Source organism: Nostoc sp. (assembly GCF_036917535.1).
Classification (GTDB): domain Bacteria; phylum Cyanobacteriota; class Cyanobacteriia; order Cyanobacteriales; family Nostocaceae; genus Nostoc.
Map to the genome: position 1 here is coordinate 1 of NZ_JBALDA010000113.1, position 57,671 is coordinate 57,671.

The 57,671-nt window shown below is 40.5% G+C and carries 43 protein-coding genes, 1 tRNA gene and 1 pseudogene (1 of these 45 running past the window's edge); 33 read left to right on the forward strand and 12 right to left on the reverse strand.

Features of this window, described 5'->3' with window-relative positions:
• The first annotated feature begins 1,103 nt into the window (after positions 1-1,103).
• Both V7K56_RS36560 and V7K56_RS36565 read left to right on the forward strand, forming a co-directional pair.
• On the forward strand, positions 1,104-2,126 hold the full coding sequence (locus V7K56_RS36560) for a tetratricopeptide repeat protein (protein ID WP_334919033.1): 1,023 nt from the start codon (positions 1,104-1,106) through the stop codon (positions 2,124-2,126).
• A 263-nt stretch (positions 2,127-2,389) separates the two neighbouring features.
• Complete coding sequence (locus V7K56_RS36565; RefSeq protein ID WP_334919035.1) at positions 2,390-3,403, forward strand: zinc-dependent alcohol dehydrogenase family protein; 1,014 nt, start codon at positions 2,390-2,392, stop codon at positions 3,401-3,403.
• Positions 3,404-3,473: 70 nt separating this feature from the next.
• On the opposite strand, the gene V7K56_RS36570 is transcribed toward V7K56_RS36565, so the two are convergent.
• Positions 3,474-4,145 (reverse strand): glutathione S-transferase family protein, encoded by a 672-nt coding sequence (locus V7K56_RS36570; RefSeq protein ID WP_334919037.1) that lies wholly within the window; start codon positions 4,143-4,145, stop codon positions 3,474-3,476.
• 267 nt (positions 4,146-4,412) lie between these two features.
• On the opposite strand from V7K56_RS36570, the gene V7K56_RS36575 reads away from it, so the two are divergent.
• Positions 4,413-4,877, forward strand: coding sequence for a four helix bundle protein (locus V7K56_RS36575; protein WP_334919039.1), 465 nt, complete (start codon positions 4,413-4,415; stop codon positions 4,875-4,877).
• Positions 4,878-4,919: 42 nt separating this feature from the next.
• Here V7K56_RS36575 and V7K56_RS36580 read toward each other — a convergent pair whose 3' ends face one another.
• Together V7K56_RS36580 and V7K56_RS36585 are read right to left on the reverse strand one after the other, a co-directional pair.
• Entirely contained in the window at positions 4,920-6,047 is a 1,128-nt protein-coding gene (locus V7K56_RS36580) for an aryl-sulfate sulfotransferase (protein WP_334919041.1), read from the reverse strand.
• A gap of 178 nt (positions 6,048-6,225) precedes the next feature.
• A complete protein-coding gene (locus tag V7K56_RS36585; protein WP_334919043.1) occupies positions 6,226-7,263 on the reverse strand; it encodes an NADP(H)-dependent aldo-keto reductase in 1,038 nt (345 codons plus the stop codon).
• A gap of 861 nt (positions 7,264-8,124) precedes the next feature.
• On the opposite strand from V7K56_RS36585, the gene V7K56_RS36590 reads away from it, so the two are divergent.
• The 4 genes from V7K56_RS36590 to V7K56_RS36605 all read left to right on the forward strand — a co-directional run bounded on the left by V7K56_RS36590 (position 8,125) and on the right by V7K56_RS36605 (position 11,331).
• On the forward strand, positions 8,125-8,871 hold the full coding sequence (locus V7K56_RS36590) for a Crp/Fnr family transcriptional regulator (RefSeq protein ID WP_334919045.1): 747 nt from the start codon (positions 8,125-8,127) through the stop codon (positions 8,869-8,871).
• Between the two features lie 85 nt (positions 8,872-8,956).
• Positions 8,957-9,667 carry a Crp/Fnr family transcriptional regulator gene (locus V7K56_RS36595; protein ID WP_334919047.1) on the forward strand — a complete coding sequence of 237 codons (711 nt, stop codon included), beginning with the start codon at positions 8,957-8,959 and terminating at the stop codon, positions 9,665-9,667.
• Positions 9,668-9,840: 173 nt separating this feature from the next.
• Entirely contained in the window at positions 9,841-10,302 is a 462-nt protein-coding gene (locus V7K56_RS36600; RefSeq protein WP_334919049.1) for a response regulator, read from the forward strand.
• A gap of 438 nt (positions 10,303-10,740) precedes the next feature.
• Positions 10,741-11,331 carry a peptidoglycan-binding protein gene (locus tag V7K56_RS36605; RefSeq protein WP_334919050.1) on the forward strand — a complete coding sequence of 197 codons (591 nt, stop codon included), beginning with the start codon at positions 10,741-10,743 and terminating at the stop codon, positions 11,329-11,331.
• 312 nt (positions 11,332-11,643) lie between these two features.
• Here the strand turns inward: V7K56_RS36605 and wecB are convergent, their stop codons facing one another.
• Positions 11,644-12,756: a non-hydrolyzing UDP-N-acetylglucosamine 2-epimerase gene (gene wecB, locus V7K56_RS36610; protein WP_334919051.1), complete on the reverse strand. Its 1,113-nt coding sequence runs from the start codon at positions 12,754-12,756 to the stop codon at positions 11,644-11,646.
• A gap of 262 nt (positions 12,757-13,018) precedes the next feature.
• Positions 13,019-13,390, reverse strand: coding sequence for a hypothetical protein (locus V7K56_RS36615; RefSeq protein WP_334919052.1), 372 nt, complete (start codon positions 13,388-13,390; stop codon positions 13,019-13,021).
• Between the two features lie 731 nt (positions 13,391-14,121).
• On the opposite strand from V7K56_RS36615, the gene V7K56_RS36620 reads away from it, so the two are divergent.
• The 15 genes and pseudogenes from V7K56_RS36620 (at position 14,122) to cas12k (ending at position 35,250) form a co-directional block, all read left to right on the forward strand.
• Complete coding sequence (locus V7K56_RS36620; protein ID WP_334919053.1) at positions 14,122-15,405, forward strand: type IV pilus twitching motility protein PilT; 1,284 nt, start codon at positions 14,122-14,124, stop codon at positions 15,403-15,405.
• 307 nt (positions 15,406-15,712) lie between these two features.
• On the forward strand, positions 15,713-16,480 hold the full coding sequence (locus V7K56_RS36625; RefSeq protein WP_334919055.1) for a circadian clock KaiB family protein: 768 nt from the start codon (positions 15,713-15,715) through the stop codon (positions 16,478-16,480).
• 49 nt (positions 16,481-16,529) lie between these two features.
• Positions 16,530-16,745 (forward strand): annotated as a pseudogene (locus V7K56_RS36630) (hypothetical protein); the annotation flags it as partial.
• Between the two features lie 258 nt (positions 16,746-17,003).
• Positions 17,004-18,968, forward strand: a complete 1,965-nt coding sequence (locus V7K56_RS36635) for a Mu transposase C-terminal domain-containing protein (RefSeq protein WP_334919057.1) — start codon at positions 17,004-17,006, stop codon at positions 18,966-18,968.
• A gap of 3 nt (positions 18,969-18,971) precedes the next feature.
• Positions 18,972-19,778, forward strand: a complete 807-nt coding sequence (locus V7K56_RS36640) for a TniB family NTP-binding protein (RefSeq protein WP_334919059.1) — start codon at positions 18,972-18,974, stop codon at positions 19,776-19,778.
• Positions 19,779-19,807: 29 nt separating this feature from the next.
• The gene (locus V7K56_RS36645; protein ID WP_334919061.1) at positions 19,808-20,317 is read left to right on the forward strand and encodes a TniQ family protein; all 510 of its coding nucleotides are present in this window, start codon (positions 19,808-19,810) and stop codon (positions 20,315-20,317) included.
• A 212-nt stretch (positions 20,318-20,529) separates the two neighbouring features.
• Positions 20,530-23,184 (forward strand): EcoAI/FtnUII family type I restriction enzme subunit R, encoded by a 2,655-nt coding sequence (gene hsdR, locus V7K56_RS36650; protein WP_334919063.1) that lies wholly within the window; start codon positions 20,530-20,532, stop codon positions 23,182-23,184.
• Positions 23,181-24,707, forward strand: coding sequence for a type I restriction-modification system subunit M (locus V7K56_RS36655; RefSeq protein WP_334919065.1), 1,527 nt, complete (start codon positions 23,181-23,183; stop codon positions 24,705-24,707). Before hsdR ends, V7K56_RS36655 begins: the two co-directional genes overlap by 4 nt.
• Positions 24,704-25,939, forward strand: a complete 1,236-nt coding sequence (locus V7K56_RS36660) for a restriction endonuclease subunit S (protein ID WP_334919067.1) — start codon at positions 24,704-24,706, stop codon at positions 25,937-25,939. The genes V7K56_RS36655 and V7K56_RS36660 overlap by 4 nt, the downstream gene beginning before the upstream one ends.
• Before the next feature lie 3 nt (positions 25,940-25,942).
• Entirely contained in the window at positions 25,943-27,907 is a 1,965-nt protein-coding gene (locus V7K56_RS36665) for an HsdM family class I SAM-dependent methyltransferase (protein ID WP_334919068.1), read from the forward strand.
• Positions 27,904-29,475 (forward strand): AAA family ATPase, encoded by a 1,572-nt coding sequence (locus V7K56_RS36670; RefSeq protein WP_334919070.1) that lies wholly within the window; start codon positions 27,904-27,906, stop codon positions 29,473-29,475. The genes V7K56_RS36665 and V7K56_RS36670 overlap by 4 nt, the downstream gene beginning before the upstream one ends.
• Positions 29,472-30,716 carry a hypothetical protein gene (locus tag V7K56_RS36675; protein ID WP_334919072.1) on the forward strand — a complete coding sequence of 415 codons (1,245 nt, stop codon included), beginning with the start codon at positions 29,472-29,474 and terminating at the stop codon, positions 30,714-30,716. The genes V7K56_RS36670 and V7K56_RS36675 overlap by 4 nt, the downstream gene beginning before the upstream one ends.
• Before the next feature lie 609 nt (positions 30,717-31,325).
• Positions 31,326-31,718 (forward strand): hypothetical protein, encoded by a 393-nt coding sequence (locus V7K56_RS36680; RefSeq protein ID WP_442940380.1) that lies wholly within the window; start codon positions 31,326-31,328, stop codon positions 31,716-31,718.
• Between the two features lie 326 nt (positions 31,719-32,044).
• The gene (locus V7K56_RS36685) at positions 32,045-33,301 is read left to right on the forward strand and encodes a hypothetical protein (RefSeq protein ID WP_334919074.1); all 1,257 of its coding nucleotides are present in this window, start codon (positions 32,045-32,047) and stop codon (positions 33,299-33,301) included.
• A gap of 11 nt (positions 33,302-33,312) precedes the next feature.
• Positions 33,313-35,250: a type V CRISPR-associated protein Cas12k gene (gene cas12k, locus V7K56_RS36690; RefSeq protein ID WP_334919076.1), complete on the forward strand. Its 1,938-nt coding sequence runs from the start codon at positions 33,313-33,315 to the stop codon at positions 35,248-35,250.
• Positions 35,251-36,250: 1,000 nt separating this feature from the next.
• Here cas12k and V7K56_RS36695 read toward each other — a convergent pair.
• Positions 36,251-36,324, reverse strand: a tRNA-Pro gene (locus V7K56_RS36695).
• A gap of 136 nt (positions 36,325-36,460) precedes the next feature.
• Between V7K56_RS36695 and lipA the strand changes: the two genes are divergently transcribed.
• From lipA to sigC, 3 genes are all read left to right on the forward strand, one after another.
• Positions 36,461-37,345: a lipoyl synthase gene (lipA, locus tag V7K56_RS36700; protein WP_334919078.1), complete on the forward strand. Its 885-nt coding sequence runs from the start codon at positions 36,461-36,463 to the stop codon at positions 37,343-37,345.
• Between the two features lie 24 nt (positions 37,346-37,369).
• Entirely contained in the window at positions 37,370-38,302 is a 933-nt protein-coding gene (locus tag V7K56_RS36705) for an NAD(P)H-dependent glycerol-3-phosphate dehydrogenase (protein ID WP_334919136.1), read from the forward strand.
• Positions 38,303-39,043: 741 nt separating this feature from the next.
• Positions 39,044-40,294: an RNA polymerase sigma factor SigC gene (gene sigC / locus V7K56_RS36710; RefSeq protein WP_334919080.1), complete on the forward strand. Its 1,251-nt coding sequence runs from the start codon at positions 39,044-39,046 to the stop codon at positions 40,292-40,294.
• Between the two features lie 14 nt (positions 40,295-40,308).
• On the opposite strand, the gene V7K56_RS36715 is transcribed toward sigC, so the two are convergent.
• A complete protein-coding gene (locus V7K56_RS36715; protein ID WP_334919082.1) occupies positions 40,309-40,437 on the reverse strand; it encodes a hypothetical protein in 129 nt (42 codons plus the stop codon).
• 383 nt (positions 40,438-40,820) lie between these two features.
• On the opposite strand from V7K56_RS36715, the gene V7K56_RS36720 reads away from it, so the two are divergent.
• Positions 40,821-41,276, forward strand: coding sequence for a Fur family transcriptional regulator (locus tag V7K56_RS36720; RefSeq protein ID WP_292844215.1), 456 nt, complete (start codon positions 40,821-40,823; stop codon positions 41,274-41,276).
• 131 nt (positions 41,277-41,407) lie between these two features.
• Here V7K56_RS36720 and V7K56_RS36725 read toward each other — a convergent pair whose 3' ends face one another.
• Complete coding sequence (locus V7K56_RS36725) at positions 41,408-42,538, reverse strand: peptidoglycan-binding domain-containing protein (protein ID WP_334919084.1); 1,131 nt, start codon at positions 42,536-42,538, stop codon at positions 41,408-41,410.
• A 9-nt stretch (positions 42,539-42,547) separates the two neighbouring features.
• Positions 42,548-46,627 (reverse strand): cobaltochelatase subunit CobN, encoded by a 4,080-nt coding sequence (cobN, locus tag V7K56_RS36730; RefSeq protein ID WP_334919086.1) that lies wholly within the window; start codon positions 46,625-46,627, stop codon positions 42,548-42,550.
• 94 nt (positions 46,628-46,721) lie between these two features.
• Between cobN and V7K56_RS36735 the strand changes: the two genes are divergently transcribed.
• Entirely contained in the window at positions 46,722-48,752 is a 2,031-nt protein-coding gene (locus V7K56_RS36735; RefSeq protein WP_334919087.1) for a GAF domain-containing sensor histidine kinase, read from the forward strand.
• Positions 48,753-48,824: 72 nt separating this feature from the next.
• Here the strand turns inward: V7K56_RS36735 and V7K56_RS36740 are convergent, their stop codons facing one another.
• Both V7K56_RS36740 and V7K56_RS36745 read right to left on the reverse strand, forming a co-directional pair.
• The gene (locus tag V7K56_RS36740; RefSeq protein WP_334919089.1) at positions 48,825-49,655 is read right to left on the reverse strand and encodes an ATP-grasp domain-containing protein; all 831 of its coding nucleotides are present in this window, start codon (positions 49,653-49,655) and stop codon (positions 48,825-48,827) included.
• Between the two features lie 44 nt (positions 49,656-49,699).
• The gene (locus V7K56_RS36745; protein WP_334919091.1) at positions 49,700-50,590 is read right to left on the reverse strand and encodes a hypothetical protein; all 891 of its coding nucleotides are present in this window, start codon (positions 50,588-50,590) and stop codon (positions 49,700-49,702) included.
• 128 nt (positions 50,591-50,718) lie between these two features.
• Between V7K56_RS36745 and V7K56_RS36750 the strand changes: the two genes are divergently transcribed.
• From V7K56_RS36750 to V7K56_RS36765, 4 genes are all read left to right on the forward strand, one after another.
• A complete protein-coding gene (locus V7K56_RS36750; RefSeq protein ID WP_334919093.1) occupies positions 50,719-51,636 on the forward strand; it encodes a metallophosphoesterase family protein in 918 nt (305 codons plus the stop codon).
• An 81-nt stretch (positions 51,637-51,717) separates the two neighbouring features.
• Positions 51,718-53,184, forward strand: a complete 1,467-nt coding sequence (locus V7K56_RS36755) for an AAA family ATPase (protein ID WP_334919095.1) — start codon at positions 51,718-51,720, stop codon at positions 53,182-53,184.
• A complete protein-coding gene (locus V7K56_RS36760) occupies positions 53,181-53,825 on the forward strand; it encodes a retron system putative HNH endonuclease (protein WP_334919097.1) in 645 nt (214 codons plus the stop codon). The genes V7K56_RS36755 and V7K56_RS36760 overlap by 4 nt, the downstream gene beginning before the upstream one ends.
• A 93-nt stretch (positions 53,826-53,918) precedes the next feature.
• Positions 53,919-54,212 carry an antibiotic biosynthesis monooxygenase family protein gene (locus tag V7K56_RS36765; RefSeq protein WP_334919099.1) on the forward strand — a complete coding sequence of 98 codons (294 nt, stop codon included), beginning with the start codon at positions 53,919-53,921 and terminating at the stop codon, positions 54,210-54,212.
• 446 nt (positions 54,213-54,658) lie between these two features.
• Here the strand turns inward: V7K56_RS36765 and pcrA are convergent, their stop codons facing one another.
• Positions 54,659-56,983 carry a DNA helicase PcrA gene (gene pcrA, locus V7K56_RS36770; RefSeq protein ID WP_334919138.1) on the reverse strand — a complete coding sequence of 775 codons (2,325 nt, stop codon included), beginning with the start codon at positions 56,981-56,983 and terminating at the stop codon, positions 54,659-54,661.
• Positions 56,984-57,161: 178 nt separating this feature from the next.
• On the opposite strand from pcrA, the gene V7K56_RS36775 reads away from it, so the two are divergent.
• Both V7K56_RS36775 and V7K56_RS36780 read left to right on the forward strand, forming a co-directional pair.
• On the forward strand, positions 57,162-57,413 hold the full coding sequence (locus V7K56_RS36775; RefSeq protein ID WP_334919101.1) for a hypothetical protein: 252 nt from the start codon (positions 57,162-57,164) through the stop codon (positions 57,411-57,413).
• A 2-nt stretch (positions 57,414-57,415) separates the two neighbouring features.
• Positions 57,416-57,671: the 5' portion of a type II toxin-antitoxin system VapC family toxin gene (locus V7K56_RS36780; RefSeq protein ID WP_334919103.1), read on the forward strand. It continues 152 nt past the right edge of the window; only the first 256 of its 408 coding nucleotides appear in the window; it begins with the start codon at positions 57,416-57,418; its stop codon lies off the right edge, out of view.

The window sequence follows — 57,671 nt, forward strand, 5'->3', positions numbered from 1 at the left end:
GCTGAGAACATCGGAAGCTGGGTGCGGTGAAAGTCGCACGCCCAGATTTAACTGAGAGGTGCGGGGAATAATAACCCCCATCGACTCAACCAGACCTTATATTCCTCAAGATTTGGATGATTCCCTTTACATTTTGCAATCTTAAAACTATCAGTCTCCTACCCAAAAATCTTGCCACTGTTTAATTTAATTTGGCGGCTCAAAACGATTCACAACCGCAGCCCACAGGGGACTTCCAAATAAAAAAATAATCAATCGCTTTGAAGAGCAAAGGGAGCAGGGGAGGCAGGGGGAGGCAGGGGGAGCAGGGGGAGAAGAAATCTAATAGTCGTATTTAGATGCAGGAATTGAGTAATTTAATTTTTGGATGTCCACAGAATCATTGGCGAACCGACTGCTAAATATAAGGACTTTCAAGGGGTGGAAGTCTTCAGGGTGTGCTGACTGGGTTACAGCATAAAGAGCTTGATTTAAGTAGAACGAGTGGAAAAATCAAACTATGTTAATAAAAGTAAAGTAGGCTAAAATCCTCTTTCCTCCTGCCTCCTGCCTTCTGCCTTCTGCCTCTTCCTGATGATAAATATTCATACCGATTTACTTATCCCTGTTTTGTCACTCTCGGAAAACAATAATCGAACCTAAATTCTGAGACTTGGAATTAATCAAGCTTTGAGGCTTTATTTTCTAACAGTAACTAAAATTTCTAGGTAAAAAGCGGAAATTAGGGTGCCAAAAGGATTTCAGCGATTAAGTTTTCCCACTCTGACAAAAGAGGGTTATAATGCCGAGCAAGGTTGTCAACTAGCATTGCCTTTACTGACCTTGTAGTTGCGGCAACGGTTGAGTTGAAAATAGCGATGTGACAACAAGATTCCCAACTTTTTAAATAAATCGGGAATCCGAGGGCGCACTGCTATTGCCCCCTATAGTATTTGTATTAATTGCTTCATAAATATTCCTGTAAGTATGAAAGGATAGCATACTTATCTGTTTACGTCTTATATCTAAAGATAGAAGATTGAGGTTAAAATTTGGGAAACCTAAGAGGGGTTCATTCCCAAGAGATGTCCTACCTACTTATCGCAGAATGCAACTGAGGTCAGATGACGCAACCTTTAAATCAAGTCAAAGAATGGGAACAACGTCGTGACGAAGCAAACCGCTACTACCAACGGGGGAAATTTCAAGAGTCTCTCGATCTTGCAACCAAAAATTTACACTTAGCTAGAGCAATTCCAGACCGAGCCAGAGAAGGTTATACATTAAACGACCTCGGTTTAGCTCACCTCAGTTGCAGGCAACCTCAAAAAGCATTAGAGCTCTTTCATCAGGCGCTTTCGGTTGCTATTGAAATTGGCAACACCTCAGCAGAGGCAACTGCACTTAGCAATCTGGGTTCTACCTACAGCCATCTTGGACGCTTTTGGCAAGCGTTGGAATATTTTGACAAAGCTCTACCAATCTTTAGGCGATCGCAAGATACCCAAAATGAAGTTTCTACTCTTAATGATATAGCTCTAATTTATACCCGCTTAGGAGAACCGAAACGGTCACTATTGCTACAACACCAAATTTTGAGGATGCGGCGATTGTTAGATGACTTTTCTGGTGAAGCCACAACGCTCAATGGCATTGGATTTGCTTACAATGTCTTAGGCAAGTTTGAGCAAGCGCTAGAATTTTTTCAAGCAGCACTGCCAATTCAACGAGCTGTCAAGAATTTACTTGCAGAAGCAACGACCTTGAACAATATTGCCTCTGTCTATCATGATTTAGGAAAACCTAAAGAAGCACTATTGCTCTACAATCAAGTTCTTTTGACACGTCGAGCAATCAGCGATCGCTCTGGTGAAGCAACAACCCTCCACAACATTGGTTTTACCTACAGTACCCTAGCAGAGCATCGCCAAGCAATGAAGTTCTACAAGCAAGCCATTGTAGTTTATCAAGAACTGGGCGATAATCTCGGAGAAATTTCAACTTTGCTAAATATGGGAAACCTTTACGCCACCACGAAACGCAAAAAAATGGCGCGATCGTGCTACCAAAATGCCCAAGAGTTAGCAGAGCAAATTAAATATCAGCCACTTTTAGAAAAAGTACAGCAGTTCATAGATTCTCTGTAGCATCCAGTTCCCCTTCTCTCAATATGGGAGAAGGGGTTAGGGGATGAGGGCAACCCTACTAGTACCGCTGCGCAGAAGTCAAAAGTGTTGTATTCCGGGCTTTCGCGTCATTTTGAATGGTATGTTTATTTACGCCGTGTTGTACTAATGAAATTAAATATGCGTTATCCAAAACCCTTCAACAGACGTAGCACTTGCTACGTCTGTTGATTCTTTTTTACCCTAGCTACAATACCAAAGTTGTAGCTAGAACAAGTACATCCATGAAAGCTTACGAAATTCAAAGCAACGCCGGAATTGATTCCCTGGCATTAGTTGATCGCCCTGAACCAAAACCCGCACCTGGACAAGTTTTGATTCAAGTAAAGGCAACATCTTTAAATTATCGCGATTTGCTGGTTATTGAAGGAGCTTATGGTGCTGGACAGAAATATCCGTTAATTCCCATGTCTGACGGTGCGGGAGAAGTTGTGGCGCTGGGGGAAGGTGTGACACGGGTGAAAATAGGCGATCGCGTCGCTGGTATTTTCTTCCAAGACTGGATTTATGCCTCTTTAACCAAAGAGAAAATGAAATCCGATCTGGGAGGTGGTATCGATGGAATGCTGGCTGAATATGTCGTATTACACCAAGATGGTTTAGTGATATTACCTGATAACTTATCCTATATTGAAGGTGCAACTTTGCCCTGTGCAGCAGTCACAGCTTGGCACGGATTGGTGACAAAAGGCAATATTGGTGCAGGTGATAGTGTTTTATTACTCGGTACTGGAGGAGTTTCAATTTTTGCTCTCCAGTTTGCCAAGATACATGGTGCTAGAGCGATTATTACTTCCAGCAGTGATGAAAAGTTGGTACGAGCGAAACAGCTTGGTGCTGACGAGACAATCAACTACAAAATAACACCAGATTGGGAAAAGCAAGTTTATCAATTAACCAATCGTACAGGTGTAGATCATGTAGTTGAGGTAGGCGGTGCAGGTACTCTGCCAAAATCGCTGCAAGCAGTTCGTATTGGGGGACGTATTAGTTTGATTGGCATATTATCTGGCAGAGGAAATGAAATTGACCCCATGCCAATACTTTTTAAGAGTTTAACAGTTCAGGGAATTTATGTTGGCAGTAGAGAAATGTTTGAGGCGATGAATCAGGCGCTGCAACAGCATCAACTCAAACCGATTATTGATCGAGTTTTCTCTTTTACTGAAGCACGGGAGGCTTATCATTACCTTAAAAGTGCGGGTCACTTTGGTAAAGTTGTAATTAGTAATTCGTAATTTTCAAGAGTTAAATTATATGTTTCAAGTGGGATAAAAACCCCACTTGAAACATAGTTATGAATTACGTTTAAACAGCAGCAAGAGTAGGTGCAGCGAATTTAGCATATCGCTCGATGTAGAATTCTTTAGAGTGAGCGATCGCTTTTACCGATTCACGCTCTTTCAAAGCATGTTTCCATTGACGTAGACGGGTAAATTGCTCTGGTATTCCAAAACCGCGATACTGCTTGAGTGCAGCCCAACGTTCAAACCAAGGGAAATAGGTGAAATCGACCAAACTGATGGATTCACCAAACCAGTAAGGGCCTTCTTTAGAAAGCTTTGCTAAACCTTCGTTTTCAATGAATTCCAGATGTTTAGATAGTTCCTGTTTAGCTTCCTCTTGTTTTTCGGGATCTGAACTCCGCAGCAGGGTAGAAAAAGCGGGAACAAACCTGGTGTTAGCAAAATCAATCCAAATGCGAGCCTGTGCCCTATCAATGGGGCTGCTGGGTAACAGTGGTGGATTGGGAAATACCTCATCAAGATACTCGTTAATTACCGCTGACTCCCAAATTCGGTTATCGCCATGAGTTATTGCAGGCACTTTCCCATAGGGGGAAACTTTGGTAAATCCTTCAGGCTTATTTTGCAAATCAATCTCAATCAAATCGAAGTCGATGCCTTTCTCTTGGAGTACCAAGCGGGTACGGTGAGCATAAGGACAAACAACTGCACTGTATACTTTAATTTCAGCCATGTTTAAGTACCTTAGTAAATAGGACTTGTTAATCGCCATTGGGAATTGAATTTGAATCCAAAATCCCAAATCTTAAATTGTTAGTGTCACAAAACCTCTTTGAGGTGGGTGTAGCGTGAGAAATTCTCGACACTAAGCATTTGAAACTGGAGTAATACTCAAATAACCCAAAATTGTGAGGGTAGAGAATAGGAAGAGAGCAACGTGAAAAAGTGAGATCATGGTGAAGAGAGCAGGGGAGGCAGGGGAGGTAGGTGAGGTAAACCAATGAATAAAGAAGCAATCAAAGATCATAAAGATTTGGGGATTTATAAAATTGCCTTTGAAGCGGCAATGAAAATTTTTGAGTTATCAAAGAAGTTCCTTGTAGAGGAGAGATATTCGTTAACTGATCAAATTCGTAGATCCGACGCTCGTTCGCTCTTAGCGTCTCCCCTTGGGAGAAGACTCGCTACCGCTTCGCTATCACGTTCTGTTTGTGCTAATTTAGCTGAAGCATGGAGAGAACGGCGTTATGAAGCTGCTTTTATCGCTAAATTAAATGATTGTGTTCGCGAAGCGTGTCGCAGACAGGCTGAAGCAGCAGAAACCCAAACTTGGATTGAATTTGCTGTCAAATGCAATTACATGAATGTAGAAGTAGGACGAGAAATTTATGCAAATTACAACCAAGTTTTATCCGGTTTGGTGAATATGATTAATAATCCATCACCTTGGTTGAGAAATCACTAATTCCCCCCTCCTCCCCCTGCTCCCCTGCCCCTCTGCCTTCTCCTAAAGCCAGGGCACTTCTTCAGGTGCATAACGGAAGGCACGGAAGACTGTATTTTGCTCTCCACGAGTTACCGGCGACTTCTCACCTGGAATATTCCGAGATGCAAAGTGGGGATTGATGTATTCCCAAACAATTTCTCCGGCAACTGTCACCTCGAATATTCGACCGTAAGCACCTTCTGTAATCAAGGTATTGCCATTGGCTAAACGTTGCGCTCCTGATATGTATGCACTGAAGAAATTTTGGGGCGGATTATCGGTGTACTCCCAAACTATCTGTTTTGTTTGGCGGTTCACCTCAATCACACGCGAGAAATTGAGAGCAATGTTACGACGATGTGCGCCATTGTCGAAAATCAGGATATTACCGTTAGCTAATTCGTTCGGGAAGTGCTGCTGTGCTAGCACGTCATTACCCAGCGTCCAGATGATTTCTCCAGTTTTGCGATCGACAATGACAACTGTGGAGATATTACGAAAGCTGACTATAATGTTGCCATCAGTGAGTTCACCCACAGTATTCCCATGAGTCCATTCATGTCGATGATCTTGGGGTGTAATCGTAAATATATCTGGATCGAGGTGTTCGTGGGCGTGCCAAGTCCAAACGATTTCACCGGCTGGAGTCACCTCATAAAGCATATCTGCATAGATATCACCATCGGGTTCTGTACCTGGTACACCGCCTTTGATTCGAGGAACCAAAGATTGAGGTATCTTTTCAATAGCGAGTATAATTGTGTTGCCATTGGCTAGTCTGCGTCCATCGTGATGATGATCTGGATGCTTATATTCCCAGATAATATTTCCCTTGGGATCTGCTTCTAAAACAACGCCACTTTTGAACGCAGCCCACAAAGCAAAACGTAGTGGTTCTTCTGGTGGAGTTTTACCGTTATAAAAAAGGTTGCCATTGGGTAAGAGATAACCGTATAACCCTGGTGGATAAGGCAGATTCCACTGGTGTACTACTTCTCCTTCCAAGTTCAGAAGGTAGACTTCACCTTGACCTGTCAGGGGTGTGAAAAGTGTGTATCCTTTAAATACTTTTTCGGGATTGTAAGCCTTTAAACCAGTACCCCGACGACGAATAGTATTTTGGTCAATTGATGTTGCTGTAAAAGTCATATTTACCTGCTAAATATCTAGTTTTGAATCTAAGAACTAGGACAGAGTGCATCGCGCATCTCTACTTCTACTCTGACAATGAGAGCCAAAGGCTCTAGGGAGGCGTTACCAGACTGGAGCCTGGTAACAAGGCGAACTGTCTTTAATTTTGAATTTTGAATTTTGAATTTTTAATTGTTTATGGTGCTGGGTTTGGCGACTGAATATGAGCTATATCCAACTCTTCCAAAATGTCTTTGTCGAGAACTACATTCACACTTTCTAAATTCTCTTTGAGTTGCTTCAGTGTGGTGGCACCAATAATTGTGCTAGCCACAAACCAACGACTCCGCACAAATGCCAAAGCTAGATGCGCTGGACTTAGTTGATGGCGCTTGGCAATTTCTACATAAGCTGATACAGCTTGACTTACTTTTGGTTTGAGATAGCGCTGACCGAAATGATCAAACAAAGTGACTCTGGCTTTTTCTGGTTTGCCGTTTAGATATTTGCCAGTCAAGAAGCCAAATCCCAAAGGACTATAAGCTAGTAACCCAATTTCTTCGTGATAAACTGCTTCTGCTAAGGCTCCGTCAAATACTCGATTCAGCAAGTTGTAAGCATTTTGAATCGAAACAACTTTGGGCAATCCTAATTGTTTAGCAGCGTTACTAAATTGGGCAACTCCCCAAGGTGTTTCGTTACTCAAACCAAGATAGCGAATTTTCCCTGCTTTAATTACATCGGCAAAAACTGCTAGCTGTTCAGTAATGGGAACCGTTTCTTTCACCTGAGTCAGATCGAATACCGTTTGTCCAAACCTTGGTACGTAGCGGTCGGGCCAGTGAATTTGGTATAGATCAATATAGTCTGTCTGTAATCTTTTTAGACTATCATCTACAGCTTGTTTGATATTATCACGGTCAATTGCTTCGGCTCCACCACGTAACCATTTAAAGCCTCGACCAGGGCCCGCAATCTTAGTAGCTATAATAAGTTGATCTCTTTGTTGACGCTTTAACCATTCCCCAATAAAAGTTTCAGTTAATCCATAAGTTTTGCCACTTGGTGGGACAGGATACATCTCAGCTGCATCAATAAAGTTGACTCCTTGGGCAATAGAATAATTTAGCTGCTCGTGGGCTTCTTCAATAGTATTTTGCTGTCCATAAGTCATAGTGCCCAAACAAATTTCCGAAACTTTTAAGTCACTCTTGCCAAGTTGGTTATACTTCATATTTCTACGTTGTTATTTACTTCACTCGATTGAACAGTGATATTTTTGTTGGAGATTTGGCATTTTGTCAAGAGCGCTATTATTTTTAAGTAAATTAGCTTCAAACAATACTGGATTCGGCACTTAGCCAATATAAATTTTTCAGCAAATACAAATCAATATTTGTGTTTACTACTAAAAATCGATAAACAAACCGTATTTAATGGACATAATTGTTTATTATTGCATAGATGAACCAGATAAGTAAGCTAGTTTGAAGTAAAAAAAATTATAAATTTGTAGTAGAAAATACTTGCTTTTATTGAGTATTTGTGAAATAGACTATTTTAGCCTAAATTTATACTACAGTAAATTGCTAAAGTTACCGTAGGTTTTCAAAAAATCTTAATATTCTTCTATAACTAAAGCTTAATAAATGTTCATTTTAATATATTTAGCTCTAAGTAGCTTGTTTTCACGGTCATCAAAATATACCAAACTTACTTGCGAGAGTTTACAACAGCTGATAGCAATGACAAAGATTTAGGGTTTTAATGACTTGCATAACCAGGACTTTTTTGCTCTGATCGCGCTGACAATAATACTCATGTCTATGACAATATGATTTAAGGCGTGGGGTATGTTACTGCGTTAGCATAATGCGATGAATTTGCTCGTTTATTGGGCAATAAACCTAATAAACGGCGAAAATAAGTTTTTATTAAGTTTCTATGTGCGTAAGAGCACAGACTTAAACAGATGTGTTGATTTAAACTTTTTTAGATTGTTCCTGTGTTTATTTAGGGTCTGATCCTTAAATACTTTCCTTGTGCCCTGAGTTGGCTTTTCTAAAGTCACCTAGTTTAAGGAGACTGGCATCTAATGTCATTAGATGAAAATATCTTTCAGCAACCATCAAATAAGCTGCTTGCAGCTTTGCCAGCTAGTGAGTATCAGCGTCTTGTCCCCCATCTAAAACTAGTTTCCCTCGAAGTTCACCAAATCCTTTTCAAAGCAGGCGAACCAATCACACAGGTGTATTTTCCTGAAAAGTCAATGATTTCTATAGTTACCACTATGGAAGATGGCTCAACGGCGGAAGTTGGGATAGTGAGCAGTGAAGGTATGGTCGGTATCCCGGTAATTTTAGGAAACAGAATCACAACCACAACATCATTTGTACAGATTTCGGGCACTGCTATGCAGATGAATGCAGATGTACTTAGAGCCGAGTTCAATCGAGGCGAAGCGCTTCAAAACCTGTTGCTGTGCTACGTACAAGCTATATACTCGGAACTGGCCCAAGCAGCTGCCTGCAACCGTCTGCATACACTGGACGAACGGCTGGCTCGCTGGTTACTGACAGTCTCTGATCGTATGGAATCAGAAGATTTTTTGCTCACGCAAGAATTTATCGCTCAAATGCTAGGTGTACGTCGTTCCGGCGTGACAGTAGCGGCTAGCACCCTCAGCCAAGCCGGAATGATCAGTTACAAACGTGGTCATATTAGCATTTTGAACAGAGAAGATTTGGAAGCAACTTCCTGCGAGTGTTATCGAGTCATACAAAACGAATTTGCTCGGTTATTGGGCAAAATGCCCAATAACCGAGCCAAAAAATTTTTTTGAGTTACGTGTGCGAAACCGAACAGACTTGCAAAAGTAACTTGATTTAAAGTATTTTGAGCAAGCAAATTTATTTTTTAATGTTTCAGTGAGCGAAGACACTTTTAAGCCGCAGGTAAATAGGTTACTCGCGGCTTTACCAACTAGTGATTATCAGCGTCTTGTTCCACACCTGAAGTTAGTTTCGCTTTCGACTCGGCAAGTCATTTACGAACCAGGAGAACCGATCGCACACGTCTATTTTCCCCAACACGGAGCAGTTTCTTTAGTCGCTAGTATGGATGATGGCTCAATGATGGAAGTTGGGATCGTGAGCAATGAAGGGATGCTAGGTATCCCAATAATTTTAGGAGGTGACACAACAACCACAAAAGCGTTTGTGCAGGTTTCGGGTGCTGCTATGCAGCTGGATGCAGATGTACTTAAAACCGAGTTAAATCAGGGTGGAGCTATTCAAAAGCTGCTGCTGCGCTATGTACAAACTGTATATACTGAATTGGTGCAAGGATGTGCCTGCAACCGTTTTCATACCGTAAAGCAGCGGCTGGCTCGTTGGCTTCTCACAGTCTCTGACCGCTTGCAATCAGAGGATTTTCTACTCACACAAGAATTTATCGCCCAGATGCTGGGTGTACGGCGCTCCGGTGTGACAGTGGCGGCTAATACCCTGAGCAAAACCAGAATGATTCGCTACCAGCGTGGTCATATTAGCATCCTCAACCGAGAGGATTTGTCAGCAACTTCCTGCGAGTGTTATCGAGTCATCCAAAACGAATTTGCTCGGTTGCTGGAGAATTAGCCAAGGTGCGATGCCAATGAATTATTTTAAGTTACTATGTGCGACACCGGACAGACACCTGCTAGTTAGTTCCTTTAAGATTTAGTAAAGTATGGATCAAATAGCATTAATAAATATATAACTTTTGATCTAATTACTATTTCAAGTTTTTGAGCTATGTAGCAGTGAAAATAATGTCTAATCAATCGATGTCTTTTAAAGGTCTGCGATTGCTAGTTGTTGATAACGACTTTGATACAAGAATATTACTTACCTACCTATTTGAATTAGGTGAAGCAAAGATTATCACTGCTGCTTCAGCAGAGGAGGCTATAGAAATAATGTCATTTTTTAAACCAGACATTCTAATTAGTGACATTTATTTACCAGATGAAGACGGCTACTCACTGCTCTTGAAGGCCAGAAATCTGGAAGCAAAGCGAGGGAGAAAGATTCCAGCTATTGCTCTAACGGCATCTGCTTCCGAAGAAGACCGTAATATGGCATTATTATTAGGTTATGATATATATCGATGTAAGCCTATAGACTTAGACGAATTAGCTTTTATAGTTGCTGATTTAACTGGAATCGACAATACACTTGAGATATTGGAATGCAACAAGGCAGAAGCCAGTAAGCAAGAAAGCTTTAACTAAATTTTATTTCTTGTAAAAATACAATTTCTACGAAAGACTATGCCAACGCCTGGTGATTTTTATCCTAAATCATCAGGCGATGCTTTTTCTCAGGAATCTTCTGACTAATTTTATCGAGAAAGGCAGGAGTTACGAGGCAGGAGGCAGGAGGGAAACTGACTTTTAACTTCTGCGTGTAACCGTAGCGAACTTGCGGTTTAAAACCCCAACCAAATTTTAAGAAAGGTCGCTCTTATTAAGGAGAGGTTTGAATCCTCTTCTTAATAAAACCTCCAGCGTAGCTGCCTTCTGCCCCCTGCCTTTTTCAATTTTTATTAATTTCGCTAGTAGTAAAAGCCTATTCAAAGGTAGTGATATAAAATATACTAAGAATAAATACAGAGAACAACGCAAGTGATTCTCTGCAAGTACTCATTTTTTCATATCAAGGAATGCATTATGGAATATCTTGCTTATTCTCAGATGTTTATTGCTCAAGAAGAGGCATCTGGAAACACTAATTATAATCTTCCTAAACCTCAATTAAATTGGAAAAAACTGTTTAAATCTTCGGCTTGGTTAGCGTTAGCTGGTGTTGGTGTATTACTTGCTGCTCTTACCCAAATTCAAATGAGTTCGGCTGCTTATGTAAAGACTAATGGCAGTTGTTTACGTGTCCGTTCAGGCCCAAGCACCAACTACTCGTATGTGGACTGTGTAGCAAATGGCGCAACACTTCCAGCAATTGAACGATATGAAAACGGTTTTGCCAGACTTTCTACAGGTAAATACGTTTTTGCCCGATGGATTGGTGATAGACCTAACAATCGTCCTGTAACCAGACCCGGTGGTGTTGGCGGTCCAGTAATTCTTACCCCTGGTTCTAGAGGTCTGCTCGTCAGAGATGTTCAAACAGCTTTGGGTAATCTTAGAGTTGATGGAGTTTACGGTCAAGAAACAGTTAGCCGAGTCCGAAGCTTTCAGGCAAGTAAAGGTCTACTTGTAGATGGTGTAGTCGGCCCCGAAACTAGAGCAGCTCTGGGTATTTAGCCAGAAGCCACCCTTGGAAAATCTCGTGGTTCGGTAAAGGCTAGTACCGCAAGGCGGAAGTCAAAAATCAAAAGTCAAAAGTCAAAAGAAATAAGTAAGTCAGTGGAAAAACACAACTATGTTAAGAAAGATAAATAAGGCTAAAACCTTTTCTCTCCTGCCTTCTGCCTTCTGTCTCCTGTCTCATCCTAACTATAAATATTTACGCCGTTCTACTTACAGGTAAACGTTTCGTTGATTGGAAATGGGTTGTTTATTTCCACCGCGCACAAGGGTTTGTAGTAAGCACTTTAGTCCTTACTACGAACTTTCTTACCCATGAAGGTAATTTTGTACAATCTGCAAAATGCGCTCTGCTGCATGACCATCCCCAAAGGGATTGATGGCGTTTGCCATCGCTTCATAAGCATCTGAGTAACTGAGTAACTCAGCAGCAGCTGCAAAAATGTTCTCAGTTGTAGTGCCAACAAGTTTGGCTGTACCAGCTACAATAGCCTCTGGTCTTTCGGTGGTGTCTCTCAAAACTAGTACTGGTTTTCCCAAGCTGGGGGCTTCTTCTTGTAAGCCGCCAGAGTCAGTGAGCAAAAGATGCGATCGCCTAATCGCTCCCACCAATTCGCCATAATCGAGAGGATCTGTCAAGAAAATTCGGGGATGATTCCCTAAAAGTTCTTGTAACGGGACTCGCACTGTGGGATTGCGGTGCAATGGTAGCAGTAAAGCTGTATCAGGAAACTTGTCTAAAATTTGTAAAAACGCCTGAGCGATCGCTAACAGAGGTTCTCCCCAATTCTCCCGACGATGAACTGTTGCTAACATAACCCGATATGATTCCCAGTTTAAGCCTGGGACATCACAAACTACTTGGGTTGCAGCGACATTCAATAATGCATCAATTACCGTGTTACCCGTCATGTGAATTTCACCCAAAACACCAGAACGATGCAAATTTTCCACAGCCCAAGGAGTCGGTGCAAAGTGCAACTGAGTAATTTGAGAAATCAATCGGCGATTAGCTTCTTCTGGATAAGGATTAAAGATATCATCAGTTCTTAACCCTGCTTCTACATGACCAACAGGAATTTTTTGATAAAAAGCTGCCAAAGCTGCGGCAAAAGCAGTGGTAGTATCTCCCTGCACAATTATAAAATCTGGCTTTTCCACTTTAAATAATGCTTCTAACCCTTGTAAACTACGGCAAGTAATATCATTTAGAGATTGCTGAACCTGCATAATTTCCAAGTTATAATCCGACTTGATATTAAACAGTTGCATAACTTGCTCAACCATCTCCCGATGCTGTCCAGTTAGAATTACTTGCAACTGAAATTCTGAAGACTTCTGGAAAACCTGAATCACTGGAGCGAGTTTAATTGCTTCTGGGCGAGTACCTAAAATAATGCAAACGCGTTTTTGATTAGTCATTAGTCATCTGTAATTTACCATCTATAGTCAATGGTCTATAGTCAATGGTCTATGGTCAATAGTCGGCGGTCAATCCTCACATAAACCATAAATATTAATGGATAAATCAACATAAGATATAAAAAAACCCGGCTTAACCGGGCAAATGCATTGTTTATTTAATTAACCTGTAATGACTATTTAAAAGTTAAAATTATGAAAATCATGAAAAAACCCGGCTTAACCGGGCAGACGCACTGTTTGTCTAATTAACCTGTAATAACTATTTAATCTCACAAGTTAGAGGGCAAGCAGCGTAAACACTAGCCTGCATTTGGTCTGCCTCTCCATGCAGCCAGCTTAACCATTTAACTTCACTAGGATGAACTCCCTTAACAGTTAGCACACCCGCAGCCAATACAACTGCCATCACATTAAACATTATTAGAGCGCCTGCTACAAGCAAAACCGCACTAACAGGCATCACAGATTGCAAGATAATCGACAACAGACATCCGACCGTGGCCATCAAGACAACTAGTGGAAAACCCACAACCAACAAACATACTGCTAATGTAAAAGTCCATATTAAAAAGCTTTTAATCATCAACAAGGAGTAGGTCTTTCCTTGATTAGAGCTTTGAGCAGAAACCATGACTTTTCCTCCCAAAATACACAACAAATTTTAATTTCAGTAATATCTCACTTTTTGCGAGTAAACTGAATTGTTTCAGTTGAAATTTAGTATATAAAAACTAATCGGAAAAATGAGCATTTGTTTACTAAACTTTACAGATAATTTTTTGTAATTATGGATATAAAATCAATTTTCTATTTATTAAAAAAACTTGTTTACTGCATCTACCTTCAGGTATAGAACCTAAAAGGTATGAGCTTTTAACCTTGATTCCCACGATATCACTCCGATTAAACTTAACATTTCTTATAAAAATTAGTAGTCTTTCTCATAATTCTTAAATCTGCTGAATAAATGATCTGCTAGTATTTGTGCTGTTAATTGCTGGTAATTCGTGCCCATGTGTAGGAGAAATTTCTCATCTAAGTCATGAGAATATTTACTTTTAAGATTGCAAGTACTAAAAAATACTAATTTTCTATGTGTTTTAACTGAGGTCTTTTGAGTTACTACATGTGTTAAACCAGTTTAGATAGGTTAAATAATCTATCTAAATATTCTGAGTAATGAAATCTTAGGAAATAAAAGATACCAATTGAGGTAGATGAGATAGATTGACCGTGGTTCTAGAGTTTTAATCGCCTTCTATCACCGCTAAGGCTTGCAAACAAGCATTCTCCAAAAGTCATCAAAGCAAGTGACTTTACTTCTCATTAATTCAACTTTTTAACTGCCAAATGTGAAGATATATGACAGAATTACAGTCTCCATTAAATTCTAACTCTGCTGCCGGACGTAATCTACCATCAATGCCGCCACCACCACCGCCAATCCCAACCTTTAGTACGCAGCGGCAGATGACACAAACACTCGATATGTCAATGGATAGGGGCACTAATTTGCCTGTTGCAGGTCATCGTCCGGGTAGTCCACCGCCAATACCTAATTCAGTTCGCCCTCAAAACAGCAGTTCAGAACTTACTTTAGAGAAGTTAATCAGAGAAGCTTACGATCAAGGATATTCTGACTTGCATTTGGGTGTAGGTGAACCACCCCGCTTTCGCAGCCGAGGAGAAATTCAATCAGGGGATTATCCAGAAACAGATAAAGAAACTTTTATGAGTTGGTTGCGGGAGGTGATGAGTGAGGGAGAAATTCAGCGCTTTGAAGAATCCTTAGAATTTGACGGAGCAACTCAATACGAATTTGCTCGCGTGCGGATTAATGTTTTTGGCTCCCTGAAAGGGCCTGCAATGGTGTTGCGGTTGATTCCGCTAAAAATCTTAACTATGGAACAGTTAAGATTACCTCCAGTTTTTCGGGATATTTGTCACCACCATAAAGGTTTAATTTTGGTGACGGGGCCCACTGGTTCTGGTAAGTCCACCACAATGGCAGCGATGATTGACTACATCAATAAGGAAATGGCCAAACATATCATCACCATTGAAGACCCAATAGAATTTGTCCATCAAAGCCGCAAGTCTTTAGTCAAACAGCGGGAAGTGGGAATGCATACCCGGAAATTTGACAACGCTTTGAAAGCAGCTTTGCGGGAAGATCCAGATTTGATTCTGGTGGGGGAAATGCGGGACAAGGAAACAGTTAACACCGCCCTAAAAGCCGCTCAGACCGGTCACTTAGTCATGGGAACTTTGCACACCAATAGCGCTGTCAAAACCATTGAGCGGATTCTCAACCTCTATTCTGGTGATGAACAGGATGCAATGCGGGTAGCAATTTCTGAGTCTTTAGTGGCAGTAATTGCTCAAGGTTTGTGTCGCACAACTGACGGGAAGCGGGCTGCTTTCCACGATGTGCTGATCAATACTGAGGCGATTAAGGAATGGATCAAAGACGGTAAGTATGATGAAATTGGCGAGCTGATGAAACAAGCTGGCTTTGACGGCATGATTACGATGAATCAGTCATTGCTAAATCTCTATCAAGACGGACGAATCACTGAAGAAACTGCTTTGGAAATGTCACCAACTCCTAACGAAATGGCACAATTTCTCCGAGGTCGAGTTTAACGATTGGGCATTGGGCATGGGGCATGGAGCATTGGGTATAGAGAAGAGACAAGGTAGACAAGGAAGATGGGGGAGACAAAAAGAGAAGTCTGAGCGCCGACTTCCGGCGTTGGCGTAGCCCGCCATAGGCATCAGAACTTCGGAGAGAGACTTGTTCAATAATTCCCCCTTGTCCCCCTTGTCCCTTGTCTCCCCTGCTTTCTCATCTCGCACTACCCAATCTCAAATATCTTTGCGATCCTGGTTGAGGTTATAGCTAAGGTAAAAGGTAAAAGAGAGAATTTTTACTTTTAGTTCCCTAACCTCTGTGAATAACTTGACGACAAATAAACTATCTACACCCCAGCTGTTTAAAGGCATTGCGCTATTTACACCTGGAGGAGATTTAATTTACTGCATCGACCCTAGTAAGCAAGGTCGATGGCATTTGCATTTGTGTTCGGCTTTGCAAGAAATTCTAGATTTACCAGAGCCACCACACTTTTTAGTGCCTTGTTATACTGCAACTATTGACAATTGGTTAGATCCGCGCACTCAACAAGTGCGAACTTTTGCTGAAGCTTATCCGGCTGTAATTAGACAACAAACTTTGCTTAATGCTATTTTTGGCACAGGGGAACTAGTATGGCAAGCAGCTCCTTGGCAAGAGGGATTATGTGATCGCATGGTGTTAACAACCTATCGTTCTTCATTTGGGCAGCTTTGGGAGGATCATGACTTAATTGTCCGTCTAGACCTTTCTGAACCTGTGCCAAAATATCACCAACCAGTAATAGTACAAAAAAAAGAAGCCATCACTCAAGGCTATGTTCTCCGCTTATTTGTTGCAGGACATAGCAGTTCTACTGAACGCATTCTGCAAAATTTACACGAATTGTTAGAGCGATCGCTCGGATACCCTTATACTTTGAAGGTGATTGATGTTTTAAGTCATCCAGAACAAGCAGAACTAAATCAGGTTTCTGCAACTCCTACCCTTGTCAAGGTTTGGCCTCACCCAATTCGGCGAATCGTTGGAGAGTTAGATCATGTAGAAAAGATTTTACAAATGTTAGCTGCTAAAGAAAAATTTTAAGTAATTTAGACTAGTTTTTTGCCAAGTGCACGAATGTACAGTACACATGCCCAATGGGGTGACGATGAAGCCTAGACCAATTTGGTTATGTGCTGCTTGTTGTGCAGAAGTACCTTGTCACAGAATTGAGTGGCAGTATAAGGATAAACTTAAATGCGATCGCCACCAGTTGGGTTTATTAACAAAATGTACTAACTGTGAGACACCATTCCCAATCCCTGCTGATTGGGAGCTAGGGGAATGCGCTTATTGTTCCCTACTGTAGAGCGACGAATTATTTGACCAAAGCGACAAATTATTTGTCCAAAGATTTTATTAACTACAAATCAGTATATATCATGACTTTCAGGAATTAAACCCGTAAAAAACTACTTACAGGTTTGTGCGACAAATTAAGCGTCCTTTTTTATGTTTTACGACTAATTAGATGGCAATTATTAATTAAGCGATGAATTAAATGTCAATTCTTTGCAGCTTCATAGTAGTATAAATGTACCCAAATAATCAATGAAAAATCACATCGATGAGTCCTTTAGGTGTAGATGACCAGTTTGAACTAGAAGATGAAGACAGCTTCCTATCCGATGACGAGTATACAGACACACTCGACTTTTCAATTGAAGTTGAGTCATTGAGTGAGAATGATAACTCTGTAGAAGAAGACAAATCAGTTGAGTTTTTAGATCAGAGATTTTTAGAGGATTCAGAACTGAGGCTCTCAGGTGAACAAAGACTCAAAGTAGAAATAATTCGCAATCTACGTGAACCTTGCGATCGCCTAACTTACGGCAAAAGGTTGGAAGAAGCAGCCAAAAAGCTTGGTAAATCTGAACGAACGGTTAGACGTTTAATTAAGTCTTGGGAAGAAAAAGGTATGGCTGCTTTAGCGGAAGCTCCCAGAGCAGACAAAGGACAGCCAAGAAAAAGCGAATACTGGTATAACTTGACTCTCAAAACTTACAAGAGTGGTAACAAAGGAAGCGATCGCATGACTCGCACTCAGGTCGCTGAAAGGATTGAGACTCAAGCTTACGAATTCGCCAAGAAAGAATTAATAGCAGAAATATCAAGGTTGGAAGCTCAGGGATTTCAAAGGGAAGATTTAGATTGGGAGATAAAAAGGCTGATAAAAATCAAAGGAAAGACAGAAGGCTTTAAGTATTGGTCAAAGTATGGCAAGCCTCCCAGCAGTAGAACAGTAGAAAGATGGCTAAAGCCTGTTGAGGAGAAAAAGCACAAGTCTCGCACTAGCCGCAGCCCAGGGTGGCACGGTTCTGAACACATAATCAAAACCCGTGATGGTCAAGAGATATCTATTAAGTACAGCAATCAGGTTTGGCAAATTGACCATACTAAAGGTGACATTATATTAGTGGATGAGGATGATGAGGAAATAGGCCGTCCTCAATTAACGACAGTAATAGATTGTTATTCTCGCTACATTGTAGGATTACTTTTAGGGTTTGCTGCACCCAGTTCTCAAGTTGTCGCTTTGGCACTGCGTCATGCAATTATGCCAAAACGGTACAGTTCGGAGTATGAACTCAGATGTAAGTGGAGTGCTTACGGTGTACCTAAATATATTTATACCGATGGTGGCAAGGATTTTCGCTCAAAACATTTAGTGGAATGGATTGCTAACGAATTAGATTTTGAATCAATACTGCGAAGTCAACCTTCAGATGGCGGCATTGTAGAACGGCCATTTAGAACCATGAGTGGGCTACTTTCTGAAATGCCGGGTTACACAGGGTCAAGTGTTAAAGACCGCCCAGAAGGAGCTGAAGAAAAAGCTTGTATAAGTCTTCCTGAACTAGAAAAACTAATTGTTGGTTACATTGTCGATAGCTATAACCAAAAGCCTGATGCCCGAAGTCAAGCCAACCCTTTGACTCCAAAACAAAGTCGGATTGAGCGTTGGGAGAAAGGACTGCAAATGCCTCCCACTTTGCTGAACGATAGAGAGCTTGACATTTGCTTAATGAAGGCAGCCGAACGGGTTGTATATGACAATGGCTATCTCAATTTTTCTGGTCTTCGTTATAGAGGAGAAAACTTAGGAGCTTACACAGGTGAAAAAGTTATCTTAAGGTTCGACCCCAGAGACATCACTATGGTTCTAGTATATGGTCGCAAAAATAATAAAGAAATATTTTTAGCCCGTGCCTACGCTGTTGGTTTAGAAGCAGAAAGGCTGTCGGTTGAGGAAGTTAAGTACGCGCGTAAGAAAGCAGAAAATACTGGTAAAGGTATCAATAACGTTTCAATTTTAGAAGAAGCAATTAGACGCAGAAACTTTTTAAAATATAAAAAAAGTAAGACTAAAGCTGAACGCCACCGGGCCGAACAAGAACGTATAGAGCCTATACCACAAAGATATGAAGAGAATAAAAATGAACAGGATGATAAATTAGTACCTAAAACCGAAACAGATGAGCCAATAGAAAAAGTTGATTTCAAACTATTGCGTGAAGAATTAGGGTTGTAAACTATGGCTAAGGAAGAAGTACAATTAGAAATTGAACGTCTTAGACAACCAGATATTTTAAATATTGAACAAGTAAAAAGATTCAGTGCTTGGTTAGATGAAAGACGAAAGTTACGAAAACCTGGTAGAGCAGTAGGAGATTCAGGTCTGGGCAAAACTACAGCTTCTCTCTTTTATACCTACCAGAATAGAGCGGTTAAAATACAAAATCAAAATCCAGTGGTTCCGGTATTATATATAGAGTTAACGGGTAGCTCTTGCAGTCCATCGCTTTTATTTAAAACTATTATTGAAACTTTAAAATTTAAGGCGAAGGGAGGTACTGAAAATCAACTAAGAGAAAGAGCATGGTATTTTATTAGGCAATGTAAAGTAGAAATATTGATTATTGATGAAGCTCATCGTCTTCAATTTAAAACACTGGCAGATGTTAGAGACTTATTTGATAAGGTGAAGATTGTCCCCATATTGGTAGGGACAAGTAGTAGACTAGATACTTTAATTAGTAAAGATGAGCAGGTTGCTGGGCGTTTTGTATCTTACTTCAGTTTTGAAAAACTTTTAGGAGCCAATTTTACAAAAACGGTAAAGATTTGGGAACAGCAAATTCTGAGACTACCTGAGCCATCGAATTTAGCTAATAATCAGGAAATCATAACTCTTTTACAGGGAAAAACAGATGGTCAAATTAGATTATTAGATCAAATTCTTAGAGATGCAGCAGTTAAAGCATTAGAATCTGGCATTAACAAAATAGATAAATCACTTTTGGAGAGTATTGAAGGAGATTATTCATTAGTAGCAAGCTAAAAGATACATCCTCAAAATTATAAACTCAGATGTCAAACGAAATCTATAATTTTGAAGCTTGGATAAACACAGTTGAACCATTACCAGGGGAAAGTATAAGTCACTTTTTAGGTCGCTTTGAAAGGGCTAATTTGCTGACTGGGTATCAAATTGGTAAGGAAGCCGGAGTCGGTGCAATAGTAACAAGATGGAAAAAACTTTACCTCAATCCATTCCCAACTCAACAAGAATTAGAGGCATTAGCAAAGTTTATTGAGGTGGAAGTTGAAAAACTCACGGAAACTTTGCCATCAAAGAGTATCACGATGAAGCCCCGACCAATTAAATTATGTGCTGCTTGCTATGGAGAACAACCTTATCACCGCATTGAGTGGCAGTTTAAGGAAAAAATGAAGTGCGATCGCCATCAATTACGCTTACTCACAAAATGCACTAACTGCGAGACACCCTTCCCGATTCCAGCAGATTGGGTACAAGGAGAATGTCCGCATTGTTTTTTACCATTTGCGACAATGGCGAAACGTCAAAAGCGTTGTTGAAACTAGTTAATGCTGTTTTTATGAAGAAACGCGTTCACGAAGTGAGTATGAAAGAGTATCGCACTTTTGATCCTTAGTAGTCTTAACAGCCTTTACTTTGCGGTATTACACCCATCTCGATAGCCAAAAATTAAGTATATAAATGAAATAATAATTACTTTTGTTTACGGAGGCTTAGAGGTGTCTGTAATTTTGTCAGAGAGGCTAAAACAATGAGTCCTTATAACGAAGCAGACACACGCGCCAAACTAATTGACCCCCAAATTAAATTATCTGGTTGGGGGGAGAGCCAAATTGAGCGCGAACACTACTTTGTTAAAGGACAACCAGTTACTGCGGGAAGAATATATTTAGTTGGGGAAGAATCTCGACGGCGACAACCTCGCCGTGTCGATTACTTGCTGCGTTATCAAGAGCAGATGATTGCCGTTTTAGAGGCAAAGGATGAGACGCATACGGCTGGTGCGGGTTTAGAGCAAGCAAAATCCTACGCTAAGATGCTAGATGTGCCTTTTGCCTACTCCAGTAATGGACATGGGTTTGTAGAATTTGATTTTTTCTCAAATCAAAGCCGGGAAATATCTTCATTCCCTGCACCAAAAGATTTATGGCATCGCTGGGAGCAGTATCGCAAGCAAGCAACTGCACAACTCCCAAGTAACCGTGTTGCAGATGCTGGAAGTTCTTATATAACGATGCGAGTACAGCAAAGTAATCCGCTATTGTATCCTGTTTGTCCTGCTTCGATTTGTGGTAAAGAACCCCGCTATTTTCAAGAAGTGGCTATTCGTCGTGTGATTGAGCGGATGATGGCTGCTCAAAAACGCATTTTGTTGACAATGGCTACGGGTACAGGAAAAACTTTTACTGCCTTTCAGATAGTTTGGAAACTGAGAAAATCAGGTTGGCTAAAAAAACCTGTTCTCTTTATCACAGACCGCATAGCATTGTGCAATCAAGCGTATAACGCATTTACTGCTTTTGTTACAGGACAAGCAGACCCACGGGGATTAATTCGTGGTGGGAGATTTAATTCCAATCGGAAGTTATACTTTGCCCTTTACCAGTCACTTGATGCTGAAGATGATGGAGAAGCTCTTTTTAAGCGCATTCCTGATGATTTTTTTGGACTTATTATTATTGATGAGTGCCACCGCTCTGGTTTTGGCAAGTGGAATGCAATTCTGCAACACTTTGGTGAGGCTATCCATTTAGGGATGACCGCTACGCCAAGGCAGAGTGAAAGTATTGATACATATTCTTATTTCTGCTCGGAAGAACCTGAAATTCCCATTGACCTCGAAGATCCTTTAAAGGGAAATTGGCAGCCGCCTGCATACAGCTACAGCCTTGGTCAAGGAATTGAAGATGGTTTCCTTGCAACTTATAAGATACATAAGGTTAGAACTAGCATTGATAAAAACGGATTGCAAATCGAAGATGCACAGGTACTAGGTGCAGAAATATATGTGCCTGAAAACTCAAAGTTGCGGGATGTTTATTTGACACCACAGTTTGAACGTGAAATTACTGTGCCTGACCGCACCGCAGCAATGGTAAAACATTTGGCAGGTTTGCTCAAGCGTTTTGGGTCAATGGACAAGACAATGGTTTTTTGTGTGGATATGAGCCATGCCAGATTGGTTGCTCGTTTGCTGCAAAATGAATTTTCTGATCTCGGTTACTCAGATTACGCAGTACCAATTATCGCAGAAGAAGGTGAAGCCAGCTTTTGGTTAGACCAGTTTCAAGACAGCGATCGCATAACTCCGGTAGTGGCTACAACTGCCGAGTTGCTTAGTACTGGTATTGATGTGCCATCGTGTCGAAATATCGTTTTTATGAAACCCATTTCCTCGCCAATTCTCTTCAAGCAAATTATTGGTCGAGGTTCGCGGATAGATTCGGTAACAGGCAAGGAGTGGTTTCGGATTATCGATTATGTAGGAGCTTGCCGACTTTTTGATGAATGGGATTCTCCTCCAGAAGAAGTAACGGTTGAAACTACAGCAGCAAGAACCAGTATCCTGGAAGGAACTGTGGTTCATGGTGATACAGGAGAATTTCTGGTTGGTGCTTCTGTCAGTGCGCTAATTGCTGTTAACCAACAAATTAGTTCCATTCACACTGACAATAATGGATACTTTATTATTCAGAATCTTCCAACTGGAAGTACTCGTTTGTCGGTGACTGGTAAGGGATTTCGATCCAGGAAGGTGACTATTGAAACTGAGCGAGATACCACCCAAACGGTTACTATAGAACTCAAACCTCAAGGAATACCTGTTAGTAAAATTCGCGTCAACGGGTTGGAGGTAACAATTGCTGATGAAGCCACGTTTCTTATGGAGGCTACAGGCGAGCAATTTACCTTAGCACAATACTTTGACTATACTAAAGCCAAAATCATAGGCTGTGCGCCAGATTGGAAACAACTCCATGAAATTTGGACAGTTTCAAGCTTGCGGCAAGCGTTTTTGGAGGAATTAGAGGCTGAAAGCGTCCATATTGAGGTATTAGCTGAGGTGTTAGCGCAACCGAGAGCAGACCAATTTGACCTTTTGGCGCATATCGCTTTTAGCAAACCAATTCACACTAGAGACGAGCGGGTTGAAGCATTCCTGAACTACGAACAACAATTTTTGCAAAGCCGAACACCAGATGCACGGGAAGTTATTTTAGCCTTACTTGAGAAATATCGCTTGGCGGGTGTGCAAGAAATAGTGAATCCTGAAGTTTTTCGATTGTCGCCTTTTCGGGAAATGGGACAAGTGTCAGGAGTTGCTCAACGTTTTGGTACGATTAATAATCTGCGTCTAGCATTAGATGAGGTGCAGCAACGTTTGTACCGTGAGGAAATAGTGTGAGCCGCGAACAATTAACTAATGATATCTGGAAAGCATGTGACATACTGCGCCGTGACGATAATTGTGGCGGTGTAATGGAGTATGTCGAGCATATTGCTTGGTTATTGTTCTTAAAATTTTTTGATGAGCAGGAAGAAATTTTTGGGCTAGAAGCTGAATTAGCAGGTCGAAGCTACAAGCGAGTTGTTGATGAAGCTTATCGCTGGTCAAACTGGGTGCCAAAGGCGTTAGGTTCTAGAGTAGGGGATAACGGTCGCCGCACTACCCCAGAATGGGATGGTGATGGATTAATGCAGTTTGTGCGGGGAAAACTGATACCTTATTTAGCTACTCTCAACGGTTCATCGGAACGTGAGGTTATTTCTGGGATATTTAGTGACAGGAATGTTGTTCTCTGCGCTTCGCCTTATAATCTGAAAGATGTATTAGAAATTATTGATAGCATTGACTTTAAAAATCCTGATGATATTCACACTGTTTCCCATATTTACGAGGGCTTGCTAAAACGACTGGGAAGCGAAAATAAGATGGCAGGGGAATTTTACACACCCCGTCCTATTATTCGTTTCATGGTTGAGGTAATTGACCCCCAAATAGGAGAAACGGTTTACGATCCTTTTTGTGGCTCCTGTGGGTTTTTGGTGGAAGCATATTCACAAATGCAAAAGCATGAGAAAACTACTAAAGACCACAAAATTCTTCAGTACGATACTTTTGTGGGGCAAGAGAAAAAAGCACTTCCGGCTCTGCTTGGTATTATGAATATGGTATTGCATGGCATTCGAGTTCCTGATATCCGCCGACGCAATACACTGGCAGAGAATTTAAAAAATGTATCAGAGCGCTTTGATATTGTAATTACAAATCCTCCCTTTGGAGGAAAAGAAAATAGTCAAATTCAAGAGAATTTTCCGATAAAAAGTAATGCTACGGAACTATTAGCTGTTGAACATATTATTAAGAAATTAAACCTATCAAGTAAAGCGCGTTGTGGCATGGTAGTACCAGAAGGAACACTTTTTAGAGGTGGTGCTTTTGCTACTATTAAAGAAATGTTACTTAATGATTTCAATTTGTTTTTAGTAGTTAGTTTACCTCCTGGAGCTTTTGCACCTTATTCGGATGTGAAAACAGCATTGCTATTTTTTGAACGTTCAAGTTCTACAAAAGAAGTTCTTTATTATGAAATGTCTTTACCTGAAAATTTGAAAAAACTCAGTAAAGGTAATCCTATTGCAGATGAGTATTTTGATGAAGGACGGGAAATTGTACGGCTATGGCGAGATTACAGTCAGGGAAAAGTAACCCCAAAAGAATTTCCTGATAGTAGTTGGTTTGTAGATAAAAAAACCTTGGTTGAGCGTGAATATGATTTTTCAGCCCGAAATCCTAATCGTTTAGAAGGGGAAAAGTTACCGCATCCGTTGGAGTTGACTGCTAGAATTATTGAGAATCAACAAAAGTTTCAGCAAAGTTTAGAGCGCCTTCACAAGATGATTATTAGACAAGATGAGGCGTTATGATACAAAAACTTAAATCCAATTATATAACCTGGGAAGAAGAAAAAATTGGTCAAATATGCCAGTTAATAAACGGACGAGCATTCAAGCCTACAGAGTGGTCAAGTAGTGGATTAAAGATTGTTAGAATTCAAAATCTTAATAATGAAACTAAACCTTTCAATTATTATGATCAACCAATTGATGCCAAATTTAAAATTAACAATGGAGAAGTTCTAATTTCCTGGTCAGTAACTCCAGGAACATCTTTTGGAGCGCATCTATGGAATCGAGGAGAAGCAGTATTAAATCAACATATTTTTCGTGTAGTTTTAGACGAGTCCAAATGCCTTAAAAAATTTTTTATTTATGCAATTAATTGGAGAATTGAAGAATTAATATGCAAAGCGCATGGTGGAGTTGGACTTCGCCATATTACAAAGAAAGAACTTGAAAATGTAACTATTCCTATACCATTTAAAAATGATTCTAAACGTTCTCTCGATATCCAAAGTAGAATTGTTACGCGTATAGAAGCACTGCTAACCGAAGTTAATGACTCTCGTCGCTTGCTTAACGTAATGTGCAAAGAAGCGAATCAAATAATGGATATAGTTTTAGAACAAGTTTATGACGAATTAGAGAAGCCTCAATTTGCTGTAATACCTTTGGGTTCTTTGTTAAGTAAAAAGCCGCAGTATGGAATTTCAGAAAAAGCATCTGAAAATTTTGAAGGAACTGCGATATTACGTATGGTAAATATAAAAAGAACAGGAAAAATTTCTTTTGAAAATCTCAAGTATATCCAACTTAGTTCTAACGAGCAAGAAAAATATATTTTAAAAAAGGGCGATATTCTATTTAATAGGACAAATAGCGCAGACTTAGTTGGGAAAAGTGCAGTATTTGAAAGCAATATGGTTGCTATATTTGCTTCATATCTTATTAGGTTAACTCCGGATCAAACGAGAATTAAATCTAAGTATCTTAATTATTATATAAACTCAACACAAGGTCGTGCTTACATCCAATCTCAACTGACCCGTGCAATAGGTCAAGTTAATGTTAATGCTCAAAAACTTATAGTGATGCCTGTTCCTTTACCAGATACTCAAATACAAGAACGGATTATTGCTTACTTTGACACAATTCAGACAGAAGTAGAGGAAATACTAAGATTTTTAGAACAAGATGCTAAGTTGCTTGATATGCTTGAGCAATCAATTTTAGAGCGTGCTTTTCGGGGAGAATTGTAGGATATGGCAACTATCGGGGATTTACTTAATCAGGTTTGGTTAGAATTTCGCAAAGTCGGAATTTCTTACGACCTTGCTATTATTGAGCATATCGCCGCGTTTTTGTTAGAAATTAATGGGCTGGAATCTTCTGAAGAGGAACTCCAACCTAGAAAGTCAAGCCAAGCAAATTTAGATACTGAAAAAATAAAGCAACTGCTTAGTGAGGCTGCGAACATAGTGGGAGGAGCAGCAAAACTTTTAGATAGCCATATCGTCTTTTCTCTACCAAATATGCTCCCAGGTGGAGGCTACCCCACACCTCGACATATTGTTAAAACTATGACTTGTCTTGCCAAAGTCGAGCCAGCCCATAGCCTAGCAGATTTTACCTGTGGTAGTGCTGGGTTATTGGTCAACCATTCAAATGAACGTCAAGGTATGACTCTCGGCGTTGACATCTCTTCAGAATGGGCAAAGCTTGCTTATGCAAACATTAAACTGCATGGCTTAAACGCTAGAATCTTACATCACAACGCTCTGTCTGTTTTTCTTCAAGAAGAAGAACTAGAAAAAACAAACTTTGATAGAATTTTGATAAATCCTCCTTTTGGTGAAAAAATTGATGCCAATTTAGCAGAAAGAAGCTTAGGACAGAAAGTTGGTAGCCGTAGCGAGACGGCACTTTTAGCCTTAGCCTTGCAAAAACTTGCTCCAAATGGACAAGCAGCAGTTTTAGCCCCATCAGGTTTATTATTTAGCAACAGTACGGCTGAAGCGTTTTTGCGTCATCAGTTAGTTGATGAAAATTCACTGAAAGCAGTAATTTCTTTTCCAAAAGACGCTTTTCAACCATATAGTTCTCTACAAACCTATTTACTGTTATTTAGTAAAAGTAATCCTAGCGAAGAACATTTAACTTGGTTTTGTCAGGTTGAATATGATGGTTATCCGAGTGGTAGAGGGCGAGATTTGACTCAGCAGCCCTCAAAATATAGCGATTTACCTTTTTTAGAAAAATTTATTGTTAATTTTGAAACAGATTCGAAATTAGAATTTCCAAATCAAGAAAACGCCTTAATTGCAGTCAGAAAAATTACAGATGGTGCAAATTTATTGGGTATTGTTTGCCGTGGTATTACTTCACAGCTAACCTCAATTTTAATACATTTCTACCCATCGTTTGAGAAACAGCCCCCTCTCCTTTTGCTAGAGACAGCAACCACAGAGCAAAGTTTATGTATACAAATCCTATTAGATGTTAATGCAGAATCATCTGTAGTTGAAAATAGACTAGAATTTATTGAAAAACGCAAACAAAATAAAAAAGATTCAGATCCTGGTATTAAATTACTATCTCAATCAGTAAAGGCAAGAGGTATTGCGATCGCTCTTTTTAATCAAGTTGCAACGATACCGGAAGCAAGGCTTTTAGGTATGGCTGTCGAGATTAATGCAATCAAAGAGCAATCTTATGATTTGCGTCCAGAACGGTATATTGGTAAACAAGAAGAATTGCGCCTTGCAGATTCACCGACTCAAATATTAACAAGAATTTATGGCAATCAACGGCAGCTTCAAGAGCGCATTGACAGCTTATTTGGTCGCTTAGAAATGTCTCCCATCGCTGGACTGCAAATTCCATCTCCATTATTAGAGGTGGAACCATTTGGAATATTTAGTGAAGAACAAACAATAATTTGGGAAAAGATACGTAAAAAAACAGAGCTAATTACCCCAGAAAAACCAGATAATGGCTTGACAGCAGTACATTTTACGCCAGAGGATATAGAAATAAGCGATACAGGAGAAGTATCAGACACTAATCGACAAACTATTGACCTTTTGGAGTGTATGGGGATAATTGTACCTGTTACCATAGCAGATACAAAAACTGGTGAATCTATCGCTTTTTACCGTCGTGTCACGGAGCGCGATAAATGGGATTTAGACTCACAAGGTTCTGTATTGACAGGAGGGAGCCAATGAAACTACAACGGCTTTACATAGATAAATATAGAGTCTTGAAAGACTTGAATATAAAATTTAGCTCCTCAGCTGAACATCCTATAGCTTTGGCTCGTCGTCCTGACTACGCGCTCGATTTTTTAGTAGGAATAAACGGAACTGGTAAATCAACTGTACTGCAACTTTTATGCGATTTAATGCAGAGATTAGAGCGCATTACCCAAGCTCCTATTCCATATTTATTTATACTGGAATACGACTTAAATGAGGGTAATCAAAGACGTAGAATAAAAGTCTCTAATATTCCAGATGAAGAAGACGAAGAAACTGAATACACAGCACCTGTAAAAGTTTTGGAAAACGGTCAGCCAGTTTCTATTAGTAATTTTTTGTTTCCAAAACAGGTACTTGCCTACACAACTGGTGGTGAAGAAGATTGGAAAAATTTGGGACGTGAAACCTCTGAAAGTACAGTAGGTTTAGAAGCTTTTCAGAGTTTGTCTCATTCAGAGCGTGCTTTAGAATTAGCTATACGCGAATTACCAGGAAAGCCTCTGAGTTCCTCATTATATGAAACTTCTCAAGAAATCAACAAACAGAACGAAGAACAAATATTTCTACTTATACAATCTCATCAACTTGATAAAGTTATCCTCTGTGGTTTATTAGCAGACTTAGCTGAACCCAAAAATCGTCGATTACTCAAAGTTTTGGATGCAGTAAAGATAAAAGATGATGGTTTTGTCGGTTTCTCCTTGAAATTCCGTAAAACTCATCAACCAGCTTATGTTGGTGATTGGAACGATGTAGAAAAGCTAGCAGAGATTGCTACCCGTAGACTACGTTTAGGAAGCGACTACCTACTAATTTTTGATTTAAAAAATTCAAATAACTCAATTCCTCAACAAATAATTGAACAATTTTTCACATGCCTGAATCTGTTTAAAAAGTTAGCTCGACTAGCTAACATAAATACTGACGGGCAATCAGTTTTGAGAGAAGTAAACATTTTTCTGGAGCGTCCTTCAGCCACAAAACATCCAGAGATAGAAGTAGATAGTTCACCATTGCATTTACTCAAATGGTTTAGTGATGGTGAACGTACTTTTTTGGGAAGGATGTGCTTGATGCGGCTTATAAGCGCTACCGAATCGTTAATTTTACTTGACGAACCAGAGGTTCATTTTAACGATTTGTGGAAACGTCAAATTGTTCAATTTCTGGATGAAACATTGCAAGGATGTCACAGTCACGTTTTGATTACGACACATTCCAGCATCACACTTACAGATGTTGCTAGCGAAGATATCATAGTTTTAGATAGGAATGGTAGTTATACAGATACTGCTATAAATCCTGCAATAAGAACCCTTGCTGCTGACCCCAGTGATATTATGGTACATGTTTTTGGTGCGCCACATCCTGCGGGTGAGTCAAGCGTAGAACGTATCAAACATGAACTTGACACTTTATCAAATTGCCAACCCGAGGAAAAGCAACAAGCTTTAGAAGGATTATTATCTGTTGTAGCTCAGGGATATTGGAGTTATCGAATTAGACGAGAATTGTCGGCTATTGAAAAAGAATGATTTATCAACTTAAATTACCAGAACTAACTTTAAAATGTTTGACAGATGTTGTTTACTTACAAATGTGCTTTTTAAGATATGCATCCTCAAGAACAGCGTTAGACCAGCAAAGCTGTGAAAAGTATTTTAGCCGACATCGACGATTTCGAGGACGATATCAACAAATTGCTAAATGGCTTTGGGGGAAAAAAAGGCTTACATTTCTAAAGCTTTTAGAAAAATTTGCTCAAGGTTCTACTGAGGAAAAACGTCAGTGGAGCAAGCAAATGTATCGGGAGGTAATTGAATTTTTACAAAATCCAGTTGGATCTATAACGCCAAACATAAATAAACCAACTCTATCATGGCAGATTGCTGCCACTGAATTCTTAATTAAATTTTATGATGAGTATCTAGGTGACAGTAAAGGTGCATTTCCTAAATCCTTTTTTTCTGGCTCTGAATTAGAACGGTTTGGAAGAGAGAAGTTCCTATCAGAATTTGAAAAATTAAATCGTATTAAGGTCTGTCCTGCATGTGACGATGAACGTTATAGCCGTATAGACCATTACCTTACGAAAATATTTTACCCACATCTTTCGTGTCATCCATATAATTTAGTTCCTATTTGCAATACTTGCAATAGTGATAACAAAGGGGAAAAAAATTTACTTGGGAGTAAATCAGGTAATCTACGTAAATTAGAAAATATATTTTTACCATATCGAGGAGATGGTTTTCAAACAGATACTTATCTAAAAATTAGCTTAGAACAAGGTTTAAGAAAACCAATTATAATTGGGCTTAAAGTACACCCAGGTAAAGACCTTTTAGAACGAGTAGAAGTATATCAATATATATTTAATATACCCGACAGATGGCAAAAATCAATTCAAACAATTGATGAATTAGTTTATCGTCAAATAAAACAGAATATTCAATCTCATGTTGACGGAAATTCTTTAAAACGCGGCAACCTTAATATTTTCGGAGTACGCGACCTTCTAGATGGAATATTATGTAATTTATTTGATAACCAAGGACTAGTTCAATGGCATTTCCCAATGACTTGGCATCTTGTTACTCTAATCAATCGGGAAATAGAGCCTGCTGTACATAGTTCTACACCAATAAATCTTGAAAATTACGAATTGCTAAAAGATATCGCAGATTGGTTAATACAAGATACTATTCCTCACCCTGTACATGAGCGTCGTGATCTTGCACAAAAATTATGCAATGTTGTGTTAAATAGAGAATAATTTTCCTTTACTTAAATGCAATCACTAAATGAAAAATAAAATTTGGTGGATTTTAGCTAATCGTATAAGAATCACAGCTAATGTGATCGCAGTCTGCCTCACTCGCAATACTTGACGGTAATTGATAGAAGCAACTAAAACGCCAGCTACGGAAAAATAGCACCACAATTCGAGATGAAAACACATCAATATCTAAAAAATAGTCATGAATCGTGAGTAAGTGTGTTACTCAAATCAAGTAGGGTGATAGACATCAATCGCCCAAGGGCTGAATATAGAATCGACGCGCTCAGTGAAAAGCCCTTGGAGCCGATGGAATACTGTAAAAAATGGGTTGATATGTCCCCCGATGATCGGGGGTATAGAAAAGCGTGCATAGCCACTCTCACCGAAGCAACCGGCCTGAGTCCAAGGACTATAGGTAATTGGGGTTCCAACTTCGAGAAGCGCCCGAATTATGTAGCGCATATTTTACGAATGGCGGATAAACTCAACCAAATCAAAAAAATAGTCTTACCTCTTGACTTTCCTCAAGAATAATTTACTCGTGATTCGTGACTAAAATACTTGTACTATAGGCAGATATTTCCTAAGTTGAGGTCAGCAAGCATGGGTTTTGCGTGCAGTAGCTTGATACTTCCACAAATCTCTGTTGCTGTAACCCTTAGTAACTCACGAACGCTCAAGATGCAAACTGGGAGGCAATCCCACCAAAACAAACATCAAATTGATACCCTCTGTCAGTTGCCCCTGGAACCGATGGAGTATTGTCGTCGTTGGGTTACTCACGAACCAGGACGTAATTATTGCAAAGCTTGCATAAATGTGATCGCGGAGGTTACAGGTACTAGCCCAAAAACTGTTAAAGATTGGGGGACAGAGTTTCACCGACGACCAAAATACGTTACCCGAATTTTGCGGCAAGCCGACCTGATTAATCAATTCAAACAGCTAGTTGTTAAGGGAATTATTACTTTGCCCTCTGACTTCCCTCAAGAATAAGCGAGTATGTATAGCAATCGAAGCATAGGTTAAGACAGTATTGATTGCTCAAAGCCTTAAAGCAACTGGATTTTTACTCAGCACTCAGTACTTTGCTATAAATGCCTCCGCCTGCTCTTTTATTGGCTAGAAGTAGCCTTTCTGAAAGCAAGTTAAAGTGTCAGAGGCGATCGCTACTCACTACCAATTGTGCCAAAAACCCCTTGCTCTGATTACAAGGGTAATCTTAGGCTGAGATATAGAAGTACTAATTGGAACAGGCAACAGGTTTAATGAATTCAATCAGCACCGTTGAAATCAGCAAAAATCCTTGCAAAATCGAGGTTATGGATAATTCTATTCTCATTCGTGATTTGCAAATCCCCCTACGTGAAGCTGTAGATTACCTACAACTTCTTTCACAATCAGAAAAAGAAAAGGCTTGCCTAAATGCTTTTGAAGCAGGATTCTTTTGCCTCCAAAGAGTTCAAACCCTTACTGATACAGAATTTGTGAAACGACAGTTTGAGTCTTTGCTTGTTGATATTTCTAAAGCTGTTGGAGTTATACCTGAAACCCTTGAGCAAAGATTAATCAGTCAACTTAGTACAGATGATGGTCAAGTATTTGCTCTAATACAAAACCAAATTAATTTAACCAAAGCAGTTCTCACGGAACAACTAGAAGGAGTGAGAATATTGTTTCAACAGGAGATTGACACCTCGAAAGAGACTTCAACTCTTGGCGGCGTGATGAAGAAATTGCAGGACTTGTTAAATCCTCAGTATTCTGGCTCAGTACAAGGCGTATTTATAAAGGCGTTAAATAATGTCACAACAGAAAACGGAACTTTAGCTAAAGCCGTTAAGAACGTAGTTGAGGAAGCAGTTAAACCATTAGCTAGCGAACTAGATCAATTAGCTAAACAAATTCGAGAAAAAGAAGTGGTAGAGTCTGTTCTGGAGCAAACTATTGCTAAAGGAGGAACTTACGAAGAAGCTGTGGTCGTAGAACTACAAAATTGGTCAAAGCTTTGTGGTGCAGAGGTTTTTCATATTGGTAATGATAAAGAACCTGGAGATATTCTCATCAAGCTGAGTGCAAACTCAATAGCACTAACAGAAATATCAATAGTGATTGAAGCGAGAAATCGAGAATCTAAACGATGGGGTCGAGGAAGAATTTCTAAGCAATTAAGCACAGCTATGGAAAAGCGTGGAGCAAATACTGCTATATTTTTGAGTCGTACTCGTGATGGTTTAGCTCACGAAATTGGTGAATGGGGGCAAGGGATATGTGAACAAGGTTTATGGGTAGCTACTACACATGAGCTACTAAATGTCGCTATCCAATTTTTGATTATTCGCCAACAGTTGGCATCTCAGCAACTCGTTAACTCTCAATTGGATTATGCAGTGATAGAAGCCCAGCTTCAGCGAATTCAGTCATCTTTAGATTACGTCACCAAGATTAATACTCATTTAACTTATATACAAGAAAATGCGGACGGAATTCGAGCAAAAGCCAAAGCTATGAGAGTTGATATTCGGAATAGTATCTCCGAAATTTATGAAGCAGTTCGTCTTAGTCAGATTGCAAGTTAGTAGGAAATAATATGAGTGTTATCACTATTCAATCTCCTCTGTTTAGTGATGAAAACAGCCTCCGCCTGTTTTGGGAACTGATGGTTGAGAAAAACACACCACTGATTAACGAATTATTGGAACAACTAGGCAAGCATCCTAATTTCGAGACTTGGTTACAAAAAGGTGAAATGCCTAAAGACACTATTGAGACAATATGCGACTCTCTCAAAAAGCAAGAGCGCTTTGCTGGCCAGCCAGGTCGTTTTTACACATCAGCAGTTACTCTAGTCAAGGAAGTTTATAAGTCTTGGTTCGCCTTACAAAAGCGACGACAGCGCCAAATAGAAGGAAAAGAGCGTTGGCTAAAGATGCTCAAAAGTGATATGGAATTACAGCAAGAAAGTGAATGTAGCTTGGATGTTATTCGGGTCAAATCTACTAAAATTTTGACTTCATTTGTTGCTAAGTTCACTCAAGATAAAAAAAAGCAATCCAAAATTAAAAAAGGCAATAAGACTAAAAAAAATAAAAAAGACTTTTCAAACACTGCTCTTTTCGGTGGGCTATTTGATATTTACGATAAAACAGAAGACTGTTTATCTCGGTGTGCCCTTGCCTATCTGCTCAAAAATAACTGTCAGGTTAGTGAGGTTGATGAAGATCCCGACCAATATGCTAAGAGTAGACGCAAAAAAGAAATAGAACTTGAACGTTTAAAAAATCAAATCAAAAGTCGGAAACCCAAGGGGCGAGATTTAACAGGAGAAAAGTGGCTAAAAACTTTGTCAGAGGTGGTTAATCAAATTCCTCTAAATGAAGATGAAGCTAAATCTTGGCAAGCTACCCTCCTGAGAGGAAATAGCTATATGCCATATCCTGTTGAATATGAAACCAATACAGACCTAACTTGGTTGACAAACGATAAAGGTCGTATCTTTGTCAAATTTAGTGGGATGAATAAACTAATGAATGAACCCAAATTTGAGGTTTATTGTGATTCCCGCCAGCTTCATTATTTTCAACGCTTCTGCCAAGACTGGCAAATTTGGCATGAGGACAAAGAAACATACTCTTCTGGGCTATTTATTCTCCGTTCTGCACGTCTGCTTTGGCAGGAAAGAAAAGGTAAAGGTAAACCGTGGAAGATTCACTGCTTAATTCTTCAATGCTCTGTAGAAACACGTTTGTGGACACAAGAGGAAACAGAACTAGTTCGCCTTGAAAAAATCAACCAGGCTGACAAAACTATCAGCAAAATGGAACAAAAAGGTAGTTTAAAGAAGAATCAGGTAACTCGTCTAACAAAAGAGTTAACCACGAGGCGCAAACTTAACACCTCCTTCCCTGGTCGTCCCAGTAAATCTCTGTATCAAGGAAAATCTAATATTCTGGTTGGTGTAAGCTTGGGTCTAGATAAACCCGCAACAGTTGCTGTGGTAGATGCTGCCAACAATAAAGTTCTTACTTATCGCAGCGTTAAACAATTACTGGGTGATCACTACAATCTTCTTAACCGCCAGCGACAACAACAGCAACGTCTTTCACACGAACGCCACAAAGCTCAGAAACAAAACGCGCCAAACTCATTTGGTGAATCAGAGTTAGGACAATATGTTGATAGATTACTAGCAGATGCGATTGTTGCGATCGCAAAAACTTACTCTGCTGGCAGCATTGTTCTACCTAAACTCCGCGACATGCGAGAAATCATTCAAAGCGAAGTTCAAGCAAGAGCAGAGAAAAAAATTCCAGGTTACAAGGAAGGTCAACAAAACTATGCCAAAGATTATCGTGTCAGCGTCCACCGTTGGAGCTACGGTCGATTAATCGAGAGCATCCAAACCCAAGCTGCAAAAAGTGGAATATATATCGAAAGCGGGCCACAGCAGATTAGTGACAGCCAACAGGAACAAGCAAAAGAATTAGCTTTGTTTGCTTATCAAGAGCGCCAAGTTGAGATACTTTAGTTAAAACACTGAACCTTGAAAATATAATATAAGAATAATAGCGCCGCAGTTCATGTTCTTTAGAGCCAATGTACTGTGAAAAATCTGGGTTAGTTTGACGGTTGTCAGACCGTTTTGCTTTCTGACCCTGTAGCTGCCCGCTTCTGATGCTGCTGTCGCAAGACAGGATAGGTGCGCTCCCTGCAATAAGAAGTAAGGCTTATTAAGCCCTAACCGTTCTAGCAACGGTGCGGATTACCCCAGTGGTGGCTACTGAATCACCCCCTTCGTCGGGGGAACCCTCCTAAATATTTTTTTGGCGTGTCGAAGCGGGGGCAAAATCCCTGGAGTCCTGCCAAAACTTTAAAACCCTTATCCAGTCTTGACTTGATAAACTAGTGTGTGAATGCATTTAGTTTTTTAATTTTCAGTTCGAGACTCTTTTAAGCAGACCTGCCAATTTATATGTATGGAAAGCTTTTATAGCAAGGGTTATAGACGGGTAGAGTTTCAACAACCATCCCGGCTAGGGGTGGGTTGAAAGCGGTAACGATGGTCGCCCAGATGGTTTTTCTCGTGTTTCAACAACCATCCCGGCTAGGGGTGGGTTGAAAGGGGAGTCCAGGAACCAAGCCTCTGAGTCGCTAAATAGTTTCAACAACCATCCCGGCTAGGGGTGGGTTGAAAGATGAAGCAGTATTTGCAAGCCATAGGATAAGCGGGTTAGTTTCAACAACTATCTCGGCTAGGAATAAGTCACTAGTATTGTTGAATTTTTATTTAAATTGCAAGCTTTTTGGGAGGGTTGAAAGGCGCACTTCGTTCGGGATGATCCTGAATGTTTGCAGATATATTGGAATTATGATGAGTTTATAACTGAGCCTCCTACTCCACTCAAAAAAAGTCAGCTATCTATATTTAAGTCCATAGGAAAGCAGTTGACAAATAATTTGTCGCTCTATGAGTTTTGACAGATTATTTGTCGCCACGGCCAAATAATTTGTCGCTCTACAGCGACAAATCGGGATGACTGGATTCGAACCAGCGGCCCCTTCGTCCCGAACGAAGTGCGCTACCAAGCTGCGCTACATCCCGCCATAAAAATGGCATTGTAAATTAAGAATATCACAACCTGTGCCAAATAACAGAATTACATCTATATACGATCGCTTCATCAAAGACTTTGCTTGCTAGGATTGAGTTTGTATAACTCTAGTGGTAAAAGCGGATTGTGACTGTAAAACCAGACTGGTTGCGGGTGAAAGCACCTGGACGTGAGCGCATCGGTAACGTTAAAGAAATTTTGCGGGATTTAGCCCTCAATACAGTTTGCGAGGAAGCGTCCTGTCCGAATATTGGTGAATGCTTCAACGCTGGGACTGCTACGTTTTTGATTATGGGCCCGGCTTGTACACGCGCTTGTCCTTACTGCGATATTGATTTTGAGAAAAAACCCAAACTACTAGACCCCACGGAACCTACACGACTGGCCCAAGCTGTTCGTCGCATGAACCTTAATCATGTAGTCATCACTTCTGTAAACCGAGATGACTTGCTTGATGGTGGTGCATCTCAGTTTATAGCGTGTATTGATGCAGTTAACTCTGTTTCACCCAACACCACAATTGAAGTGCTAATTCCTGACTTATGCGGTAATTGGAATGCTCTAGAGTCGATTCTACAAGCTGCGCCAGAGGTATTAAACCACAATACCGAAACTGTTCCACGCCTATATCGCCGAGTGCGTCCCCAAGGAAACTATGATCGCACATTAGAATTATTGCAGCACACTCGTCAACTTTCTCCTCACACATACACTAAATCCGGGATCATGGTTGGACTCGGTGAAACTGATACCGAAATCCGCCAAGTCATGCAAGACTTACGAACCGTTGATTGCGACATTTTGACAATTGGGCAATATCTCCAACCCAGTCAAAAACACTTGCAGGTAAACGAATTTGTCAATCCAGAACAATTTGCTAATTGGAAAGCGTTCGGTGAAGAAATTGGATTTTTACAAGTTGTTTCTTCACCATTGACAAGAAGCTCATATCATGCAGAACAAGTTAGAGAATTGATGGAACGTTACCCACGCTCAAAAGTTAGGAGTTAGGAATTAAGAATTATGAGTGAGCAGATGTACTCCAACACAAAACTTTCTGTTGCAATTCTTGGTGCAGGTGCTTGGGGTGCATCTTTAGCAAATCTTGCCGCTGCAAATGGTCATCAGGTGCGCGTGTGGTCGCGTCAAGGTTCCCAAATCCAAGCAGTTTTAAAAGATGTGCAAATAGTCCTGTCTGCTATCTCAATGATTGGTGTGAGAGATGTTGCTTCCCAAGTCCAGTCTTTTCCCCTTTCTCCAGAGACAATTTTTGTGACAGCGACGAAAGGCTTAGACCCTCAAACCACCTGCACGCCTTCACAAATTTGGCAAACAATATTCCCTAACCATGCAGTGGTTGTTTTGTCTGGGCCTAATTTATCAAAAGAAATTCAAATGGAATTACCAGCAGCTACAGTGGTAGCCAGTAATATTCCCACGGCAGCGGAAGTAGTACAGTTAGTATTTTCTTCTCATCGTTTCCGGGTATATACCAATCCCGACCCCTTGGGCGTGGAATTAGGGGGAACACTGAAAAATGTGATTGCGATCGCAGCAGGTGTGTGCGATGGTTTACAACTGGGAACCAATGCCAAAGCTGCTTTAGTCACCCGTGGACTTACAGAAATGGTTCGCATCGGCAACAACTGGGGTGCAAAGACGGAAACATTTTATGGTTTATCAGGTCTAGGAGATTTGTTAGCAACGTGCAACAGTCCCTTAAGTCGCAATTACCAAGTCGGCTACCAGCTAGCTGGTGGTAAGTCACTTACAGAAACTCTCGCAAATTTACAAGGAACTGCTGAAGGAGTGAACACTTGCCAAGTTTTGATGCAACGAGCCAAGCAACAAAACATCGCAGTCCCAATTACCGAGCAAGTTTATCGGTTACTTCAAGGCGAAATCACACCCGGACAAGCACTTGACGAACTAATGTTGCGAGATATTAAGCCAGAATACAACTACTAGTACCGCAAGGCGGAATTCAAAATTCAAAATTAAAAATTCAAAAGGAATACAGCGTAAGCGTTTCGTTGATTTGGAATGGTGAGGCAGTCCGGTCTTGGGGGTTCCCCCCATGAGGAACTGCCGAACCCGAAGGGGTGGTTTATTTACGCCGCGCTGTACTAGTAGTTTGTCAAATTGAAATTGGCAAGTTAAGGCTGATATGCAAGAGGATACAGGGACACGGAGAGAGTATTTGATCGTTTATCCGCATTTTCTATCTCTGTGTCGAGAGAATTTTTGCCGTTAATGCTAATCACTTCCCTGATATCTATTAGTTCTACTTATACCTGAATAATCCTGAGAAAAAATTGGTAAATCGTCAGGATATTACTTTTGTCACCATGTAAATGTGACTATGCCAATTATAAAGATGACATTCACCGAAGAATGTTTATACCGTGTTACAAAAGTTACTATCAAAAAATCATCAAAGTTGAAATGTTAACTAAGTAGTTGAAATATTGAAAGCCTAGCTGTGAATTTAAATAGCTATTGGTTGAATCAAAAGTTTAGTAGCCGATTAAGTTCAGTAATCCTGTATCTAATAAAACCCTTACAGTTAATTTCTAAAAAAATTGTAATGGAACGTTCAACCATGTTAGTTCATCGTGAATCACGGGAACAATAGCAACAGTTGAATAGCTGACCGTAATCTAAGCTGACCGAAATCTATTGTTACCTGGAGCCATTGAGACGATCTTTATGCCAGCAACATCTTTTTATACAGACGCCCCCTACAACACCAAAAAGTCTAGCCAGGCTTTGGACTCGGATCTCACGATTGATGAAAGTGAGTTATCGGTAGATGACCTACAGGAGCTAGAGATGGCTTCTGTTGACAATGCTAACTTTGCTACTAGCACCAACCGTCGGAGTACAGACCTAGTACGTCTATATCTTCAAGAAATTGGTCGGGTTCGCTTGTTAGGGCGTGATGAAGAGGTTTCAGAAGCTCAAAAAGTCCAACGTTACTTGCGGATGCGGATAGTACTTGCTAACGCTGCCAAGCAAGGGGATGAAGTGATTACGCCCTATCTTCGGTTAATTGAAGTTCAAGAACGTCTTACTTCTGAACTGGGACATCGGCCGTCTTTGGAAAGATGGGCTGCTACTGCTGATATAGTTTTATCCGATCTTAGGCCGACTTTGGCAGATGGCAAACGTCGCTGGGCAGAAATCGCCAAGTTGACAGTAGAAGAGTTGGAACAAGTTCAATCCCAAGGACTCCAAGCTAAAGAACACATGATTAAGGCGAATCTTCGTCTGGTTGTGTCTGTTGCTAAGAAATATCAAAATCGTGGTTTGGAATTGTTGGATTTAGTCCAAGAAGGTACATTAGGTTTGGAGCGGGCTGTAGAAAAATTTGACCCAACTAAGGGTTATCGCTTCAGTACTTATGCTTACTGGTGGATTCGTCAGGGTATTACACGGGCGATCGCTACTTCTAGTCGCACGATTCGCTTACCGGTTCATATTACTGAAAAGTTAAACAAAATCAAAAAAGCCCAACGCAAAATTGCTCAAGAAAAAGGTCGCACCCCAACTCTAGAAGATTTAGCAACTGAGTTAGAGATGACACCGACCCAAGTACGAGAAGTTTTGTTGCGGGTTCCTCGCTCAGTTTCTTTGGAAACCAAAGTAGGAAAAGATAAAGACACTGAGTTAGGCGAATTACTCGAGACCGACAGTGTAACTCCAGAAGAGATGTTAATGCGAGAATCTTTACAAAAAGATTTGCATCATCTTCTGTCAGACTTGACTAGCCGGGAGCGCGATGTAATTCTGATGCGGTTTGGTTTGGCAGATGGTCATCCTTATTCTTTAGCGGAAATTGGCCGCGCTCTTGACTTATCGCGCGAACGAGTCCGCCAAATTGAATCCAAGGCTTTGCAAAAGCTACGTCAACCCAAGCGCCGCAACCTGATTCGCGACTATTTGGAGTCTTTAAGTTAGTCATTTGTTATTAGTCATCTCTTACAAAGTTCTGTTCGCCCTTGGCGTTGCCGTAGGCATCGCCAGAAGCCGGCGCTCAACGCCAGTTCGCCCAAGTCGGGAAACCCTGACTGTGCGACTGGCTCGACTTTGCGCTTTGTCATTAGAAAACTACAGTTGACAAACGACTAGGGACAAAAGGCTGATTTGATCCCTAAGTTAAAAGCCTTTTATCAGCTTACAGCTAATAATTAGCATTAAATTTTACAAAAGTTTTCCCCAAATATCTTGAAGGTGGGGAGCAACTGAGCAATTTAAATTTAACTTATGCAAAATTCAAAGTCAAGGGATGCAATCGTTATAAGTATCCTAACTATTAGCTGTATGCAAATTAAATGTATTACAGCTTATTACTTGAATTTTGCTCAAGATTTGATGAATTGTTCTTAAATATTTAGTAAAAATTCTCAATAGGCAATGATTGTTGCAAATTGCTCAAAAGATTTGTTATATTCTCAATTAACGATATTTGTTGAGAACTATTAGTATGACTGTCTACACAACTACTTCACTTAAGGCAGAACTGAACGACCGAGGCTGGCGTTTAACTCCCCAGCGCGAAACAATTTTACACATTTTTCAAGAACTTCCGCAAGGTGAACATCTGAGTGCGGAGGATCTTTATCATCGGCTAGAAACTGATGGTGAAGGGATCAGTCTGTCAACTATTTATCGGACTTTGAAGTTGATGGCAAGGATGGGAATTTTAAGGGAACTAGAATTGGGCGAGGGACATAAGCATTATGAGATCAACCAGCCCTATCCTCATCATCACCATCACTTAATTTGTGTTCGATGCAACTCAACTATTGAGTTTAAAAATGACTCAATTTTAAAAATTGGCTCAAAAACCGCTCAAAAAGAAGGTTTTCACCTACTGGACTGTCAAATGACCATTCATGCAGTGTGTCCCAAGTGTCAACGGGCGCTGATGCCGCTTTAGCACTTGGGTGAATAAATAAGACGAAACTACTCAAATTAACCAAATAAATGGAATCTGAGCAGTTCGTAATTTGCTGTTACTGGAGGCAAGTAACCAGTTGGGAACTGATACTAACGACACCAAAGCGGATGTTAAAAGCGTCCGCTTTTAAGATCCTTAAGACTAATCCCGTAGAATTCTTGGGCTTGTTTTATCGCTTTTTTGGTGTCATCTGCCATCACACCATTCAGCTTGCCTTTATAAAAACCCCGCTCCCGTAGTCGGGTTTGAATTTCTAAGGTATTAAATTCGCTTTTGCTAGTAGTATTAACTGAGTTATATAACTTAGCTCGTGTAGTTGGGCCAGCAACACCACTTGCTGCTAAGAAATTAGCTGCCTGAAATCTCTTTACAGCATCAGCAGTATAGGGGCCATAGTAGCCATTTGGCTCTCCCTCTAAATATCCTGCCTGGATCAATTGTTCTTGAACAATTCTAACTGGCTCACCGCGATCGCCTACACGAAGTTTGTCTCGATTGACTACCTTTTTGGGAGCCTCTTCTCCGTCACCGATGCCAACTCCCGGCAATTTCGCCAATGTTGCTGGGCCTACAATTCCATCAACGCTTAATTTGTAAGAATCTTGGAACCGCTTGACAGATTCTTCGGTAATTGGACCAAATATGCCTGTGGCGTTTCCATAATAAAAGCCTGCGATTCTTAACCTTTCTTGCAAAGCTTTGACATCTTCACCTTCATCTCCCTTAGCAAGGTAGTTGGGATTGCGGCGTTTGCTGGTGGCTGAATTAGTAGTACTGGGCTTTTTGGCTTGTGCGCTTACAGCAGTAGTCCTTTTAGCTTGTGTAGCCCTAGTTGTGGGCTTTCTCGCCTGCCAATTTTCTAATTTTTGCAGGGTGTTTGCTCCTACAATGCCGTCCACTGGTAAACCAGCAGCCTTTTGGAAGCGCCGCACAGCTTCTTGTGTGGATGCGTCATATACTTGGGTAACAGAAGCTTGGTAAAAACCTGCTGTTTTCAACTTTTGTTGTAGATTTCTGACAGAAGGGCCTTGATCGCCTTTTTCTAGAGCCATGACGCTACTGACAGCACCAAGAATAGATAAAGACAGAGCAAGGGGCAACATATACTTCCAAGCTCTACCTGAAAGCCTTTTCCAGTCTGGTGCACCTGCGTCCTTAAACAAAGAACTGAGCCAGACCAATTCACTGGGTGTGCTGTCTTCGTAGGCGAAAGCTAGGTGCAAATACGCAAGATTCTCCATATTTTTTTCCTACACCATTGATTTTTCTTCGATAACCGCTTCAGCTTGATGTACTAGGTTCCTCAAAGCTTCTAATGTTCCTATATTTACATCCTCCCACAAATTGCGCTTGTGTGCTTCTAATAATTTTTCAGCAATATCACGCAGTGCGTAAGGGTTCTTTTGCTGAATAAATTCTACAACAACTGGATCGAGTAAATAAGCTTCCACTATGCCTTGATACATGTAATCTTCGACACATTTAGCTGTTGCATCGTAGGCGAATAGGTAATCTACCGTCGCCGCCATTTCAAAGGCTCCTTTGTAACCGTGGCGCATAACTCCTGCAATCCACTTGGGATTAATTACGCGAGAACGATACACTCGTGCAATTTCTGCTTTCAGTTGACGAACGCGTGGTTGGGCGGGTATAGAATTATCTCCAAAATAAGTTTGAGGATTTTTTCCCTGTAGAGAACGTACCGCCGCTGTTAAGCCACCCTGAAATTGGTAATAATCATCAGAATCGAGTAGGTCGTGTTCGCGGTTGTCTTGATTGTGCAGGACAATTTGCATTTGCGCCAAGCGTTGCTCGAAGGCTTTGGTATTGGGCATGGGGCATGGGGCATTGGGGAGCCACTGCGGTCTTGGGGTCTCCCCAAGTGGAGTAAGTGGCGTCATTGGGCATTGTTTATTCTCCTTATCTCTCCCTGCTGCCCCTGCTCCCGAAGAGTAGGCGTAAGAACTCCAGTTAATGTAGGCGCGGGCTAAATCTTGGTCGTCTGTCCAGTTTTGCGATTCGATTAAACCTTGGAGTCCGGCGCCGTAAGTACCTGGACGAGAACCAAAGATGCGATAACGCGATCGCACTACGGCTGCTTCTAAAGTTAATCCTTGGCTTGTCCACAAATCAGTTTCTTGGCGAACTGCATCCGCTAGGGGATTTTGTTCTGGCGGTTCATCCAAGTCTGCCACTGCTGATACTGCTTGAGCGAATAAGTCAATTAAGTTGGGAAAAGCATCGCGGAAGAATCCCGAAATTCGCAAGGTGACATCTACCCGAGGGCGCCCCAAAATCGCTAGGGGCAAAATTTCAAAATCCACTACTCGCCGTGCTGCACCATCCCATACAGGTTGAACTCCGAGTAAAGCCAAAGCTTCAGCTATATCATCACCGCCAGTTCTCATGGTGGCTGTGCCCCACATTGATAAGCCTAGTGTTTTGGGATACTCACCATGCTCTTGAGTGTAATATTCTACGAGGGTTTCAGCGGCTTTTCTGCCGATATCCCAAGCTGTCTCTGTGGGAATGGCGCGAATATCGACAGAATAAAAGTTTTTCCCTGTTGGTAGAACTTCGGGGCGGCCGCGGGTGGGTGCGCCAGATGGAGCGCTGGGGACATATCCGCCATCGAGTCCGTGTAATAAATGGGTGATTTCTTCGGGGGTTTTTTGTAAAGCTGGAAGTAGGCGATCGCGTATCCAGGTACAGACGCGATTCATCGCGTCTGTACAAGATTCCTGATTTCTAAATTCAGAATTCTGAATTCTGAATTCTGAGTCCTGATTTATTAGTTGTTCTACTAAAAGGGCGGCGTGTTCTTCTAGGACTTCGATGATATCACCGAGGGTACGGCATTCTATGCCATTGACTATTGAGTATTCACCACTAGTCATTGACAAATCTGCTGTGAGGGGATCGAAGTCTAAACCCCAATCTTGAGCTATGGCGCGGGTAATTCCTGAAGAATGGCGATTGGGTATGCGAGCGATCGCTACTATTAAGTCTCGCAGTTGCCGTCCTTGGGGACATTGCCCAAAAATGTGCAAGCCATCGCGGATTTGGGCTTCTTTCAATTCACAAAGATAGCCACCTATGGAATTCAAAATTAAAAATTCAAAATTTAAAATTTCTTCGTTTTGAATCCCCAAATCCTGGTGTAAATTTTCTTTGATTACCAGTTCGTGGATGCGATCGCGAATTACTGGCAAACGCGAAGGATCTAAACTGTCTGCTTCATAATACTCATCAATTAAATTTTCTAACTGTTGCAAAGAACCGTAGAGTTCCGCACGAGTCATCGGCGGCGTGAGGTGATCTATAATCACCGCTTGAGCGCGACGTTTGGCTTGGGAACCTTCACCAGGGTCATTGACAATAAACGGGTACAGATGGGGAAGTGCGCCGAAAGCCACTTCTGGATAACAATTATTTGATAAAGCCACACTTTTGCCGGGTAGCCATTCTAAATTTCCGTGTTTTCCCACATGAACTACAGCATCAGCACCAAAACATTCTCTGACCCAATAGTAGAAAGCTAAATAAGCATGGGTTGGTTCTAAATCTGGCGCATGATAATTCAAACTGGGGTCATTATCATAACCCCTTGCTGGCTGAATTCCCACGAAGATGTTGCCGAGTTGAATTCCGGGAACAGGGATTCGGGATTGGGCATTGGGCATTGGGCATTGGGCATGAAGAAGAGACAAGGTAGACAAGGAGGAGGGGGGAGACTTGGGAGAGATTTGTTCGATAATTCCCCTTGTCCCCTTGTCCCCCTTGTCCCTCTTGTCTCCCTTATCTCCCTTATCTCCCTTGTCCCTATGCCCCATGCCCCATGCCCCATGCCCTATTCCCCACCTTTCACTAATACCCTGCTGCACTAGTGGCGGTAATGAAGCGAAATATTCTTGAAACTCTTCCCAAGAAACACTTTGGTGTACCGGAAGCCATTCTCTACCTTCCGGATCGTTAGTTACACCATCGGTCAGCCGTTGAATCAACTCGTCTCCTTGAACAGGTGGATTTTCTACTTCATACCCAGCCAGATGTAAAGCTTGCAGGATTTCTACACAACTAGCTGGGGTGTCGAGTCCCACACCATTGGCGAGGCGGCCATTGCGGTTGGGGTAGTTTGCCAGTATTAGGGCAATTCGCCTTTCTTGGGGTGGTTTAGAACGTAGACGCGCCCAATTTGCTGCTAGTTTAGCAACGAACTCGATGCGATCGCTCACTGGTTCATAAATTACCACATCTGTCTCTAGATGGGGATTACGAGTTTGCACTGCTTTAAAAGACACAGCACGAGTAATAATCCGCCCATCTACTTCTGGTAGCGCCACATTCATCCCAATATCGCGGGGAGAAAGCCCTTGAAACTGTGACTCCCACTGCTCAATTGACCCGCCACTGAGGATTACCTGCAACACAGGCACATCTAATTTTTGCCACAGATCGATTTGGGGTGTTTCGCTTTCCAAGCGTGCTAGAGAAAAACTGGTGGTATTTAGCAGCACAGCGATTGATTCAGCTTCTTTAGGTTGGAAAAATTCACTCAACTCAACTTGAACATCTGGTTCACGCAATGAAGAAACAAATACTGGCACTGGTTGTAAATTTTTCTGTACCAAAGCTTCGCATAAAACATCAATTACTTTAGTATTTCCAGCTAAATAATGAGCGCGGTAGAAAAGGATGCCGATTTTGGGCATGGGGCATGGGGCATGGGGCATTGGGCGTCCCCCTTGTCCCCTTGTCTCCTTGTCCCCTTGTCCCCTCATTCTCCACTCATACAATCCCACACGCCCAATTGGCCGCGGTGGCGGGGGATTATATGCAGTTAATAAGCAACTATCGGAGATAAATTGCAGAGCATTAACGAAATTTTCTACGCCGCCTTCGCTAAAATACTGCCATACCTGGTTAACAATACCCAAAGGCACGGTAGACTGGGAAATTAAATCGGGATCAAAAGCGTCATCGCCTGGCATTACAATAAGGGTTCTACCATTACGTTGCACAATTTCTTGCACTACTTCTAAGCCATAACCCCAGTAGGAGCGTCCTCCTAACAGGCGCAAAATAATTACTTGGGCATGTTCTAAAACTTGTTCTCCGTAAGTATCTATACTTAATTGTTGCTGCAACTGCAAAAGGTTGGCGACTCTTAATGCAGGAAAGCTTACAGGTAACTTTGTAACCGCAGCTGCCAAAGTTTGAATGTCGGTATCAGCAGCCGTAATCAACACGAAAGGCGCTGGAGTTTGTTCTAGAAAAATTAAACCCTCTGACTGATTCCATCCACCCGATGTGCTACTTGTACGATGCATAATTCTGTCTTACCGTTTTAAAATTGTTGGTTAGTAGATAATCAAAACAAACTTTTTTCCCCGGATTTACCCCCTCTCACCAAAACGACTGAAAATGCTTAGTTCTCCTGATTTGAGCTTTTCTCGAACCTTGCCTATTGTTGTATTTAATCAGCTTGGGGAATTGTTAGAACAGATGGCTCAAAGGGTGGAAAGTGCCGCTCTGGTACTGACAGAAGCTGTGCTGGTGCGGATTTGCAGACCTGTGGAGTGGCAAAGGCAAAGGTTTACGCTAGTAGTTTCTGAGCAGTTTAGTGCGCTCTTGGTAGGAAACTTTGAGGAGGAGCAGGAAAGTAGGGGAGCAGGGGAGCAAGGAATTTACTCGGCATTCAATGCTCAATTGACGTTTAATTTGGAGGCGATCGCTTCTTTTATCTACCAATTGAGAGACTTGTTTAAGTGCGATTCTTATACTCACCAAAATCTCGAACGCTATCGGCAAATTATTAGACCGAATGATGCTACGCTCCAAAGTCAATTCTCGCTGTTGTTATTAGAATATCTCCTAACTCAGCCAAACCAAGAAATAATAGCAGATCCAAACCCAATTGGGCCGGCAGTTTATATCTGTCAACCAGTGGAAGATGCTTTAAAAAAACAGATTTCTCAAGAGCGGCTATTAAATCAGGTAACAACGCAGATCCGCAAAAGCTTGGATTTACCGGTCATTATGGCAACGGCAATTACACAGGTGCGTGAGTTTCTAGAATTAGACAGATTAGTAATCTATAAATTTGCAGGTTCCCAAGTTAAGGCTCAACAATACGATTCTGATACTATTCCCCTCAATGAAACGGCACTACCAACAGATATGGAACTATCTGTTAGGGAATCTGCGGAAATCTATTTTTCTATACACGATAACAACGATAAATACTCGTCTTTTATATCAGCAAACAATCAACCTCTACTAGGAGACTGCCAAAAGAATGGAGGTTATATTGTCTATGAAGCCCGTGCTACAGATGCTATTACATCGGTGTTGAATTACACGGAAAAAAATTGCTTTATCCGCACTTCTCAGTGTTGGGAAAAGTATCGTCAAGGCTTTACTTTAGCTGTGGATGATGTCGAAAAAACTTATGCTCTAGAAGAGTGTTTGTTGAATTTTTTAAGGGAATGCCAAGTTAGGGCTAAGTTGGCTGCACCGATTATGTTTGAGGATAAACTGTGGGGATTGCTGATTGCTCATCAGTGCGATCGCCCTCACCAATGGAATAATAGCGAAAAAAACTTGCTGGTTGCGATCGCAGAACAATTAGCGATCGCTATTCACCAAGCTGAGTTAATGCAAACCCTCACCCAAGAAAAACAAACTCTCGAACAACGAGTTATTGAGCGTACAATGGCTCTACGTGATGCTCTTTTAGCCGCCGAAGCTGCTGGCCGGATCAAAAGTGAATTTCTCGCTACTATCACTCATGAATTGCTCACGCCTTTAACTTATGTTATTGGGATGTCTTCGACGTTATTACGCTGGCCTTTAGGTGAATTAAGTCAACGACAACGGGATTATCTGCAAACAATCCACGATAGTGGTGAACATTTATTAGAAATGATTAATGACATCCTCGATTTATCGCAAATCGAGGCTGGTAAGATAGCTTTAAACATTTCGGAATTTTCTTTAGTGAATGTTGCCGAAAATGCTATGAAGTCACTGCGAAAAAAAGCAACAAGCGAACAAATTAATCTCATACTTGATTTGCAAATCAATCCCAGGTGCGATCGCTTTATCGGCGATGCAAAACGAGTAGAACAAATCCTCTGGAATCTATTAACTAATGCGATTAAATTCACCCCTAAAAGTGGTAGCGTTACCTTACGTCTTTGGGTGGAAGATAATACTGCTATTTTTCAAGTGGAAGATACCGGAATTGGTATTCCTAAGGAACAATTACCATTACTGTTTGAAAAATTTCAACAGATCGATACATCCTATCGCCGCCGCTACGCAGGCACTGGGCTAGGGCTGGCTTTAACTAAACAACTTATAGAACTCCATCGAGGTCGAATTGAAGTAGAATCAACTGTAAGTATTGGCTCGATTTTTACTGTATGGATACCAACTCAGGCAAAGAGGTGATGAGTTAGAAGTCATTCGACTTTAGATTTTTTCTTCAATCCAAAATCAAAAATTGTTCCCTTATCTGTTTCTTCAATTTGAGGCTAGGCTAATTAGCATTTTTTCAAAAACTTTCAACACATGATCCTCTCCATTGTCTCTAGTAAAAATGCTAAAATTTGGGTGAGAATTAATTTCAATTAACCAATATTGATGATCTTGGTCTAATACGATATCTAAACCACCATAATCAAGGTCTAATTCTTCAAAAACTGGTTGAGCAAAATTAGCAATTTCTGAAAGTATTTGTGGATCGTTAATATACTTGGCTTTTGCACCGTCCCAGTGTAGAGGACTGAGATTACCGACAAATTTCGCATCAGTTATATCTTTTTCATAAAGCAAAACTAACTCTTTATTTAAGAAAATCGCTCTATATTCAGATTTGATGTGAATAAATTCTTGGGCAAGAGCGACGTAATCATACTTGTTATTTATCTTAAAAATTTCTTTTAAAGCAGTTTCAATTTCATTTAGATTCTCACATAAAAAGACATTATGTCCGCTTGCACCAGAATTTCTTTTAATAATCACTGGTGCTTCAAAACTTTCTTTGATTTCTAAGACGATATCTTGAATAGTTGGAGATTTTAAGTAAATCTTATATTTGCTGTCACAAAAAGGGGAAAGAAAACCTACTGTCCGAGGAAGTTTAATTTTTTCCTTTAAAACATGATATGTGTATTCTTTGTCTTTGATAAGGTGTGCTACTGCTTGATTAAGTAACGGAGTGCTATAGTTACAAAAATAATGCTGTTTACTATTCAATTTTATTTTAATTAAGTTTTCAGATGGATGAAGAATTTCATAGTTGATGTTTAAGTTTTGACAAGCTTTGAGCAATAGCGAAATGTTGTCTAACATAAATACTTAAAGTTAAACGTCTAAATTAGAAATTGCTAATTATTTTAACTTGTTGTTTGCCGTTTAAAAATCACTATCTCAGTCCCAACAACTGGGTTACGAGCTATTAGCCTATTTTGGGAATCGATAATTTCTAAATGAGTAAAATCAAGTTCTTGAGAGCGTTGTAATATCTCAGCAGCTAGCTTATCCTGCTGAGATTCTTTGAGAGTGTACCAATCGTCACTAATAAGGACAGTTAGATTGCTAGTGCGGAAGTTGGCTTGAATTGACTTTATCAGACCAGAGGCAATGCGATCGCTAATTTCAGCTACCTGATTTTCAATAGCCGCAATCAAAGCTTGTTCAGGTGTCAATTCTATAATTGGTGTCGGCGTTGGTGTTGGGATTGGCGTTGGCGTAGGAATTGGTTCTGGTTCCGGCGTTGGTGGGGTAGTTTGTACTTCTGGCGACGGTGTAATTTCCTCTGGTGGCTGTGGCGGCTGTGGTTCTGGTGCGACTGACTCCGGTGGAGTAGTTACCGTTGGTGTTGGTATCGGAACCTCTTCAACCGGGGGAACAGTTGCTACTTCCGTAGGTTTACCAGTAAAGATAGTTGTAGTTGTCCAAACGAGAATTACAGCAATTCCAGTAACAATTCCCGTCAAAGCTGTATCTGATAACTTTGTTGACAAATTTGATGGTAAAAACAAGCGGATTGTCCTTAACAATCCACCCCACCACAACTGAAGCTGCTGAAAAAAACCAGGTTTTTCCTCAGTACCAGGTGGGGGTGCTGTCTCTAGTTTTTCCACCGTTACTTCTAAAACCCCAATCGTCCCTTGAAGAAGTTGGATAATTTTAGCCTTCCAAAATGGCTGAACTCTCTGGTAATGTTTTTGGGGAGGTTGAGTTATCTGCTCATCCGTCGGTTTTGACTGATTGTCTTGTGACATGGAACTTTCACCAAAAGCAGCGAATCAAAGACAAACAACATACATTATTACTGGTGCTGCCTTCTTTTGCATTAATGTATCATTTCATTGTTTCCGCTAAACTGACTATTTATTAAATTTGGTGACTTATGAAACTGAAACGCCGTCAATTTGTATTTTTAAGTAGCGTTAGCGCCATTAGTACAGGTTTTTTAAGCTGGATGTTTGCTCCTCAAAATCATCAAAGTGCTGATATTAGCGATTCAACAACAGCTATAGCCGCCAACCCAGCCAAAAAAGACTTGTTATTACGTTTTGTATCTGTAGCAGATACGGGAACTGGGGCTAAGGGACAGTATGCTGTGGCTAGAGCAATGAATGCATATCATCAGAAAAATCCTTATGATTTAGTCGTTTTAGCTGGAGACAACATTTATAATAACGGCGAAATTGAGAAAATTAATGCAGTTTTTGAGCGTCCCTATCAAGGTTTACTCAAGCAAGGTGTGAAATTTCAGGCTTGTTTAGGTAATCACGATATTCGTACTGCCAATGGCGATCCACAAGTCAAGTATGCTGGCTTTAATATGAAAGGACGTTACTATACATTTCGCCGTGGAACTGTGCAATTTTTTGCTTTAGATACTAATAGTAATGCTGATTGGAAAAACCAGCTAAGTTGGTTAGAAAAAGAATTAAGTCTGAGTAATGCTCCTTGGAAAGTAGTGTTTGGTCATCATCCGATTTATTCATCGGGTCAGTATGGGAGTAATCCAGATTTTATTAAAACTTTTACTCCTCTATTTCAAAAATACGGCGTTCAACTTTACATCAATGGTCACGAACATAGTTATGAACGTACTCGTGCTATTGATGGTACAACTTACTTAATTTGTGGTGCAGGTGCAGGGAATCGTCCTGTAGGACGTTCTGAGTGGACAGGATATTCTACTAGTGATTTAAGTTTTGCCTCTTATGAAGTGTATAAAGATAGAATAGAAATAAGTGCGATCGCTACTGATAATCGCGTTTTTGATAAAGGCATTATTCAGTTGAAATCAGCGTAATCTCATAATACTGCAAGATATTTAACAGATGTAGTGTAGGCGATACTTATCCACCAAATTACATTAAGCCTAGTTAAAAATATGAAAGTCAAGCGCTTGAAAATACAATCATTTCGTGGAATTAACGATTTAACGCTTGAGTTTGATGAAACCCAGCCAACAGTACTTATTGGTATTAATGGCGTGGGCAAATCAAGTATTCTTGATTGTCTGGCTATTATTATGTCACAGGTTACGGGAAAAATTCAGGACTCTCCTGATTCTATTCGTTCCTTCAGCAAACAAGATACAAGTAGTGGTCGTAACGAAATACGCGCTGAAGTTATTACCGTGCTAGATAATTTGCAGGAAGTGGCTTTGTCTATCAATTTATTTCAGATAGGTGACAGCAAATCATCTGTGCCGCTACAACCAGTAATTGAAGATTTTGCTATAAATTTAGTCGCAGATATTGCAAAATCTTTAAAAAATTCGGGTAGTCAAGAATTTTCGGATATTGAATATAAAGAATTGCAAGAAATATTAAATCCCATATTACCAACTATAGTGGATAAAATTTCTGAGTCTGTGGCTAATGATCTTGCTAAATTCCCTAGTATTTCTAGTTTTAAATACTCAAAACTAGGGCTACAAACTGCGATTGATTATCTACGACAACAATTAGAAAATAATTCTCAATCCAACATTCATTTAGTAGTTTACTACCCTGTTAATCGTGCTGTTATTGATATGCCTTTAGAGATTTCAGAGGTAAGTTCATTTAAGCAAGTGGATGCATATAATCAAGCACTTACGGGAGGTAAAATTGACTTCAAAATCTTTTTTGAATGGTTTAGAAATCGAGAAGATTTAGAAAATGAGAGGAGAAGAGATAATCCTGATTATAGAGACAAACAATTAGAAGCAGTAAGACAGTCCATCTCTTCTTTAATACCAGAATTTTTAAACTTGCAGGTTGAACGTTCTCCACTGCGAATGACTCTCAAAAAAAAAGGTGAGGAACTTATAGTTAATCAACTATCTGATGGTGAGAAATGCTTGCTGGCTATGGTGGGAGATTTAGCGAGACGATTAGCGATCGCTAACCCAGGTTTAACAGAACCGCTCGAAGGTGAGGGTGTTGTTTTAATTGATGAAATTGAGTTACATTTGCACCCTAAATGGCAACGAGAAATTATTCCTGCTTTGACAAGAACATTTCCCAATTGCCAATTTATCGTCACCACCCATTCGCCTCAAGTAATTAGCCAAGTCAAGCCAGAAGGAATTTACATTTTAGAAAAAACAGACGAAGGTGTTGTTGTTAAAAAACCAGAAAGTTCCTTTGGGAGAGACAGCAATCGCATTTTAGAAGACCTCATGGGTGTTCCAGAACGTCCCCAGGAAATTAAGGAAAGTCTTTTAGAGCTTTTTCGACTAATTGATGCTGGAAATATTGAAGGTGCTAGGCAATTACGTCAACAATTGGCTATTGAAATTGGAGCAGATGAGCCAGAGTTTGTTAAAGCGGATGTACTCATTCGGCGAAAGGAAATTCTCAATAGATGAAGTACATAAAAAAGGGTGCAAAACCAATTAGCTTAACTAAATGGAATAAGAAGCTTGGCGGTAAGATACTTCCTTGGATAAAATTCAAACAATCAGTGAAAAATGATGTGTTTAAGGCATTGCTTTGTGAACAAGGTTATATCTGTTGCTACTGTGGTGCTTCGATCACAAGGAATGAATGCCATATTGAACACTTGAAACCCAAAAGTATTTATACACACTTGACTTATGAATACACAAATCTCATGGTGTCATGTCAAGGTGAAGATGAAAAGCAATATCGAGTACCAGTACATTGTGGTCATAGAAAAGATAACTGGTACGACGGACATTTGATGGTTTCGCCTCTAGAAATAACCTGCGCTGATTTTTTTAAATACCCTGCTTCTGGCGAAATTCAACCAACAGATGATCCAGCTAAAAAAGCTGCTGCTGAAACAACGATTGAGAAGCTTGCACTCAATATCAGCAAGCTACAAAATATGCGTAGGCTAGCAATTGACGCTGCATTGCTTGCTACTGATGGTTTAACTGAAGCAGAAATACAGCTACTTGCTCAAGGTTATGAAGAACTGGATGCTAACGGTCAATATACTCCGTTCTGTGCTGCTATTAGCTATTTTTTCAAGAATTATTTTTAATTAAATAAAATATGTACGTAGGCGTAGCCTGTCGTAGACATCACATTCACATTATACTAAATAACATTAGCTTAATTATCACCGCAAAACTTTATGATTCTTGAGGCAGTTATACTTCATGTCAAATCTGGTCTAGAATCCGATTTTGAAGCTACTTTCAAAAAAGCTTCTAAAATTATTTCCTCAATGGATGGATATTTATCCCATGAATTGCATAAATGTATAGAAGTCAAAGGTAAATACTTATTACTTGTCAACTGGGAAACTTTAGAATCTCATACTGTAGGATTTAGAAATTCTGTTGAGTATCAAGAGTGGAAAAAACTTCTGCATCATTTTTATCAGCCATTTCCCACTGTTGAACACTTTAAAGAAATTGAAATATGAAAAACAATAAGTTACAAAAACTCATACTTTAATAAGTTCAGAAGAAGCTAGAATTAATACAACCTAAGCTCAACTTATAAATGTTGGTATTTTAGTTACAAATAACTCGTTTTTAGATAAGTAAAACTAAAGTTATATTTAAGAAATTTAATGATTAATTATAAAAAATCCAAAAATGATTAAGTAAAACAGGAGCTTTAGTTATGTTCTGGAGCTATAAATGCTTCTTCTGTAGTTGACACAGCTTGTTCTGTAGCAATGCACCATCAAAATATAGTCTATTTGGTCGTTTATATACCTCTTAAACTAATGCGCCTATATATTTATTGCACAAACTCCGTATAGATCGTCATTAGTCATTAGTCCAGAAGTGTTTCTAAAGACAAAGGACTTTTGACAAAGGACAACCTTCACTAGTTAATGTGCAATTTTCTTTGCGTAAAAGCTTACTCTACTCGTTGCAACTGCGCTACTCTGGGGTCAACAATTTTTTGTCCTAAGTTAGCAAATTTAATAGCTACAGACATCTTACTACCCGTTCCAAAAACATGAGTGATTTCACCAAGACCAAAAGTTTTATGTAATACTTGATCGCCTACTTGCCAATTCTGCTTTGTATCTTGTTTTCCATTGGGAGTAGAAGCACTTTTAGTATAACTTTGACGACTCAGGCGTTGAGTAGTTAATAATTCTTCTGGTAATTCGTCGAGAAATTGCGATCGCACAGCAGGTTCACGAGAACCATACAAACGGCGTTCACGCGCGTGTGATAAATACAACCTTTCTTGGGCGCGAGTAATCCCCACATAACACAAGCGACGTTCTTCTTCCAAAGATGCAGGATCGCTTAGGGAACGAAAGCCGGGAAATAGCCCTTGTTCTAATCCCACCAGAAACACCACAGGAAATTCTAAACCTTTGGAAGCGTGCAAAGTCATCAAAGAAACGGCTGTTTGCCCTTCTTTTAAATTATCTAAATCGGAACTGAGGGCGGCACTATTGAGAAATTCTCGCAGGGAAACCTCTTCGTTTTCTTCTTGAAATTGCAGCGCGGCGTTGTAAAGTTCCTGAACGTTTTGTATCCGATCTGTGGCTTCATCTGTGCCTTGATTCATCAAGTCTTGAACGTAACCAGAATCTTCTAATATTCCTTGCAAAACCTCAGTCACGGGAAGCGTACCGATTTGTCCTTGCCAACGGCTAATCATTGCGGCAAAGCTATTTACAGCTTTTGTCGCCCGTCCAGCTAATGTATTAACTGATGTTTCGTCGCTGAGTATTTCCCACAGGGTTGTCCCTAGTTGTTGGGAGGCGTTCACCAAAGCATCAATAGTCGTTTTGCCAACTCCCCGGCGAGGAGTATTGATAACTCGCAATAAACTGACTGTATCAGCTGGGTTAGCGATCGCTCTTAAATATGCGATGACATCTTTAATTTCTTTGCGATCGTAAAATCTCATTCCTCCCACAACTGTGTAAGGAATTTGATATTTCACCAACAATTCTTCAAAGGGACGAGATTGGGCATTCGTTCGATAAAGTATGGCAAAACTACCCCAGTCCAACTCGGGATTTTGATTTTTTAAAGTGCTAATTTGATTAATTACAAATGCCGCTTCTGCAAGTTCTTCATCGGCTTTATGATAAGTAATCTGTTCACCCGCCCCCCGTGTCGCCTTCAGGATTTTATCAATCCGTTGAGTGTTATTTTCAATTAGTTCATTAGCTGCTTGGAGAATATTTTCACAAGAACGATAGTTTTCTTCTAACTTAACCATCGTCCGGGTGTCATCATCTACCAAACCATCGCCAAAGTCTTCCTGAAATCCTAGCAAGATGGTGAAATCTGCCATCCGAAAGCTGTAAATTGATTGGTCTGCATCGCCGACAACAAAAACTGAGCGATTTTCCCATTCCCATTCGCTCTTTTTGGTTTCGCCATTAGTAACTAATAAATTAATCAGTTGATACTGAGTGCGGTTAGTATCTTGATATTCATCTACGAGTATATGACGAAACTTGCGATGCCAGTAACCCAATACTTGCTCGTTTTGTTGAAATAATCTCGTAGGTACAAGGATTAGATCGTCAAAGTCGAGAGCATTGTTTTGTGCTAATTTATCTTGATATAAATTATAAACTTGGGCAATTACCCGTCCGCGATAATTAGGTTGATCTCGCTCAAATTCTTGGGGTGATAAACCTTGGTTTTTCGCATTACTAATAGCGTAGCGGACAGAGCGGGCATCAAACTTCTTATCGTCTAAATTTAGCTCTTTATTAACGATTTCTTTGATCAGACTGATGACATCTGATTCATCAAAGATAGAGAAATTGCGATTCCAACGCCGTCCTTTTTCGTCTATATATTTTTCAATATCAAAGCGGAGAATGCGAGAAAATAGACTGTGGAAAGTGCCACACCATAAGTCTTTGATCGTATCTTTGTAAACTTGCGATCGCAGTAGCGTTTGTTGGTATTCTGTCAACAACTCTAAACGCTGACCGTGTTGTTTCATCGCCAGTTGTTCAGCAAACAGCCGTTGAATCCGGTCTTTCATTTCCCGCGCGGCTTTGTTGGTAAAAGTAACCGCCAGGATATTTTCTGGATCGACACGGTGTTTCAGAATTAGATTCGCAATGCGATAAGTCAGCGCTCGGGTTTTACCGGAACCTGCGCCAGCAACAACTAGCAACGGGCCGCAGTAATGTTCGACAGCTTGACGTTGACTGGGGTTAAGGTGACTGAGAAAGTCGATGGTTGTTGTCATGGATGTGAAAAAGCGATGTCTCCGACGGGCTACGCCTACGCCTGGCGTCACATCAATAGAGAGTTGCTATTGCCCAGGTTACAATATCCTAACGAAAGTTGGTCAACAAAGATTGTGTGGCAATATTCTTAACCAGAATGGTACTCTATCATGATTTATGTAGAAGCAAGAAAAAGCTATGCTGTCAGTCAAAGGCACATTCCAAAACGGTGTGGTTCATCCTAACGAACCAATTGAAGGGCATGAGGGACAGTCAGTTATAATCGTGTTTGTCGAAGAAAACCCTACACTTGGGCCAGCAACGCCAGAAGACTCAGATTGGGATAAACTGAGGCAGTTGATCAAAAACTGTGCAGTTGATACAGATATTGACGACTTGGCATACCAGCATGACCATTATCTCTATGGAATGCCAAAGCGAGAATCATAACTTTGACGAAAGTTTTTGTAGACACAGCTGCCTGGATTGCCCTTCTTAATATTAGGGATAATCTTCATCACCAGGCAAGTGAGGTAATGGATAGACTTCTGCGCTTAGAAATACCCTTGGTGACAACAGAGTTTATACTATTGGAGGTTGCAGATGCTCTGTGTACACCAGTCAGCCGTGTTCAGACAGTTGCTTTCATCAACAGTTTGCGACTTTTAAAAAGTGTGCAAATCATCCCTTTTGGTCAAAAATTGTTGG

Bases quoted from the DNA above. Each gene is read 5' to 3' on its own strand.
- V7K56_RS36560 (WP_334919033.1), top strand. From the start codon at position 1,104: ATGACGCAACCTTTAAATCAAGTCAAAGAATGGGAACAACGTCGTGAC.
- V7K56_RS36565 (WP_334919035.1), top strand. From the start codon at position 2,390: ATGAAAGCTTACGAAATTCAAAGCAACGCCGGAATTGATTCCCTGGCA.
- V7K56_RS36570 (WP_334919037.1), bottom strand. From the start codon at position 4,145: ATGGCTGAAATTAAAGTATACAGTGCAGTTGTTTGTCCTTATGCTCAC.
- V7K56_RS36575 (WP_334919039.1), top strand. From the start codon at position 4,413: ATGAATAAAGAAGCAATCAAAGATCATAAAGATTTGGGGATTTATAAA.
- V7K56_RS36580 (WP_334919041.1), bottom strand. From the start codon at position 6,047: ATGACTTTTACAGCAACATCAATTGACCAAAATACTATTCGTCGTCGG.
- V7K56_RS36585 (WP_334919043.1), bottom strand. From the start codon at position 7,263: ATGAAGTATAACCAACTTGGCAAGAGTGACTTAAAAGTTTCGGAAATT.
- V7K56_RS36590 (WP_334919045.1), top strand. From the start codon at position 8,125: ATGTCATTAGATGAAAATATCTTTCAGCAACCATCAAATAAGCTGCTT.
- V7K56_RS36600 (WP_334919049.1), top strand. From the start codon at position 9,841: ATGTCTAATCAATCGATGTCTTTTAAAGGTCTGCGATTGCTAGTTGTT.
- V7K56_RS36605 (WP_334919050.1), top strand. From the start codon at position 10,741: ATGGAATATCTTGCTTATTCTCAGATGTTTATTGCTCAAGAAGAGGCA.
- wecB (WP_334919051.1), bottom strand. From the start codon at position 12,756: ATGACTAATCAAAAACGCGTTTGCATTATTTTAGGTACTCGCCCAGAA.
- V7K56_RS36615 (WP_334919052.1), bottom strand. From the start codon at position 13,390: ATGGTTTCTGCTCAAAGCTCTAATCAAGGAAAGACCTACTCCTTGTTG.
- V7K56_RS36620 (WP_334919053.1), top strand. From the start codon at position 14,122: ATGACAGAATTACAGTCTCCATTAAATTCTAACTCTGCTGCCGGACGT.
- V7K56_RS36635 (WP_334919057.1), top strand. From the start codon at position 17,004: ATGAGTCCTTTAGGTGTAGATGACCAGTTTGAACTAGAAGATGAAGAC.
- V7K56_RS36640 (WP_334919059.1), top strand. From the start codon at position 18,972: ATGGCTAAGGAAGAAGTACAATTAGAAATTGAACGTCTTAGACAACCA.
- V7K56_RS36645 (WP_334919061.1), top strand. From the start codon at position 19,808: ATGTCAAACGAAATCTATAATTTTGAAGCTTGGATAAACACAGTTGAA.
- hsdR (WP_334919063.1), top strand. From the start codon at position 20,530: ATGAGTCCTTATAACGAAGCAGACACACGCGCCAAACTAATTGACCCC.
- V7K56_RS36660 (WP_334919067.1), top strand. From the start codon at position 24,704: ATGATACAAAAACTTAAATCCAATTATATAACCTGGGAAGAAGAAAAA.
- V7K56_RS36665 (WP_334919068.1), top strand. From the start codon at position 25,943: ATGGCAACTATCGGGGATTTACTTAATCAGGTTTGGTTAGAATTTCGC.
- V7K56_RS36670 (WP_334919070.1), top strand. From the start codon at position 27,904: ATGAAACTACAACGGCTTTACATAGATAAATATAGAGTCTTGAAAGAC.
- V7K56_RS36675 (WP_334919072.1), top strand. From the start codon at position 29,472: ATGATTTATCAACTTAAATTACCAGAACTAACTTTAAAATGTTTGACA.
- V7K56_RS36680 (WP_442940380.1), top strand. From the start codon at position 31,326: ATGGGTTTTGCGTGCAGTAGCTTGATACTTCCACAAATCTCTGTTGCT.
- V7K56_RS36685 (WP_334919074.1), top strand. From the start codon at position 32,045: ATGGATAATTCTATTCTCATTCGTGATTTGCAAATCCCCCTACGTGAA.
- cas12k (WP_334919076.1), top strand. From the start codon at position 33,313: ATGAGTGTTATCACTATTCAATCTCCTCTGTTTAGTGATGAAAACAGC.
- V7K56_RS36705 (WP_334919136.1), top strand. From the start codon at position 37,370: ATGTACTCCAACACAAAACTTTCTGTTGCAATTCTTGGTGCAGGTGCT.
- sigC (WP_334919080.1), top strand. From the start codon at position 39,044: ATGCCAGCAACATCTTTTTATACAGACGCCCCCTACAACACCAAAAAG.
- V7K56_RS36715 (WP_334919082.1), bottom strand. From the start codon at position 40,437: ATGACAAAGCGCAAAGTCGAGCCAGTCGCACAGTCAGGGTTTCCCGAC.
- V7K56_RS36720 (WP_292844215.1), top strand. From the start codon at position 40,821: ATGACTGTCTACACAACTACTTCACTTAAGGCAGAACTGAACGACCGA.
- V7K56_RS36725 (WP_334919084.1), bottom strand. From the start codon at position 42,538: ATGGAGAATCTTGCGTATTTGCACCTAGCTTTCGCCTACGAAGACAGC.
- cobN (WP_334919086.1), bottom strand. From the start codon at position 46,627: ATGCATCGTACAAGTAGCACATCGGGTGGATGGAATCAGTCAGAGGGT.
- V7K56_RS36735 (WP_334919087.1), top strand. From the start codon at position 46,722: ATGCTTAGTTCTCCTGATTTGAGCTTTTCTCGAACCTTGCCTATTGTT.
- V7K56_RS36740 (WP_334919089.1), bottom strand. From the start codon at position 49,655: ATGTTAGACAACATTTCGCTATTGCTCAAAGCTTGTCAAAACTTAAAC.
- V7K56_RS36745 (WP_334919091.1), bottom strand. From the start codon at position 50,590: ATGTCACAAGACAATCAGTCAAAACCGACGGATGAGCAGATAACTCAA.
- V7K56_RS36750 (WP_334919093.1), top strand. From the start codon at position 50,719: ATGAAACTGAAACGCCGTCAATTTGTATTTTTAAGTAGCGTTAGCGCC.
- V7K56_RS36755 (WP_334919095.1), top strand. From the start codon at position 51,718: ATGAAAGTCAAGCGCTTGAAAATACAATCATTTCGTGGAATTAACGAT.
- V7K56_RS36760 (WP_334919097.1), top strand. From the start codon at position 53,181: ATGAAGTACATAAAAAAGGGTGCAAAACCAATTAGCTTAACTAAATGG.
- V7K56_RS36765 (WP_334919099.1), top strand. From the start codon at position 53,919: ATGATTCTTGAGGCAGTTATACTTCATGTCAAATCTGGTCTAGAATCC.
- pcrA (WP_334919138.1), bottom strand. From the start codon at position 56,983: ATGACAACAACCATCGACTTTCTCAGTCACCTTAACCCCAGTCAACGT.
- V7K56_RS36775 (WP_334919101.1), top strand. From the start codon at position 57,162: ATGCTGTCAGTCAAAGGCACATTCCAAAACGGTGTGGTTCATCCTAAC.